The sequence below is a fragment of the Streptomyces sp. NPDC050485 genome (assembly GCF_044458185.1).
Taxonomy (GTDB): Bacteria; Actinomycetota; Actinomycetes; order Streptomycetales; family Streptomycetaceae; genus Streptomyces.
This window is the reverse complement of record NZ_JBITHR010000004.1, coordinates 279,134-336,804: the sequence shown is the minus strand read 5'-3', so window position 1 is coordinate 336,804 and position 57,671 is coordinate 279,134. Positions and strand designations below refer to the sequence as shown.

The following is a 57,671-nucleotide window of genomic DNA, read 5'->3' as shown; positions in this document are numbered from 1 at the left end:
CGCACCGCCGCGCAGTTCAATCTCCTCGACGCGATCGGGCAGATCGGCGTGGTGCTGCTCGTCGGCGTCACCGGTGTGGCGGTCGATCTCGGGCTTGTGCGGCGCAAGGGAACCGTCGCGCTCCGCGTCGGTCTCGCCGGACTGGTGATCCCGCTGGCCGTGGGCAGCGTCGCGGGGGCGTTGGCGCCGCGCTCGCTCCTGAGCGGCTCGACGGACCGGGTGACCTTCGCGCTCTTCGTCGGTGTCGCGATGTGCGTGAGCGCCCTGCCGGTCATCGCGAAGACGCTCTCGGACATGAACCTGCTGCACCGCACCATCGGACAATTGACGATCGCCGCGGGCGTGGTCGACGACGTGATCGGATGGCTGCTGCTGTCGGTCGTCTCCGCGATGGCCACCGTCGGCGTGCGCGCCGGGGCGGTGGCGTCCTCGGTGGGACTGCTCGCCATCGCCGTGCTGGTGACGGCGACCGTCGTTCGCCCTCTCGTCCGTCGCGCCCTCGCACGGTGCCGGCGGTCACCCGAGAACGGGCCGACGATCGCGACCGCGGTCGTGACCATCGTGCTGAGTGCGGCCGCGACCCAGGCCATGGGCTTCGAGGCGGCGTTCGGAGCCTTCCTCGGCGGCCTGGTCATCGGCTCGGTCAACACGGCGGATCTCGTCCGCCTCGCGCCCCTGCGGGCAGTAGTGGCGTCGGTGTTGGCCCCCCTGTTCTTCGCCACGGCGGGACTCCGGGTGGACCTGACCGTCCTGTCCCATGCGGTCCCGCTGCTCGCCGCGGTCGCCGCGGTCCTGATCGCGGTGATCGGCAAGTTCGCCGGCGCGTATCTGGGCGCGCTGACCAGCAAGTTGACCCGCTGGGAGGCGCTGGCCCTCGCCGGCGGGATGAATGCCCGCGGGGTGATCCAGATCGTCGTGGCCGCGGTCGGACTCCGTGTCGGCGTCCTCGATACGACCACGTACACCATCGTGATCCTGGTCGCGATCACCACGTCGCTGATGGCACCGCCGATCCTGCGCTACGCCATGCCGCGCATCGTGGTGACCGAGGAGGAGACGGAGCGACAGCGGGCATGGGCGGTATTCCACGGCCCGCGTGCGAGCGCCGACTCCACAACCGAGGGTGCCTGAACCCCGGGCTGCCGGGCCCGAGTACACCGCTGCCCGAGTGTGGGGGCACCCTCCTGACAGCAGGCAGCATCCGACTCGGCCCCGCGGTCATTGACCCGCCACGGCCGCTCCGCGGAACGTCGTCTTCCGAGACCCACATGAACGGGTGAAGTCACGGGAGACGTGCGGAAGTTCCTCAAAGATGCGTAGTAATGTCCGCTTCCTCTCAGGACTCCCTGGACAAGGAAGCCACTTATGATGAACGTTCCCCCCACGATGCGAGCCTTGCAGCAGACGTCGCTCAGCGGACCACAGGACCTTCGCCTCATCTCCGACGCACCCGTACCACAGCCGGGCCCGGGCGAGGTCCTGATCCGCGTCACCGCCGCCGGTGTCAACTTCGCCGACGTGTCGCAGTCCCGCGGCACCTTCCACAACGGCCCGCGACCGCCGTACCTGGCCGGCTTCGAGGCCGCCGGCGAAATCGTCGCTCTGGGCGAGGCGGTGAGCGGCGTACAGCTCGGCCAGCACGTCATCGGCGTCGGATACGGCGCTTTCGCGGAGTACATGGTGCTGCCCGCGGCCGCGGCCCTGCCCGTGCCGGAGGGCTGGGACGACGAGCAGGCACTGGGGATGGTGGTCAACTGGCCCACCGCGCTTGCCGCGCTCAAACCGCTGGGCGGCATCTCCGGCGGGCAGACCGTACTGATCCACGCCGCCGCCGGAGGGACCGGCCAGGCCGCGGTGAAGATGGCCAAGCACTACGGCGCGACGGTGATCGCAACCGCCTCACCGGGCAAGCACGAGACGGTGCGCGCCCTGGGCGCCGATCACGTCCTGGACTCGCGCAGCCCCGACCTCGCGGCCGAGGTACTGGCGTTGACCGGTGCCACCGGCGTGGATCTGGTGGTGGAGTCGGTCGGCGGCGCCACCTTCGGTGCCAGCCTGGCCGCGGCGAAGCGCGTCGTCGGACGGGTCGTGGTAACGGGCCTGCCCGCCGGTGAGGCGGAGCTGAGCAACTGGGATCTGGTGTACCGCCATCAAGTCCATGTGATCGGCCTGAACATCGGGGTGCTGATCCAGTCCGCGCCGCAGATCTTCGGTGAGGTGATGGGGGAACTGTTCGCGCTCATCGCCGCCGGTGTGCTCACCCCCGGCCGACCCACTGTCCATGATCTCGCCGACGGTCCGAAGGCGCTGGCGGAACTGGAGGCGCGCGCCACGGTCGGCAAGGTGGCCCTGCGGCCCTGAGCGGCCCGGGCCCCTGGCGGTGCCGGTGCGGCGCCCGGCGTCTCATGTCTCCTTGGTACGCAGCCCGTGAAAGGCGCCGTTGTAGAACAGCAGGGCGTCGTGCTCGTCCCGGAGCCCCATGTCGAGGACTTCACCGAGGAAGATGGAGTGGTCACCGCCGTCGTAGGTGGCCGTCAGGGAGCACTCGAGCCAGGCGATGGCGTCCGCTATGAGCGGGGATCCGGTGAAGGAGCCCGGTGACCAGGCGACGGGGGCGAACTGTTGGAGCCCGCGGGGGCGCCGGCGGTCGGCGAAGTAACCGGCCAGTTCCTCCTGGCGTTCCGAAAGCACCGACACTGCGAAGGACTTCCGGTCGAGGACGGCCTCGTGCATGGCTGCCTGACGGAGTACGCAGATGAGCACGAGCGGCGGACTCAGCGACACCGACGTGAACGAGTTGGCGGTCATGCCGTGCGGTGTCGCACCGCCGGTCGTCACGACGGTGACGCCGGTGGTGAACCGGCCCAGCACACGGCGCATGCCCTGGTGGCCGAGGCCGCTGTTCCGGTTCGCGCCGCCGCCCGGCACGTGCGGGCCCGGTGTCGCAAGTCCCGTGGGGGATGTCTGGTCGGTAGGGCCCATGGCGTCAATCACCGTTCACGATGTGGGCGAGTACGCGCGGCTGCGTCGCCGGCGCGACCGTGGCGTAGGGCTCCAGGGCCTTGCGCAGCGTTGCGGGCACCTTGGCCGGGCGGGTGTCGGCGTTGGGGCCGCGCATGCACGCCACCCGCTGCCGCCCCCGGGCGACCACGTCCTCCAGTTCGCCACGCAACCGCACATAGTCGAAGGCGAATTCGAGCTGGGTCTGCGTCAGGTCCACCAGGCGCATGCGGATCGACAGTTCGTCGAACGCGGTGATCTCCGCCAGGAACTCGCATTCACACCTGAGGGTGAACAGCTTGAGGTCGTCGCGGATTTCGTCGATGACGTCGGGGGCGTGTTCCAGCAGGAACATCTCGCGGCAACGCCCTTGCCATCGAAGGTAGTTGACGTAGTAGACGTTGCCGACGAGGTTGGTCTCCTCGAACCCTACGAGGTGCCGGTATTCGTAGTACGGTCGCAAGGTCATTCGCCGCTCTCCTTCATCTCGGTCAGCATCGTGAAGACCACCGGAGCGGTGCGCCCACGCAGCGTCGTGGGGAACGTCGCGATCCGGGCGTCGCCCGAGCGCAGTACCACCCACCGGTCTGTCGTCGGCTCGGAGATCTCGACCGGCTGGGCGCGGGCGTGCCCCGTCTTACGGAGGCATTCCTGCGCGCCCCAGACGCGGGTGGCGGCGATCGACAGATCCTCGTCCCGCTCGCCGGCGATGAGTTCGGCCAGCGCCAGTCCCTCCGGGCCGAGCAGGTCGCCCCACTCCCGTGCCGGACGCTCCACTGCTTCCTCGACGTCGCAGCCCACCGCTTGTCGCGCGGCCATCACGAAGGTCACGCCTGCGCCGTGCGAGGAGGAGACGTGGACCCCTCCGTCCGCCTCCGGCTTGCCGTCCGGCCGGTAGCCGAGGGACGGTTCACGGCCGAGCGCGAGGCCGAGCGCCTGCGCGGTTCGCCTGCGTCGGCCCGCCACGTCCTTGACGGCCTCGCCCCCGTCCGGCCACACGGCCATCCGAGGTGCGGCCGGCAGCACGGTCGGGCACCGGCGCTCCAGGTAGGGACCGAGCAGCATCGGTGTCCACGGTCCCGCGCCGTCCTGCTTGCGGACCGCCTGGAGCCGCAGCCCTTCCCAGCGTTCGACGAGCGTGCCCGCCGGGTCGCGGACGTCGAGGTCGTACACGTAGGTGTCGCCGTCGCGGGAGCGCTCGGCCGCGTGGAGGGTGACCCGGTCGAGTGGGCCCGTGCGGGCCGGATCGGCGAGGTGGAGACGCTCCACTGCGGCCGGCAGCAGGGTCGCGTCGGGCACGCAGCACTGGATCGCGTGCATGAGCGCATCACGCGTGCCGGGGTTGGCGAGGACGAGGCCGGACGGCATGAACCCGCCGAACCACGGTTGGCCGACCGTGTTGGAGACGTCGGCCACGCAGTGCCGCGCGGCCAGAGCGTGGTAGCCCAGCAGCCGTTGGAAGCGGCCGCCCTGGAAGAGCACCGGGCCGTAGAGGTCCTCCTTCGGCACGAGCGGCAGGTACGGGGCGGTGGGCGGTGCGGACGCCGTGTCCAGGGGCTCGGGCCTGCCGAAGCGGAGCGTGGCCCGGAAATGGTCCGCCTGGAAGGCGGTCTCGTCGCTGCGTACCATCGCCTGAACCGTGCCCTCGTCGGTAGCGAGGACGGCCACCCGGATCGTGGTCCTGCCGTCGACGGGGACGACCACGGGACGCAGGAACTCGACGTCCTCGAACACGCAGGGACCGGACCGGCCGGTGAGTGCGACGGCCGCCTGAGCCATGGCCTCCATGCCGAACACGGCCGGAAAGAGCAGATCGCCGTCGAGCAGGTGGTCCGCGAGGTAGGGGTCGTCGGCCGCGGAGAGGTCCGCGTCGACGACGAGCTCGACTCCGGGATAGTGCACCTGTAGCCGGTCGACGAAGCGCAGCAGCGGCAGTTCGCGCGGCTCCAGCGCGAGGGTGGGCAGGTTCTCGGCGCGGCCCATGACCACGACCGAGGTGGGCACGTGCGGGTCGGCGAGCAGACGCCTGAGGACGGCGACGCCCTCCTGCGGCGGGATCGGCTGGATGCCCTCGCGCATCAGCGACTCCAGCACGCCCAGGCGCTCGCCCATGCCGGTACCCGACCAGACCGACCATTCGAGGGCGAGGCAGCGGCAGTTCGGATACTCCTCCTGGATCCGGTACGTGAGGTCGGTGAGCCAGTCGTTGGCCGTGGCGTAGTCCGCTTCACCGCGCAGCCCCGCCCGGCCGATGATGCTGCCGAAGGTGACCAGGAGCCGCAGCGTGGCCGGATCGGTGGCAGCGAGCACGGTCTCCAGGCCCGTGACCTTCGGTGCGAGGGTACGGCGGAAGGACGACTCGTCGAGGTCGGCGAGCGCGTGCGGCACGTTGCGCCCGGCGCCGTGCAGGACCGCCGTCACCGGCCCCAGGGTCCGGCGGACCTCCTGGACCGCGGCCTTGACCTCGTCCGCGGACGTGATGTCCGCGCGCACGTACCTGTGGCTGACGCCCGCGCGGGCCATACGCTCCAGGTTCGCCGCGAGCTCCTGGTCGGTCTCCGGGTCGGAGCGGCCCATGAGCGCGACGGCCGCGCCGGTGGTGCGCGCCAGGTCGAGCGCGCACTCGGCGGTGATGCCCTTGCCGCCGCCGGTCACCAGGAGCACGTCCTGCGCGTCGAGGGCGCGGGATCCGCCGGATTCGTCGCGCGCCGGCAACGGGCGGAGCAGCGGGATGTGGCGCACGCCGGCGGCGTCGTACACGGTCTCGCTGAAGCCCGAGGTCGCGGCGACGTCGGCGACGACGTCCTTCACGAGCCCGGCCGGTATCGGCCCGGTCAGAGGCAGCGTGACCAGGGTCGTGGCGACGGCGGGGGCCTCCAAGTGGAGCGTCTTGGCGAGCCCGGCCGCACCGCGCCGCTCGCCGACGACGACGAGGCGTCCGGGCGCGCCGGGTGAGAGGGCGGCGCGGGCGGCGGCCAGCATCAGCGGAACGTGGCTCTCGGCGCAGTCCTGCGGCAGGCACAGCAGTACCCCGGAACCGAGCCTGGCCCGCCGCAGCGCGGCGTGCAGGGCGGGCGCGATCGGGTGGCGGTCCGTGGCGAACAGCTGCCAGTCGCCGACCGCCGGCGGAGCGACCGCCCGCCCGGCTTCGGCGGGCAGGAGTTCGACGGAGAACGCCCGCACCCAGGGACCGGCGCCGGTGATGTCGGGCGTGGTGTCCTGCTCCCCGGAGCGGGCGGTCTCGCCCAACTCGTCCAGCATGGCGGCGAGTTGGGCGAGGGTCGACGTCGCGAACGCCGAGGTGGCCAGGGGCGCGGCAAGCCCGAGTTCCCGCGAGGCCTGGGTGACGATCTGTCCGACGGTGATCGAGCTGAGGTGGAGCTCGTCGATGGGGTTGCTCTGCGCGCTCACCGCCTCCAGGGGCAGCTCGGCCCGCTCGGCGGCGAGCCGCCGCAGTACGTCCACCGTGTCCGCCTCGTCCCCGTTCGCCGGCGCTTGGCGAGCCTGCTCCTGGGAAGCCGGCTCGGCCTGGGGGGCCGCGAGGGCGGGCAGCTCGTTGTCCGGTGCCGATTCACAGGGGCTGGCCAGGAAGCGCAGCGTCTTGTCGATGGGGAGCGGCCGCGTGAAGCGACCGCGGAAGAGCAGATCGTGGCGTACGGGAGCGCCGAGCGCGTAGGCGATGCCGACCGCGTGCAACAGGCCGGAGAGCGACATGCTGTCGGCCTCCAGCGACACCGCGGGCACGGCGGGGGCGATCTCCGCCGCGAGCCGGCGCAGGATCTGGCCGGGCCCTACCTCGATGAAGAGGTCGACCTCCTTGGCCATCGTGTGGACCGCTTCGGTGAAACGCACCGGTTCGAGCACCTGACGGGTCAGCAGTTCGGGCACATCGGTTGCGGCCGGCAGGGCGGCGCCGGTGACGGTGGAGACCATGGCCCGGGTGAGGGGCGCGAAGCGCTCGCCGCGCAGGTGGTCGCGGAACGCGGTGGCCGCCGGGGCGACGGCCTCGGAGTGGAACGCGTGCGAGACCGGAATCCCGATGGCTGACAGGCCCTGGCCGGTGGCGCGGTCGCACACGCGCTTGACGGCGGCGGCAGGCCCGCTGACGACCGTCTGCCGCGGGCTGTTGTAACCGGCGACCACGACCGGCTCGCCGGCGAGGAGCGGGAGGACCGTCTCCGGTGGGGCGACGATGCTCGCCATGGTGCCGCCGCCGGCGCTCGCCCGGGCCATGATGCGGCCGCGGGCCGCGGCGGCGCGCAGCACGGCCGCCTCGTCCAGCGCTCCCGCCCAGTGCAGCGCGGTCAGTTCGCCCAGGCTGTGACCCGCGGCGGTGACAGCCGTGATGCCGAGCGACGCCAGCGTGCGCAGGCCCGCGACGGACGAGGTGACGATTCTCGGCTGGGCGTTCTCGGTGGCGACCGGATCGGCGCCGGGGACCGTGGCCGACGTGCGGTAGAGCTCGTCGACGTCGGCGAAACGCCGCCGCAGCGCGCCCCCGTCGCCGCGCCGGCCGGCGCCCTGTCCGGAGAAGAGGAATCCGATCCGCGGCGGCCGGGCGGACGTGCCCGCGAAGACGCCGCGCTCGGTGTCGAGGACGGATCGCGCGCCGTTGTCGAGCATCGTCAGGAGCGAGTCGAAGCGTCGCCCGGCCTCCTCGGGGTCGCCGACCACGATCGCGGCGCGGAAGGGGCGGTCGCCCAGCTCGTGTTCGAGTGTGGCGGCGAGGTCCCCGAGTTCGGCGAACGAGAGCCGGCCGCACACGTCGGCCAGCTGCGCGATCCGTCCGCGCAACGAAGCGAAGTCCTCGGCATCGACGAGAAGCAGCTCGACGTCCTGCCGTGACCGGGCCAGTGCCTCGACCTCCGGCCCGAGCCCGGCGTCCGGCGCGCTGTCGGCGTGCTCCACCACGACGTGAGCGTTGATGCCTCCGAAGCCCATCGCCGAGACGCCGGAGCGGATGGGGTGGCCGGCCGGCCACGGCTCGGGTGCGAGCGGGACGCGCAACGCCGGCCGCTCCCCCGTCAGTTCGGGGTGGGGGTCGACGTGGCTGGTGGCCGGCGGAATGACCTCGTGGTGCACGGCGAGGATCGCCTTGATGAGACCGGCGACGCCGGCGGCTGCCTTGGTGTGGCCGATGTTCCCCTTGATGGTGCTGATCGCCGCGGGGGGCGCCGCGGGGTCGGCGGCGCGACGCGCTTCGCTGAACGCGCGCAGTTCGGTCGCGTCGCCGACGGCGGTGCCGGTGCCGTGGCCTTCGAGGTAGGCGACGGTCTCGATGCCGTAGCCGGCCACCTCGTAGGCACGCCGCAGCGCGAGCCGGTGTCCCGCGGCCTCGGGACGGGTGATGCCGCCCTTGCCGTCGGAGGAGTAGCCCCAGCCGGCGAGCACGGCGTACCGGCGCAGGCCTTGCGCGATCGCGTCCTCGTCGCGCATGAGCACGAGCATGCCGCAGCCTTCTCCGGGCCAGAATCCGTTGGAGCCGCGGTCGTACACGCGCATCTCGCCGGTGGCGAGCGCGCCGGTCTTGGCGAAGCCGATGACCTCGAAGGGGTCGATGCTCAGGTCCACGCCGCCCGCGACGGCCACCTCCAGCTGGCCGGTCGCCAGGGCGTTGGCCGCGGTGGCCACCGACAGCAGCGAGGAGGAGCAGGCACCATCGACCGTGAAGCCGCCGCCGTGGAAGTCGAAGTGGTTGCAGACGCGGCCGGCGATGGTGTTGGCGAGACCTCCGGCCAGGGTGTCCTCGTCGATCGGGGGGAAGGGGCCCTTGTAACGCTTTTCGAGGCCGGCCAGGAAGGCGCCGAGCGCGGCGTCGTCCCAGCCCTGCTCGCGCAGGGCGGCGCCGACCGTGCGGCGCACGTAGGGCCAGCGCAGCCGCATGAGGTTGGCGCGGCTGAACTCGCCTGTCAGGCTGTTGCCGATCACCACGCCGGTGGCTGACCGCGGCAGCCCGTCGCCGTCGGGGAAGCCCGCGTCGCGCAGGGCGCGCGCCGCGGTGTCCAGGGCCAGCCAGTGGGTCATGTCCGTGGACCGGAAGGTGCTGCCCGCGATCCGGTAGCCGACGCGGTCGAAATCGAATCCCTCCAGGACGGCGGCCTTGCGCGTGTAGAAGCGGTCGGGGGCCGCCCGGTCGGGTGAGTAGTAGTCGTCGAGGTTCATGCGCTCGTCCGGCAGCCGTCGGAACGCGCGCCGGCCGGCGAGGACGTTCTGCCACAGCTGCTCGGGCGAGTCCGCGTCGGGGTAGCGGCAGGCGACGCCGACGACCGCAATCCGGTGACTGCTCATGCCCGTATCGCCCCCGCGTCCGTGGTCTCCAGCGCCTGGGCCGGGATTTCCTGGCTCATCGCCGTGGTGTCGGGTGTGCGCCGGGACCGCAGGCGCTGGATGAGGGACGCGCCCCACCAGCCGACGCCGCGGGCAGCGCAGACGATCACGAGGGCGATGAAGAGGGTGTAGGTGACGTTGAGTTGCATCAGGGCCCCGTAGACGAACGCGACGGAGCCGCCGAACATGAACTGGGCGCGCCCCTTCATCGGCGTCGTACCAGGGTCGGTGATCATGTAGTTGGTGAAGAGCACGAACGCGACCCCGGTCATCGAGCCCAGCGCGGAGAACAGTGCGACGTCCCAGATGCCGTGCCGTACGAAGGCCTGGATGGCGAAGCCGCCCATCCAGCCCACGATCAGCGGGACCTTGCGGGTGAGCATGGTGTTGAGGACGGTGCCGGCCGTCGCGATGATGATCGCGATCATGATTCGGAAGAAGGTGTTCGCGTTCTCGGTGAACTCGTAGGGCGGCGCGATGCTGACCCAGCCGAAGCAGACGAGCGTCATCGTGATGCCGAAGTTGGACGGGTTCATGAAGTGCCGCAGCCGCCCGTTGACCGGCGCCTGGAACGCGTGCTTGCCGGCGACTCCGACGAACACCCCGAACAGGACCGGCAGGATCTGGTTGTTGGCGTAGAGCAGCATGTTCACGGCGAGAGCTGTGATGTGCGACGGCAGCAGGAACTCGTAGAGGCCGCGCGGCCCCCCGCCGAGGAACCGCGGCCGCCGCTGGTACGCCCACGCACTGATCAGTTCGAACGTGATCTCCGTCGCGTACGCCATCAGCAGGGCGAAGACCGGCCACAGGTAGGGCTGTTCGAAGCCGAGCAGGGTGTAGCCGAACACGTTGAAGGCGGTGATCGACATGGCGAAGTTGCGCAGCGCGAGATACCTGGGATCGGGCTTCGGCTTGGGGGGCTTGACGGCGGCGCTCGGTGGAGCGGTGTCTGCCGGAGAGGGGTGCGCGACGGCGGTCATCGGCTCGAAACCTCCTGGGCGGTGCCGGTCAGCATGAAGGTGTGGACGCCGGGGTCGAGCTTCAGCGTCTGCTGGTGGAGGCCTCCGTCGACGTCACGCCACTGAACGCGGGCGGACACGGGGCCGCGGTAGGAACCGATCCCGAAGTGGACGTCGAAGCTGCGGAAACCGACATGGCCGCCGCCGCCGTCGAGCTGGGAGATCTGCGTGCCCTGCGGTGTGGTGATCTGGACCGTGGCGCCGTACGCGGGCGCGCCGATGCCTTCCAGACCCTTGCCGGTGCCGCTCGGGTCGGTGGAGGGGCGGTACAGCTTGAGTTCGAGTGCGTTGCCGCGGTCCGGCGCCTGGTTGGCGTAGAACGCCGGCGGTCCCCACTGCCGTGCCACGGCGAAGTCCAGGGTGCCGGTGCCGGTGGTGTCGCCGGTGGCGACGGCTCGGGTCGGGGTCGGCTCCGCGAGGCCCAGCCGGGAGCTCACGTTGACGTAGGTGCCGCTGGAGTTCTTGGCGTAGAAGGCGAGGGCCTCGTGGCCGGAGACGTCGTCACCGGGCTGGAAGTTGGGCCACATCGCCGGGTTGCTCAGCAGGTCGTCGTTCTCGGTGGCCGCCTCCTGGAGCCAGTTCCACCGGTTGTTGGTGCCCTTGACGAAGCCGTCGGTCTGGATCACGTCCTGCTCGCCCTGGTTGAGGAAGTCCCCCGCCTTGACGTCCCAGCACCAGCCGGTCCACGCCAGGCCGTACTGCTGGGCCTCCTGTTCGAACGGGGCGACGCCCTTGCTGAGCTGTTTCGTCATGTCGGCCTGGTCCGCAGCGTGGTTGATGAACAGCAGATTGCTCTCCTGCAGGCCCCAGGCGACGTTGATGTTGCTGACGAAGAAGTCGAAGCGGCCGTTGCTGTTGAGGTCGGCGAAGTCGACGCCCATCCCCTTGAAAGAGCCGTTTCCGAGCACGAACGACTTGGGAGTCGTGCCTGTCCGCACGCCCTTGGCTTCGGTGAACTTGATGTGGCCGGGGGTGGACTGGTTGTACAGGAGGTGGCCGTGGCCGAAGTCGTTGGCGATGTAGGCCTCCGGCAGACCGTCACCGGTGAGGTCGGCCCCCGAGATCGCGAGCGTCCAGCCGGTCGAGATCTGGAAGGGGATCGCGTCCTTCTCCTCGACGTAACGGGCGCTCGGGTGGGCGCCCGAGGCGGCATCGTGCCAGCGCAGTACGTGGTCGCCGCCGGCGTTGTTGCCGGAGGAGAGGCTGTTGGTCATCGCCACGTTCTTCAGGCCGTGCGGGTCCAGCACGTCCGAGTCGGGGAAGTAGTTGCCGACGATGATCGAGGGGTGTCCGCTGCCGTCGAGGTCCGCGATGTACACGGCGTCGGTGTTCCAGCGCGGCCCGTGGTACGTGCCGTCGGGTGACTGCGAGGCCACGAGCTCCTGCGGCACGTACGCGCTCGGCGAGGGCGTCGTGGCGGTCGACTTCGGCAGGAACAGGATCGGGGTCCGTCCCCAGTACGTCACGAGGAAGCCCATGCGGCCGTCGCCCGTGAAGTCTCCTGCCGCGCAGCCGGTCGGCGCCATCGTGTCGTCGTACGGCAGCGGCGCCGCGTCCAGGGTGAACGGCGTGAACCGGTCGGCCGCCGGCGCGGTGGGCGTGTGCGTCACGATCACCTTGTTGGTCCGGGTGTCGACGAGACACATGCCGTCGGCGCGCCCGTGGCCGGTGACGTCGTTGATGGCGACGCCGGCGCCGACCGCCGAGATCCATGAACGGATCTTCTGGTAGGCCGGGTTGACCTGCCGGATCGTGTTCATGTGCTGGTTGTCGTAACCGGGCGGCAGCGCGATGGGCAGTTCGTGGAACGTGTACTTGGCGGCGGTCTGCGCACCCTCGGACACGCTGACCGCGCTGTCCGCGCCGAAGAACAGCGTGGTGGCGACGGCCACGGCCAGGACGCCCGGCACCAGCCGGCGAAGACGCTTGTTCAGCGTCATGGCGATCTCCTCTCGAAACATCGGTCGTAGGTGCGGGGCGTCTCCACCGGGGCGCTCAGCCGGTCGCGGTCGGCGACGCCTCGGTCCTGGAGGACTCGACGCCGTCGGGTTCGGGCGCTTCCTGCGCATCAGACGTGGGCGCCGTGGCCGACGTCACGAGCTCTGGGTGCGCGGCGAGCGCCGGCGCGGGATGCCGCCAGTCGCTGTTGCGCGCGAAGAGGACGTCGCGCAGCGCCGAGAAGTTGTGCCGCCACGCCTCGCGCGTCTCGTCGAGCACGAAGGCGGCACCGTCGCGTGCGTACGTCGTCAGCGGGAAGGTGCAGTTGTCCCGGTACACCGGGTCGCCGTGCATCCGGTACCACGTGACGTGGCGGGCACCGGGGAGCAGGGTGAACGTCGCGGTGGCGGTCTTCTTGGGGTCGCCGAAGCCCATGTAGGGCGGCAGGAAGTCGATCGCGCGGAACCGGGCGAAGATGCGCTCGCTCGCCTGTTCGTAGGAGATCTCGCCCGCGAGTGCGGCGTCCATGTAGCCGCGTGAGGCCTGCGCCATCTCGACGACGCCCGGCAGGTGGCTGCCGAGCACTCCCATGCGGCTCGGCTCGGTCGTCTTCTCGAGGTGGGAGCGGTCCTTCGTCTTGTGGTAGCGCATCAGCAGGGAGAGCGGGCCGAACGTGCCCAGCAGACTGCCCATCACCCAGTTGCGGTTCCACGCGTTCCAGGTGTCGTAGCTGGCGAACGAGTCGAAGGACCCCGACACGACCGTGTCGTAGTGATCGAAACCGCGGTTGACCACGTCCTCCATGGGCTTGAACCGCTCGATGGCGTAGTCGTTCTCCGCGACGGCCTTGAGCAGCGACTCGGCGATCATGTCGACCGCGGCGACGAGCACCGACATCCCGCTGGAATAGAGGGGGTCGATGAAGTCGGCCGCGTGGGGGAGCTGGATGAGGCGGGGCGCGGTCAGGTGGGGCGAGGAGTACTGGATACGGCCCGACCGGACCCACGGGCGTGCGGCGCGCGCCTCGGCGAAGTGCCGCGCGATCGTCGGATAGGCCGAGGCGATCCGGCGGAACTCCCCTTCGGGCGTGCCCTGCGGCTCCGGGTGCTTGCGCCGGTCGAGCATCAGACCCACGCTGGTCAGCGGGTTGGTCGCGGCGCGGTGGTTGCTGAAGGGGATGATCCACATCCAGCCCCCGTCGAAGACGTGATGCATGGTGGACTGGCCGAGCGGTGAGATCAGGTCGCGCCGGTCTTTGGCGTCGAGGAGCAGATCAGTGCTCTTGACGCCCATCATGTGGGTGTAGATGGCGCGGGTGTCGGTGCGGAAGCGTGGCACCTCGTCGCGCATGCCGAGTTGGTCGGAGACCATCGACCGCATGCCCGAAGCGTCGATGAGGAGCTTGGCGCGGTATGTCTCGCCCGAGGTGGCGCGGAGTTCGACCTCGTCGGCGCCGAAGTCGATGGCCTCGATGCGGGTCTGGGAGTGGAACGTCGCCCCGTACGTCACCGAGAGCGCGGCGAGGTAGGCATCGGTGTCCTGGCGGAACAGATGCGAGTCGGGGCCGACGGGCGGCGTGAGCGTCCCGAACTGGTTGATCTCCTCGGGCCGGTTCTCCTCGCCGGCACGGTGATACATGAATCCGAACGAGCGCTTCACTCCGCAATTGCTGCTCACGTGCCTGCGCAGCTTGTGGAACGTACCGATCCACCCGATCTCCGGCACGCCGTATTTGTCGGCGACGATGCGCATCCGCAGACCCGTCTCCGGAATCAGGGATTCGCCGATCGTGAATCTCGGGTGACTCGCCCCTTCCAGCAGGAGCGTCGAAACTCCGTGCCGGGCGAGGATGCACGCGAGCATCGAGCCGCCGATTCCCGATCCGAGAATTGCCACTTCATATCGCTGAGTGCCCATGGGTTCCCCCATAATCGCGGTCGTCCGTCGCCGAGTAGCCGTGACAGCGCCTTCTCGCCGTCTCCAGGATGACGGTCGGACCTGCGTGGGGGCTTCTCTCCTCTTGCCGTCACCAAGATCTCCCGCACCCGAAAGCGCAATCCTGGAGATGTCCTGGGGATGCCGATCTACGCACGGTCGATTGAGGGCAGTGTCGAAGAAGCGATATGGGCGAAGAGGTCCGAGACTCACGGCTGACGACCGTGTCGTGCGGCCGCATCACCCTTCCGGGAGGATATTCATGACCAATGCCGTCGCCGAGAAACCGGCGATTCCCCGGCCCGGGACATCTCTGTTCGTCAACGGACTTTTTCCGCGCCGCCGAACCCTCGTCGTCGCGGTCGGTTTCCTGCTCGGATTCCTGCTGGCGTATGCCTGGTCACCGACACTGGCCGACGACCAGATCGGTTTCAACGCCGCGGATGCCATGCTCGGGCACAATGCGCTCACGACCCCGATCGCCGGCATCGCGTCGGGCGTGGTCTTCGCCTTCGTCTCGGGTCTGGCCGGGTCCTTCACCGCGTGCAACGTGATGGTGCTGGGTGCGGTGGGTCCCCTGGTCGGCGAATCCGCGTTGTCGCGGCGGGAGTCACTGGCCCGCGTGGCACGGCCGATCGGCTGGCTGGCCGTCGGCATGCTGCCGCTCTCGGCCCTCTACGGCGCCCTGGTCGGAATCTTCGGCACCCATATGCCGCAGTTCTCCACCACCCACTCCCCCGGTCTCTCGCCGCGGATCGCCCAGGCGATGATCGACTTCGGCGTCATCGGCATCATCATGATCGTGCTCGGTCTCGCGGCCGCGGGCATCGTGCCGGATCCGCTCGCTGCGGTCGCCCGACGCTTCCGCAACGCGCCGCTGGTCCTCATGGGCATGCTCATCGGAGCCTTCCTGATCGGGCGGCCGTACCCGCTGTTCGGCCGAATGTTCCGCAGTGCGGCGCAGCACCACAACCCGCTGTACGGGGCGGCGGCGTTCGCGCTCCAGTCGCTGGGGAACATCGTCGTCATGTCGCTGATCGTCGTGGTGATCTCGCTCGTCCTGCGGGGGCCGGCCGGGCGCTGGCTCGCGGCGGAGCCGGCCAGGGTGAGTGCGCTGACGGCATCGGGTTTCCTGGTCGCCGGTGTGTTCGCGGTCGTGTACTGGGACGTGCGCCTGCTGCACCTGCTGGGTTACATCTGGTTCCCGACCGCACCCTGGCACTGAGGGTTCCCACGCACGCGGCACGCGCGACGGCCCGGCGCCTTGAGGCGCCGGGCCGTCGCGGTGCGGTGCGCGCCGTACTAGGCGGCTTCCCCGGTGGCCAACAGCTCGCCGCTGATCTCCTCCAGCTTGCGGCGCTTGGTCTCGGGGCCGATCCACAGGAAGAGGACGGCCGCCAGGAGCAGCGGCACCGCGCCGATCACCGCGGTCAGGGCGATCGAGGGAATGCTCGTGGCGGCGACGACGATCGCGATGATCAGTACCCCGCCCAGTTTGGTCATGCCGGCCGCGAGGCCCGAACCCCGTGAGCGCAGCATCGTGGGGTAGATCTCGGCGGCGTACGCGGAGACGACCGCCGCCACCGAACTGACGGCGGACAGCGGTACCACGAGCAGCAGCGAGAGCGCGAGGTGATGGTGGACCAGTGAGTTGCCGGCGATCGCGAAGCCGCCCAGCGCGAGCGCCGACGCGAGGGAGAGCGTGACGATCGTCCTGCGGCTTCCCCACCATCCGTACGCCACCGCCACCAGAACCGTGAAGGGGAGCCCGAGCAGTGCCGCGTTGCGCACGACGTAGTCCGATTTCACCGCCGAGAACCCGAGATGCTGCAGGTTGGTCGGGACCCACAGCTGGAAGCCGTACGTGACCAGGCCCGTGCCAATGGCGAGGACCGTGATCGCGAGAGTGGGACCGGCGAACGGGCGGCGCAGGAGTCGCTGGGCGCTGCCGCGGACCGGTGCTTCGGCGTCCTGGGCGTCGGTCGGGACCTCCCGCACCACGGCACCGTACCGGGCCATGATCGCTCCGGCTTCCTCTTCCCGGCCGCGGGCGATCAGATAGCGGGGGGATTCCGGGATCCAGTGGTTCAGCGCGATGAACAGCAGTCCCGTGGGCAGGCCGATGAGCCAGAGGATGCGCCAGCTGTAAGTCGGGGTGAGCCATCCGGCCAGCCAGCTCGTGGCCACGTAGGCTCCGGCGATGTCACCGCCGATGAGGACCATCAGCCAGCCCCGGTGACGTGCGGGGACCGTCTCGGCCATCAGCGCGAACGCGATCGGGAGCATGCCGCCGACACCGAGCCCCATCAGGAAGCACATCAGCAGGTTCCAGTAGAAGCCGGGCATCGCTCCGCAGATGGAGGTGGTGACGAAGAGGATTCCGGCGAGCAGGATCGAGGAGCGGCGCCCGATGCGGTCGCCGAGCCAGCCCCAGCTCCACGAGCCGACGACGGTACCGCTGATCCCGAAGAGCGGGAGCCACGAGACGGGGATGTGCCCGTGCGGGTTGGCCGGGGACTTCAGGCCGTACTCCTGGGCGACACCGGGCGCGACGAACGACAGCGTCGCCGGCTTCATGACGTCGATCGTGATGGCGATGGCGAGGACGACGAGCAGGGCGATGTGCTGGCCCCTGATGGGCGCGTCGTCGATGGCTGTGACGCGGATACGTCGCGCGGACCTCCTGATCTCGCTTCCGCGCGCGGGCAGCACACCGTAGAGCGTCGCGGCCAGCCCGACCAGGATGAGCGCCATGCCTGTGGTCATGGCGGCGTCTGGGTGCATGCCGGACATCGAGTAGTGCATGTCGCGCGCGCCGAAGTACATCGGCAGGTGCAACGCGACGCCCACGGCGGACGCGAGCACCCCGAACCAGAACGCTGCCGGATGCTCGAACTCCCCCCGGGCACGACCGATCACTTTCAACGCCACGGGCATTCCTCTCGTCCGGTCGGACACTCCAGACGAGACTAGGGACCGCGGCGGCGCGCGCCTTCTTCCAGATTGACCCGATCTCGGGCGGCGGCCGCGATGCCGGTCAGCCCGCGATCCACTGCGCGTGCAGACCGTGCGGCACGCGCACCGGCAGCCGCACGACGGCCGTCGGCTCTCCGGTGAAGTCGGCGGTGTCCAGAACCACCAGTTCGCTGCGGTCGTCCGCCGCGTCGTGGACGAGGCTCAGCAGCCAGCCGTCCGCCTCGGGGGCATCGTGGCCGCGCGGCACGAAGACCGCTTCCCCGCTCTCCCGTCCGGGGCCGAACTCGTGGGTGTCGGTGCGGCCCAGGGCGAGGTCGTGGCGCAGGAGGCCGGGGCCGGCGAGGTGGCCTCCGCTCCCGCACGGCGACATGGCGACCGCGAAACCGTACCGGTTGTACGACCCCTTGTAGCGGTCGTCGATCCTGGGGAATTCCTCGGCGTGCTCTCCCAGTTGCTCCTGCTCGACGGTGCCGCCGCGCGGGTCGATCGTCCATCGCCAGAGGGTGGGGGCGGTTTCGCCCGGCCGAAGGGGCTCGCGGTCGAAGACCCGCGGGTGGCGGACGAGGTGGATGACGATCCGGTTCGAGCTTTCGTAGGCGTTGAGCGGGTGGAAGACGTAGCAGGGGTCGATGTCCATCCAGAGCACGTCGGGCGCGGTGGCCTCGCGCGGCAGCACACCGATCCTGGAATCGTGGTCCGTTCGCCACCGGTACGGGACGCGCGACCCGCTCGCTGCTGTGGCCGGGTCGTAGGCGACCGGCAGGTCGTAGAAGACCGCGTAGCGTTCGGTCAGCGAGAAGGCGTGCATCATCGTTGGGCTCTTCACCGCGATCGGCAGGGTGGTGCGTACCCGGCCGTCCGCGCCGATGACCAAGTACAGGACGTACGGCGGCTCGTGATAGTAGGCGACCGCGAACATCTCCCCGGTGAGCGGATCGATCTCCGGGTGGGCGGAGAATCCGGAGACGAGCGTTCCATCGAAGTCGACGCGGGCCGTCGTTGCCAGGTCGGTGCCGATCTGGACCGGGAGCACTCCGCCGTCACCGAGGGCGAGGATGCGCCCCGCGTGCTGGACGAGGTTGCCCCCGGCATCGTCGGACAGGCCGTGCCGGGGCCCCGGCGTGGGCAGTTCTCCCAAGTGGGCGCAGACCCGGTCCGTCCGCAGCCACCTGTTGCGATACCACTGCGCGCGTCCGTCCTGGATACGGATGGCGTGCACCATGGGCGCCCCTTCGAACGCGTGGCGGCGCGCGTCGGGGGGACCCAGGGGGTTGGGTCCGATGCGGGTGAAGGTGCCGTTGAGCCCGGCCGGCAGTCGCCCCGTCACCTCCGGCTGGATCACGGTGACTTCGCGGGAGACCGGTCGGTAGTTGCCTGCCTGGAAATTGGGTGCGCCGCCCATCCCGCCTCCGTCACATACCAGCGTTACGTAACATTGTTATGCTCGGTTTCCTCTGCCACCATGTCAAGGGTGAGCCCTCGAAAAGCCGCCCCCGAAGTGAGCGCGAATCTGATCGTGGCCGCGGCGCGCATCCTCCAGGAGGAGGGGCCGGGCGCACTGTCCACCCGTCGGCTCGCCGCCGCCGTGGGCACGTCCACCACCGCGGTGTACACGCATTTCGGCGGTATGGACGACCTGGTCAAAGCAGTGGTCCATGAGGGCTTCCGGCGCCTGAACGACCGGATGACCGAGGTCTCGCAGACGGATGACCCGGTCGCCGACGTCGCGGCACTCGGATACGCGTACCGGGCCAACGCCCTTGAGCATCGGTACCTGTATTCGGTCATGTTCGGCGGAGCGAGCCTCGGCGGCTTCGCGCTCTCCGACGACGAACGCCAGCACGGCCGCTACACCCTGGAGACCCTGGTGGGCGCCGTCACCAGATGCATGCGGGCGGGCCGGTTCCGTACCGACGACCCGGCGCGCGTGGCCCACCAGATGTGGATCGGGGTCCACGGACTCGTCACGTTGGAACTGGGCGGATACCTCATCGAGCCCTACGGCGCCGACATGTGCTTCCGGACGTTGGTGTGCAGCCTGCTGGTGGGCGCCGGCGACGACCGGGATACGGCGGCGACAGCCATGGACATCGCCCGGGCGCGCCAGAAGTAGACGACACGTCCCGGTCCGCCACCTGAGCACCGGCCGCAACGCCGTCACGATCCGTAACGCGTTCAGGCGCGCGGAATCACGGATTCTGTTGCCACGCCCGCCAATTCCAGTGATCGAATTGGCGGGCGCCACCATGCCCACCCCCTGCCCTTCACCGTCGCGGCCCGACGCGCCCGTGGGTGAACGATCACCGCACCTCGACGGGCAGCCAACCGCGGGCACGGCGGACTCGGAGATTTTCGAAATTTACCGGACGGTTGCCCAGTGGGCGGTCAGCAGGAACACCAGACACGCTGGCCCAATTGTTCACACGCACCGCACGGAAACTGACAGATGCAAATCCGATACAGGCAACTTCAAAGAAGTGCTGAAGACCGGAGCATGCGCATCATCGAACCGCATCTCAGTGGCTGGTGAAGCGAATCGGCAGCCGATCATGAGTTGGCCTCATCTGACAACGGGGGTCCTGTGGAGGTATCCAAGCTTGCGGTGGAACGCGCCATAACGACGATGTGGGATCACTACAGTGAGCCCTTATCCTTAGATGAGATTGCAGACACCGCGGTACTGAGCAAGTTCTACTTCTCCCGGGTCTTCCGCAACGTCACCGGTACCTCGCCCGGGCGTTTCCTGACGGCGATCCGCCTGTACAGCGCGAAGAATCTCCTTCTGGAGACGTCACTGAGCGTCACCGACATCGCGTATCAGGTGGGCTACAACAGCCTGGGCACGTTCACGACCCGGTTCACCCGGAGCGTCGGCGTCTCACCTACCCGATTCAGGTCACTGTCCAACAGCGGCCTGCCGCCGTTGCCGCGCTTCGACACGGACACGGACTGCGGGACCGGCACCGTGCACGGCACGGTCGTGCTGCCGCCGAGCAGCACGCCGCTGCGCGTCTACGTCGGCGCGTTCGGCAGCCCCATCGTCGAGGGCATGCCGGTCTCCTGCGACATCCTCGAATGCCCCACCGACGCCTGCCGCGTGCTGGAATACCGACTGAGCGCGGTGCCCATCGGCGAATGGTACGTACGTGCCGCCGCCGTCGCGGTCCGCTGGGCCGACGTGGATCCCCGCCCCTGGGCGCGCCACCCCCTCCTGCTGGGCGCTGGGAAACCTGTCGTGATGCGCTCCGGCCACGATGTCGAACTCCGCATCCCGATGCGCACCGTGGACCGGACCGATCTACCGATCTTGCTGGCCCTGCCGGAACTGGACAACCGTCTGCTCCCCGAAGGGACGCGAAGTCCGCTGCGGACCCCGGAGCTCGCGTCCCTTTGACCAGGCGTCACGTCCGCATGCGGAGCGTGGCGCGCCAACCGGAGGCAGGCACGCTCCCCCTCAGATCTCCGGGTAACAGGCGATCCACCGAGAGGAGAGAGGCATGACCAGTAGTTGGCGAGCGCTCCGGCGCCGAATCCTGACCCCCAGCACGTCGCAAGCGAACCTTTCCGTGCGCGGTTTCCACGTGAAGAGCGCAGCCGCGCGGGAGATGTTGGAGACCGTGGGCGAGACCTTCCTCACCGGGTACGCGTATGCGGCCGAAGCCCGCGCGCCACATGACGCCGAAGACCGTCTTGAGTCGGTTCCTCGGGAGTTCCGCGGTTTCGCCTACGAGGGCGCCGGCATGGGCTTCGCGATACGCGACGGCCTCCCGTTCGGTGGCCGCAACGTGAGCCGCTTCCTTGAGGGCAGGGCCAGGGACCACATCTACATGGTCTATGTCGGGATCGGCTGGGCCATGGCCCGGCTGCCGCGGCTGCGTTGGGCCAAGGCGTCCGCCGCCGCCGCGGATCCGCTGCTGCGCTGGCTCGTCCTGGACGGATACGGCTTCCACCAGGCCTACTTCCGCACCGAGCAGTACGTGCGCCGGCAGTACCAGGAGCCGGACTTCCCGTGGCCGGCCGGCGGACCGGCTTCGTACGCGAGCCGCGTGATCGACCAGGGCGTCGGACGAGCGATCTGGTTCGTCGCCGGAGCCGACCCCGACCGGGCCGCCGATCTGATCGAGGCATTCGACAAGAGCCGGCACGCAGACCTCTACGGCGGGGCCGGCCTTGCCATCACCTACGCCGGCGCCGTCGACCAGGAAGAGCTGCGGACCTTCGCGCGGCGCGCCGGGGCCCACCTGCCGCAGGTCGCCCAAGGCGCGGTGTTCGCCGCGACCGCCCGGTTCCAGACCGGCCTCGTGACGGAGCACACCGAGCTGGCGACCCGGTTGCTCTGTGGCATCACGCCGGCGCAGGCGGCCGACCTCGCCGACAAGAGCCGCACCGAACTCCCGGACGCCTCCGGCGTCCCCGCGTACGAACTCTGGCGGCAGCGCATCGCCTCGGGGCTCGACCAACTCCGGCGAGCCCGTCCGTGACCATCACGAGTTCCCCGGCCGGCCGGCAACGGCGCAGGATGCCGGGCCCGTCGCGCCTCCTCGCCCTTCCCGTCCTCGCCAGGATGGTGCGAAGCCGACTCGACGTGATGGTGTGGGCGGCAGCCGAATACGGCGACGCGGTGCGGCTGCCGCTCGGCCCCAAGACGCTCCACTTCTTCAACCACCCCGACCACGCCAAGCACATCCTGGCGGACAACGCCGAGAACTACACCAAGGGCCTCGGCATGATCCACGCTCGGCGCGCCCTCGGAGACGGCCTCCTCACCAGCGACGGTGAGGTGTGGCGCCGCCAACGCAAGGCGATCCAGCCGGTCTTCCAGCCCAAGCGGATCGCCGGGCAGCTGGGCGCCGTCTGTGACGAGGCCGAGAGGCTGGCCGCACGTCTACGCTCCCTGGCCGGCACGGGGCCGGTGGACATGCGCGCCGAGATGACCGCGTTCACGCTGGGCGTGCTCGGACGCACACTCGTCGACGCAGACCTCAGCGCGTTCGACTCGCTCGGCGACTCGTTCGAAGCCGTCCAGAACCAGGCGATGTTCGACGCCATCACCCTAGGCACCGTGCCGCTGTGGTTTCCGCTGCCCCTGCAGACACGCTTCCGGCGGGCCCGGCGGGACCTGCAGCGCATCGTCGACCGGCTGGCCGCCGATCGCGCCGCCGGGCCGGCCGGCGACGACATCGTCTCGCGACTGATCGAGTCGGTCCGCCACGAAGGGGACCAGCGCCTCGGACGGGTCCGCATGCGCGACGAGTTGGTGACCTTGCTGCTCGCCGGGCACGAGACCACGGCCAGCACCTTGAGCTGGGCGTTCCATCTGCTCGACGCGCACCCGGAGGTGTGGCTGCGGCTGCACGACGAGGCCGCGAAGGTCTTCGGGCACGGGCCGCTGACCATCGAGAGTCTGCGCGAACTCACGTACACCACGCAGGTCCTCCACGAGGTCATCCGCCTCTATCCCCCCGTCTGGCTGCTGCCCCGCATCGCCCGCGGGCAGGACGAGATCGGCGGATTTCCCGTCGGCGCAGGCGCTGACGTGCTGCTCTGCCCCTACCTGCTGCACCGGCATCCGGCGTTCTGGACGGCGCCCGCCCGCTTCGATCCGGAGCGGTTCACCCCGGCCGCGTCGGCGGGACGGAACCGTTACGCCTACATCCCGTTCGGCGCGGGACCGCGGTTCTGCGTCGGCAACAGCCTCGGCATGATGGAGGCCACCGTCGTCCTCGCCACGCTCGCACGCGATGTGCGTCTGAGGAAGGTGCCCGGGTACCAGGTGACCGGCGAGGCGATGCTGACGTTGCGGATCCGCGGCGGCCTGCCGATGACGGTGCGCCCGGTGACCTGACGGGCTTCGCGGACGAAGCACCGGCCGGGGATCCTTCCCCGGCCGGTTCGTGTGGTGCCGCTACGCGCGCAGCCAGTCGGCCGTACGCTCACCGATCATGATCGAAGTGAGGTTCGTGTTGGCCCGGACCGTGGTGGGCATCACCGAGGCGTCGCAGACGTAGAGGGACTCGATCCCGTGGACCGAGCACCGCTCGTCGACGACGGCCGAGGGGTCGTCCGCCGGCCCCATGCGCACCGTCCCGACCGGGTGGTAGGCACTGTCGAGGCTGGTCTTGACGTACTGGCGGATCATGTCGTCGTTCTCGATCACCGCTTCGCGCAGGACGACGAAGCCCTGCCCGAGGCTGCGGATGCCGGGATGGTTGGCCAGGCGCCAGCTGGTGCGTACGCCCTCCACGAGCAGGTCGAGCTCCCGGCCGCCGTCCGAGAGGAAGTTCAGCTCGATCCGGGGCGGCTCCAGGGGGTCCGTCGAGGTCAGCACGAGTCTGCCGCGGGAGCGCGGCCGCTGCGACACGACCATGACCCCGAGGATCATCTCCGTTCCCGAGAGCATCTGCAGCTCCGGAAAGTGCGTCAGATCGAAGTGGTTCACCATGTAGTACTGCAGGTCGTTCGTTTCGTCGGAGCCCGGCGCGGTGGTGCGGAGGATTTCCTGCAGGAACGGGCCCGACGGATCGCAGACGCCGGGGCGCGGCGCGAGGAACGCGCCGGTGCGCTGGTGGTCGACGAGGTTCGCGCCGACGCCGGGCAGGTCGGCGCGGCTGTCGATGCCGAGCCGCCGCAGTTCGGTGGCGGGACCGATGCCGGACCGCATGAGGATCGTCGGCGACGCCACCGCTCCGGCGGCCAGGATCACCCGCCGCGCGCTGATCGTCTCGTATCCGCCGCGGGCCGCGGAGGCCGTCACACCGACGGCGCGGGTCCCGTCGAACACGATCCGGTCGACGACGGTGTGGGCCCTGATGTCCAGGTTGGGACGGTCGCGTGCCGGTGTCAGGTAGGCCATCGCGGTGGTGACCCTGTGCAGTCCGTCGCGCCGGTTCGAGGGGATCGGGCCCACCCCGGTCGCCTCGGGATGGTTGTGGTCCTTGGCCTCGGGAAAGCCCGCGTCCAGGCAGGCCTCGACGAAGGCGAGCTGTCCGGGCACCAGCTCGTCCGGGCGCCAACGGCGGATCGGGTACGGCCCGTTCGACCCGTGGTACTCGCCGCCGAAGTCGAGATCGTCCTCCAGCCGCCGGAAGTACGGCAGCACTTCCTGCCAGGACCACGACGGGTTTCCGGCGGCCGCCCACTCGTCGTAGTCAGCGGGGAGCCCGCGCAGCGCGACCGTGGCGCCGACGGCCGACGAGCCGCCCGTCACCTTGCCCCGCGGGAAGCGGATCCTGCGCCCCTCGTGGATGTCCGCCTTGAACTGCCAGTCGTGGTCGTGGAAGGACATCGCGTTGCCGGTGCGGATGTCGTCGGGCGTCTCGTGCGGCGACACGTAGTCGGGACCGGCTTCGAGGAGGAGCACACGGCGCGACGTGTCCTCACTCAGTCGCGCGGCGAGCACGGCGCCGGCCGAACCAGCGCCGACGACGATGTCATCGTATTGCGGCGTCATACATCACCCTCGCTGACATGGGCTGCGGGAAGCGCGACGCGAGACGGGCGCACGTCGCCGGGGAGACGGCAGAGTTCCGGGTCCCCGTCGCCAAGCGTCGCTTTCGACGGATGCCGGGGACTACTCCGGCGTTGCCCGGCGCCTTCCGCAGGCCGGGCACGGAGCGAGAAGCCCCACCCGCCTCCGCGCCGTCACGCTGGTGTCGTGAAGGCCGCGAGCTCCGGTGCCGCGGCGCGAAGGAGGCTGCAGCATGTCGGAGAATCCATCGGCACCGCGTCGTGAGGAGGCGCCGGTCGGGGTGAACGCCATGATCCCCAACACGGCCCGGATCATGGACTATCTTCTCGGCGGGACCGCCAACTTCGCGTCCGACCGGGCCGTCGGCGACACCGCGTTCGCCAACTGGCCGGGTCAGCCCGGCGGTGTCGAGGGAGTGCGCGTCGACCTCCACGCAGCCCGCGACGCGCTCGGGCGCATCGTCTCGCACCTGGCCGGCGAGTGCGGCGTAAGGCAGTTCCTCGACCTGGCCAGCGGGCTGCCCACCATGGGCAACACGCACGAGGCCGCGCGCAGGGCCGCGCCCGGCTGCCGCGTCGTCTACGTCGACAACGAACCCGGCGTCACCGCGCACGGGCAGGCCCTGCTCGCCTCCGACGCCGACACCGTCTTCCTGGACGGGGACTTCCGCGATCCGCACGACATCCTGCGCAGGGCCGCCAAGGTGCTGGACTTCTCCCGGCCCGTCGGGCTCGTCCTGTTCGGTGTGCTCCACTTCGTCGAGGACACCGACGGGCCCGAGCGGATTCCGGCCGAGCTGCTCGCCGCCGTCCCCTCCGGCAGCTACCTGGCGCTCTCCCACTTCGCGAAGGACGACACCGACGTCGCCCTCAACGCGATGCTGACAGAGATGGACAAGCAGACGGGCGATTCCGTGGTGCGCCGCACCCGTTCCGAGGTCGAGCGGTTCTTCGACGGCATGGACGTCGTGCCGCCCGGTGTGGTGCCGACCGAGTCGTGGCGGCCTCCGCAGGGCGCTTCGGGACCCGCGCCGCTGCCCATGTGGTGCGGCCTGGCCAGCAAGCGGTGAGGGCGGCCACCATGTCGGCACCGCGGATCTACGACGACGTCATCGTGGGGGCCGGCAGCGCCGGGGCCGTGCTGGCCGCCCGTCTCAGCGAGGACCCCGGCCGACGGGTGCTGCTGATCGAGGCGGGGCGGCACTACGCCACACAGACGGCGACTCCGGACGACCTCCTCGACGCCAACGCCATGTCGCTTGTGAAGCACAGCTGGGGGTTCACCACCCAGCTCACCCGCGATCGCCGGGTCATGTTCCCGCTCGGCAAGGTCACCGGCGGCTCCTCCGCCGTGGGCAATACGGTCGTGATCAGGGGAACACCGCAGGACTATGACGAGTGGGCCGACAGCGGCAGCCCGCTGTGGAGCTGGAAGCACGTACTCCCGGCCTTTCGCGGGCTGGAGGACGATCTGGACTTCGGCGACCGTGGCGTCCACGGCCGCGGCGGCCCGGTGCCCGTCAGACGATGGCGCCCCGAGGAGCTGACGGAGGTTCAGCAGGCCTTCCTCGACGTCTGTCTGGCCGCCGGCCACCCGTGGGCAGAGGACCACAACGACCCCGAGTCGACCGGTGTCGGACCGATCCCGTCCAACCGGCGCGATCCGAGGACCCGCGTCTCGACGGCGATGTCGTATCTGTGGCCTGCGAGCGGGCGGGCCAATCTCTCGATCCTGCCCCGCGCCCTCGTCGACCGCGTCGTGTTCGAGGGCGAGCGTGCGGCGGGCGTCGTGCTGTCCGTGGACGGCGGCCCGTGGGAGACCGTCCGGGCCCGGCGGGTGATCCTGTCGGCCGGAGCCGTCGCCTCCCCGGCGATCCTGCTCCGCTCGGGCATCGGGCCCGGGCAAGACCTGCGCGGTCTCGGCCTGCCGGTGCGGGCGGATCTGCCCGGTGTGGGCGCGGGGTTGACCGACCAGCCGCGCATCGGGGTGTTCATGACGCCCAAGCCGGGCTACGAGAACGAGGGCAAGTCGACCGGGCAGATCGTCACCCGTACCAGCGACAGCCGGTTCAACGACCAGTACTACGCGATGGTCAACCGCTTCGACCTCACGCTCCACTTCCCCGAACTGCGCCGCGTCGCCGGGGCCAGGGCCGTGTTCGGGGTGATGGTCGTGCTGCGCCGGCAACACTCGCGCGGCCGGGTCACCCTGGCCGCGTCCGACCCGTACGCCGCTCCCCGCGTCGACCTGGGCTACCTCTCCGACGAGCGCGACTACGGCCTGCTCGCGGACGGCGTCAGGGGCTGCTGGGAGCTGGCGAGTTCGCCGAAGATCTTCGACAAAGGCGACCAGCTGGTCGCGCTCGACGAGCGCGTCATGGACGACGACGAGGCGCTGCGTGACTACATCGAGAGGGCCGTCGACAGCGCTTACAACCCGGTGGGGACCGTACGCATGGGGCCGGCCGACGACCCGTGGGCGGCCGTGGACCAGCGGTGCGCCGTGTACGGGGTCGAGAACCTTCATGTCGTGGACGCGTCCGTCATGCCGAGCATGGTGTGCGCCAACACTCACCTGACCGTCGTCATGATCGCCGAACGGGCGGCCGCGCTGCTGCGCGGCTCCGGCTGACCCGGCCCGGACCGAACCCATTGGACTGCCACAGGAGGCGGGCAGATGTGCGGAATCACCGGCTGGGTCTCGTTCAACCGTGACCTCACGCGCGAACGAGAAGCCCTGGACGCGATGACCGGGACGATGGCGTGCCGGGGCCCTGACGCCCGCGGCACGTGGATCGACCGCCACGCCGCGCTCGGCCACCGGAGGCTGGCCGTGATCGACTTGGTGGGCGGGGCACAGCCGATGACGGTGCGCACCGAACAGGGCGAGGTGGCGCTCGTCTACAGCGGCGAGGTCTACAACTTCGTCGAACTGCGCGATGAGCTGATCCGGGCGGGAGAGCGCTTCACGACGTCCAGCGACACCGAGGTCGTCCTGCGCGGCTACCTGCGCTGGGGGACCGAACTGGCCGACCGCCTCAACGGCATGTACGCGTTCGCCCTCTGGGACGCGCGGGACCACAAGCTCGTGATGATGCGCGACCGGGTGGGCATCAAACCGCTCTACTACTACCGCACGCCGGACGGCGTGCTCTTCGGCTCGGAGCAGAAGGCCATTCTGGCCAACCGGCTCGCCCGGCGCGTGGTCGACACCGACGGGCTGCGCGAGGCTCTGTCGTACGCCTTCACGCCGGGGCACGCGATCTGGGCGGGAATACAGCAGGTCGAGCCCGGCACGATAGTCACCGTCGACGATGCCGGCGTGCGCGAGCGCACCTATTGGCGGCTGCGGACCCGGCCGCACACCGCCGACGTGGACACCTCGGTCGGACATGTACGCGAGCTCCTCGACGACATCGTGCGCCGACAGCTCGTCGCCGACGTGCCGCGCTGTCTACTGCTGTCCGGCGGGCTCGACTCGAGCACTCTCACCGCGTTGGCCGCCGCCCATCTCGCCGGCGAACGCGTGCCGACCTTCGCGGTCGACTTCACGGGCCAGGCGGAGAACTTCACGCCGGACGACCTGCGCGACACCCCGGACACCCCCTTCATCCATGAGGTCGCCGAGCACGTCGGCGCGGAGCACTCCGATATCGTGCTCGACCCCAAGGCACTCGCCGACCCCGACGTCCGCAAGGCCGCCCTCGTGGCGCGGGACGCCCCGCTGGGCGTGGGCGACATGGACTTCTCGCTGTATCTGCTCTTCAAGGCGATCCGCGAGAAGTCGACCGTCGCCCTCTCAGGAGAGGCGGCCGACGAGTTGTTCGGCGGCTACCGGCACATGCACGTCCCCGCCATCCAGCGGGCACGGGCCTTCCCCTGGATCGCCGTCAGCGTGGGCCCGTTCGACAAGGACGCCACCGGACTGCACCCGGGTCTTGTGTCGCGACTGAAACTGGAGGAGTACCGGCTGGAGAGGTACGACAGCGCCGTCGCGGAAGTCGAGCGGCTGGAGTCCGAGGACGACTTCGAGTACCGCATGCGGGTCATGGTCCATCTCCACCTCACCCGCTTCATGCGGTACATGCTCGACCGCAAGGACCGCATGAGCATGGCGGTCGGCCTCGAAGTCCGCGTACCGTTCTGCGACCACCGGCTCGTTGAGTATGTCTACAACGCGCCCTGGGCGCTGAAGACCTACGACGGCAGGGAGAAGAGCCTGCTGCGGGGAGCTGCCAAGGAAATGCTTCCGTCGTCGGTCGCCTGGCGGCCCAAGAGCCCGTATCCGTCGACCCAGGACCCGTATTACAGCCGGGAACTCCAACAGCAGGCAAGCGCACTGCTGACGCGCCGCCATCATGAACTCTTCGAACTGGTGGACCGGGGCTGGCTCAAGGCCGCGACAAAGCGCGACACCGCCGGGATGGGCCGGCTGACGCGGCTGGGCCTGGAGCGGGCCCTTGACCTCGCCGTGTGGCTGGACGTCTACCACCCCGACCTCAGGCTCCCCTGACGCCGCGGGGCCCCGCACCGGTCCGCCTGAGCAGATGCTCCTCACGGTGGCGGGGGCTGGCCGGCCAGCCCTGGAGATCCCGGACGAGCGCGGCGCCGGCTGCTCCCCGGGGTGCGCGTGCGGTCGCAAGGGCACTCAGCCGAACGACGCGATGAGCTCCAGACTCCGCGCGTTCTCCTGGTCGGTTCCGAAGAGCGTCGCCACAAACTCGGTGGCACCCGCGTCGGCGAACCGCCGCAGTTCGCGTTCCACGGTCGTCTCGTCGCCGATGATCGCCACGTCGACCGCCGTGGCGACGCCTTCGCGGTCGAGCATGGCCCGGTAGCTCGGCTCCGCACCGGTGCCCACTGCCGCATACACGTTCCCCAGCGATTCTCGCCTCGCCGACCGGTCGTTGGTCACGCACACGGCCAGCCCCACCACGACGCGTGGCCCCGGACGGCCGGAGCGGCTCGCGGCACGGGTGACCGTCGGCACCACGTGATCGGCGATCGTGCGCGGCCCGGTGAACTGGGTGACAGTTCCGTCCGTCTGTTCACCCGCGAGCCGCAGCATGGCCGGGCCGAGCGCGGCGAGCACCAACGACGGCGGCGTCGCGCCCGGCACGTCGAGAGCACCGACCGCGGTCAGCGTCTCGCCGCGGTATTCGACGGATTCTCCGCGCAGGAGCGGCGCCAGAGCCAGCAGGTATTCGCGCACGTGTCGGAGCGGCCGGTCGTAGGAGTGTCCGTAGGCCCCCTCGATGGTGGCTCGGTGGCTCGGACCGATGCCGAGCGTCAGCCGGCCACCCGTCGCGCTCTGCACCGTGAGGGCCTGCCCGGCCAGTGCCAGGGGGTGCCGGGGGTAGGTCGGCACGACGGCGGTGCCGAGCTGGATGCCGGGTACCTCACGACCGGTGACGGCGAGCGTGGTCAGTGCGTCGCTCCCGAGGACCTGCGGCAGCCACGCCGTGCCGACGCCCGCCTGCGCGGCGGCCCTGACCTGTTCGACGACCCCGTCGAGGGTCGCGCCGTGCGTGATGACGAGCACGCCACTGCGCATGTCGGAGCTCATGATCACCTCGTGTGCTCGGGCGCCGACCGGGTGCAGTCGTGCACGTCGGCCGTCGAGGAGTTCGGGTCGTGGGAAGACGGCCGACGGTCGTGACGGCGCGGCCGACGCGGATGTGAATTCCCGGAGCGTGCGACGCCCAGAAGGGGTCCCAGCGTGGTCTCCCCGTCCCGGGCGGCCGGGACGGGGGGACCGGGGCGCGGCCGTGTCAGCCCGTGGTCACCGCCCGCCGGGTCCGACGGAGGGGCTGTTGCTGTAGGCCGCGAGCTGCCACGTGCCGTCCTTCTTCGCGAGCACCCAGGTCGCGTATGCGGTCCGCTCCGGCGGTGCCTCGGTCTCACCGGGGATCAGGATGCCGGTCCGGCTGATGACCACGGCCGCCTCGTCGTTGAGGAAGCGGACGTCCAGCACGTTGTCGGACGACCGCGTCCCCTTCAGCGGCCCGTTGAACGAAAAGGCCATGGCGTCGCGGATCTCCTGGCGCGACTTCAGGTACGAGCCGGGCAAGGTCGCGCTGGCGTCCTCGACGTACTCGGCGACGAACGCGTCCGGGTCGGCGTTGTTCCAGGCCTGGTAGACGCCCTTGACGACGTCAAGGATGGCGGCCTCTTCCTGCTTGCGGGCTTCGGTGGTCACGATTCTTACCTCGTTCTCGTTCGAGTTCTTCGGACGTGTTTCTTCGGACGTTTTCTTCGGATTGCCGCGGTCGCCTGCCCAGGAGAGCGGTCGCGGTGGGCTGACAGCCGTTCCCTTCTGCGTGACTCAGTCGCGGGCCGCCGATGCGGTCGTTTCGGCGGGCCGCACGGGTGGGGCGGTGGCATAGGCGGGGGCGCGGTGCGAGGGGTAGGCCAGCGAGACGAAGATGCCGGCCGCGGAGAACGCCGCGCACAGCCAGAGCGCATGACTGAAGTTGGTGATGAAGATCTGGTGGGAGGTGTAGTTGCCGGCGTGGGCAAAGGCGGTCGCGGTGAAGGCGACTCCGAAGACGCCCCCGAGTTCGCGCAGCGTGGCGCTGGTACCCGAGGCGATGCCGGTCTCGTCCGGGCCCACCGAGGTCATCACGCCGTTCGCGACAGTCGGGAAGACGATGCCGATGCCGACGCCGGCGACGAGCAGCCCCGCGATGACGCCGCTGAAGCTGACTCCGGGTGTGGCGACCAGCGCGACCCATCCGAACCCGATCGCCTGCAGGGCCATGCCCAGGGCCATGAAGGGACGGTTGCCGTACTTGTCGGCCAAGGGGCCGACGACCGGGGCGATGAACATGGACACGGCGGTCCAGGCGAGCAGGTGCAGGCCCGCCTTGAGCGGACTGTCGCCGAGCCCGGACTGGAGGAACTGCGACATCAGGAACAGCGCGCCGAACAGGGCGGCGTACATGAAGAAGGTGACCCAGCTCGCCGTGTTGAAGGCTCGGTTGCGGAACAGTTCCAGGCGCACCATCGGCCTGCGCCTGCGCCCCTCGACCACCAGGAACGCCGCCACCACGACCGCTCCCGCGATCAGCGAGAGGACGACTTGCCAGCTGCTCCAGCCGACGCTGCTGACCCGCACCAGCCCCCAGGCCAGGAGGAAGAATCCGACGCAGGCCAGGGCCAGTCCGTAGAGGTCGAGCGGCTGGCGGGGCCCGTAGCTCTCGGTCAGCTTCAGCAGCGAGAGCAGGCCGGCCACCAGGCCGATGGGGACGTTGAACCAGAAGATCCAGTGCCAGCTGAGCCCGTTGACGACCGCGCCGCCGATAACCGGTCCGATGGCGACCGCGAAGCCCGAGACCGCGCCCCACATGCCGATGGCCGCGCCGCGCTTCTCGACCGGGAAGGCGTCGCTGATCAGGGTGAGCGAGATGGGCATGATGACGGCGGCGCCCAAGCCTTCTCCGGCCCGGGCGGCGATCAGCACGCCGACGCTCGGGGCGAGCGCCGCCAGGGCCGATGCCGCCGCGAAGATGACCAGCCCGACCGCGAACGCCCGGCGGCGCCCGAAGCGGTCGGCCAGCGCGGCGGCCGGCAGCAGGAGGCACGCGAAGGTGAGGACGTAGGCGTTGATGGTCCATTCGAGGTCGCCGATGTTCGCGTCGAGGCTGGTGCGCAGCACCGGCAGGGCGGTGGTCACGACCAGGGCGTCCAGGGCGGCCATGAAGACGCCCACTGAGCTGAGGGCCAGTGTCCAGCCCTTACGGGGTGCGAGTGCCCCGGATTCGACGGATTGCATGGTCGCTCTCTCCCTCGGGAGGCTCTGCGGCCTTCAGCCACGGCAACACACTAGTTCTTTGAAGCATCTGGTTCAATTTTTGTACCACAGATCAGAGTGCGGGGCGCGCGGAACCTGCTCACGGGAACGGGGTACTGCGAGCGAGGCGGCAGCTACTGGCCCGCCCCGCCCTCCGCGGGCGTCACTACTTGATCAGGGACCTGATCAACCGCTCGTCGCCGCCGAGCCTCATGCGTCCCGCCTCGATGGCGTCGTCGAGCGTTTCATCCCCGGCGATCAGCATTTTGAGGGTGTGGGCGTCGGTCTGGACGGTCGCCTCGGGCTCGTAGGCGACGGCGCGCGTGACGTCGAGGCCGGTGCCGCTGAAGCGCAGGATGAAGCGGTCGTCGTCGATGCGCATGTCGCAGGTGCCGGCCACGGGCGCCCCGGCGGCGAAGAGGTACTGGGCCTGGGAGCGCAAGGAGAGCAGGAGGGAGTCCACGGTGGAGGGGGCGTGCCGGTCCCAGAAAGGCGACGCGACCGCCCAGTTGCCGAGCGCGAACAGGACGGGTTCCAGGGACCGGCCCCATTCGGTCAGCTCGTACACCGGGCCGCTCACCGGGGCACCGGCGCGGTACTTGCGCAACACACCGATCTCTTCCAGGTCGCGCAGCCGCATCGTGAGGATGTTGGAACTGGCGCCGCTGAGAGCGTCTTTGAGATCACGGAAGCGCTTCGGCCCGAGCAAAAGCTCGCGCACCACCAGAAGGGCCCACCGCTCCCCCACCAGGTCCAGCGCGTGGGAGACGGGGCACCCTTCGCCGTAAGTGCGCTTCTTGTTCATTCCTTTACCATAATCCGTTCCGGATTCGATCCCAGCCCCGCGACGGGAATCCGCGTCGGCAGCGGCCTTCCCCGTTTCCCCTGGCACCGCGGTGAGGCCCGCATCTCAGCGGCCCGATCCACTCGCGGCGCCGACCACCTCGGCGAGGTAGACGGCGGCCTTGTCCGGGTCCGTGAACCATTCGAGGAAGTCGTTGGGATCGTCGAAGGCCTCGGTGTACCGGTGTGCGATCGCGGGGAACTGGCCGGCGGCGCCCAGGAGTTCGAGCATGTGCGGGGGCGGCGGCTGCAGCATGATGTTCGTCCATTCGGTGGTCGCGCGCCCGTGCAGCGTCCAGAACGATTCGAAGGCGCGCTCCATGAACGCGGCGTCGAACGGCCGGTCCCCGTGCTGCACGATGGCGTTCAGGTAGACCGCCGCGAACTTGGCGGCCATGTTCGCCCCCTGCCCCGTGATGGGGTCGTTGGCCACGACGACGTCCCCCATACCCAGCACGCGGCCGCCTGAGGGCAGCGTCGCCACTGGATGACGGACCACCGGGGTGAATCCGCCCCGCAGGGTGGCGCCCGCGTCGGTGAGCTCCAGCTTGGTGTACTTTTCGCGCGTCCACGGTACATGCAGCTCAAGCAGTTCGAGGAAGCGCTCCAGATGCTGCTGGGGGGACCGGATGTCGCCGAAAACGTCCAGTGGTCCGCCGGGGACGGCCTCGAAGAACAGGATGTGGCAGGGGCCCGAAACGGTAAGGGCGGGCATCACGATCATCTCGCCCTTGCCCGGCAGCATGTGGAACTCGACTGTATGGTCGCCGGGGCCGGCCGGATCTGGCTGGTACCCGTTGACGTAGACGACCGAGAGCATCCGCTGCGGCGCCGTATAGGGCGATCGGGACGCGTCGCGCTGGAACATTTCGGCCAGTCCGTCTTTGCCTGCGGCGATGATGACGAGGTCATGGGCGCCCGCCATCGTGTCGAGGTCCGCGACGGTGGCGCTCTGAATGATCAGCCGGCCACCGTTCTCCTCGAACAGCCGCAGCCAGCGCGCCATCTTGAGCCGTTGGTCGACATCCGCACCCGGCTTCTTCAGCGGGCTGACCCAGTCGACGACCGGGGTGGGGCCCTCGGCGCCCACCATGAAGCGGGTGAAGGGGGTATGGGGCGCCTGCCCCTCCCAGAAGTAGATTCCGAGATCGCGCTCGAACCTGAGCGTGCTGTCGAATTGGAACTGCGACGACATGATGGTCCCGTTCTCGATCTCGTCGGCGGTGCGCGCTGACATCACGGTGACGTCGTAGCCGTGCTGTTGCAGCCCGAGTGCGAGTTGCAGCCCAGCCTGCCCGGCGCCGACGATCAGGACTTTGAGCATTCCGAGCCACCCTCTCTTTTCATGGTGCCGCGAGGATTTCTTGTAGGCGTTCTCAACTTCGTCTCAAGTGTCCTTGCGCCGGGGGCTGCCGCCTTCTTTCGTTTTGCCCAGCAGAGCTGCGGCGCGCGCATCCACATGTGCGGCCCGGGCCCCTCACGGCGTCGGGAAGAACGTGCGGACGAACTTCTCCCAGGCCCGCTCTCCGAAGAACACGCGCTGGGGCCGCAGCAGTCGCACCGGGATACCGAGGCGATAGCGGATCCGTGGACGACGCACGGTGATCGCCCTTTCTACGAGTGCGGCGACATCGCCCGCGCGCAGCGACAGACGGCCGCGGCCCGTCGGATGCTCGACTTCCCGATAGGCACCGTGCCAGACGACGAACCGCTCCCAGAAATCGCCGTAGGGGTCGTGGTCGGTGGAACCGGGAGCGAGCCCCAGATCACCCACCGTCGTCGGGACGAACGCGCCGAGGATGGGCGAGGGTTCGATGATCACGACCTTGATGCCGAAGCGCTGCACCTCAAGCCGGAGCGAGTCGCCGATCGCTTCGAGTGCGTGCTTGGTGGCTTCGTAGTAGCCGCGCCCCGGGGTCGCGAAAAGCCCGAAGATCGACGACATGATGACGATGCGGCCCGCCCCCTGTTTCCGCATGCCGGGCAGGACCAGTTGCGTCATGCGGGAGAGCCCGAAGACGTTGGTCTCGAACTGGCGGCGGACCTCGTCCATGGGCGTCTGCTCGATCGTGCCGTTGAGACTGTACGCAGCGTTGTTGATCAGCACCCCGACCGCACCGTGCTCGGCGGTGATCCGGTCGACCGCCGCAGCCATCGACTCTTCGTCGGTCACGTCGACCCGCAGGGTGGTGATGCCCTCCTGCTTCAAGTCCTTGAGCCCCTCCAGGCTGCGGCCGCTCGCGTAGACCGGCCATCCTGCGCGGTGCAGCCGGAGGGCGAGGGCTCTGCCGGTTCCCGACGAGAGGCCGCTCAGGGAGGAGACACCGGTGATCAGAATCGCGCGGGAGGCAGTCATGACCGGACCCTTCTCAATCCGCCGCCGCGGCCGCTGACGGTCCGGGATCGTCCGGCACCTCCTGCTGCGAAATGCGGCTCCTGGTCACCGTGGTGCCGAGCCCGAGGCCGTCCACGAGGCGGGTGATGAAGTTGAACAGCGCCGCGCAGAAGAACGCCTCCAGCAGGTCGTCGGCGGTCCAGCCGGCGTCCAACGCCGTCTCCCAGTCGTCATCCGTGATCCGGTAGGCGCTGCGGCTGAGCTTGGTCAGCAGGCGCAGCAGCACGCGGGTGCGCTCGTCCACCGGAAGGTCGTCGGGCGAATCCGCGGCGTCGATCGCGCGGGCCAGTTCCTCGCTGCCGCCGAAGACCTGCAGGAAGAAGTTGTGCGTGCCGACACAGTACGGGCACTGGTTCACCTTCGACGTCCAGGAGGAGATCAGTTCCCTGGTCTGCCGGGGCAGCTTTCCGTGGTTGAAGACACCGTCGTAGCCGGCGAGCATCGTTTCGAGCAGTTCCGGCCGGGACGAGACCAGCCGGAACATGTCAGGCACGAAGTCCAGCGAGGTGACTTTCTTCGCCCGCTCATAGAGCTCGGCCACGCGTCCGGTCGCGTCGGCCTCGTCAATCAGCGGAACACGAACTCCCGCATTCCCATCCATGTGCACACCTTTCTCCTTGTGGACCGACCAAACCTCATGAACCGACCGAAACGCGTGGCATGTTCCTGCGGCGGAGTACGGGCATCGCCGCCGCCTGGAAGTCGAGTTCAGGGTCAAGCCCCTGCACGATTCCCTCGACCACCAGGAGCGACAGCAACGGAAACGCAAACTCGGGCACCGGATACACGCCGAAACGCCGTTGGATATCGAAGAGCCGTCCGGCGAATTTGGCCAGGCTGAATTCCTTGGAAACGACTCCGGCCGTCTCCGTGACGAGGCCGGCAAGCTCCGCGCGAAATCCGCCGAGATCGCAGCCGTCGGCGATACTCGCCGCGCTCTCGATGATGATCTCGGCGCAGAGCGGACCGTTCCCCATGGCCATGTTGATGAAGAAGTCCCCGAAGGTGGCGCGCACCGGATCCGACAGCTTGATCACGAAGCCGGCATCGAGGATGACCAGGGAACCGTTGCCTTCGATGTAGAGGTTGCCCGGGTGCAGGTCGCAGTGGACGAGTCCGTCCACGAAGAGCATCTCGTAGACGGCCGACATCACCCTGCGCGAGGCGGCCCGGCGCGCGTCGGCGCAGAACGATTCCGGCGCGGTGCGGGCCAGTCCCTCCACGTACTCCATCACCAGTACGTCCTCGGCGCACAGGTCGGGCAGGGGTGCCGGAATCCGTATCCAGGGGAACTCCCGCAGGTTCGCGTGGAGGCTGCCCAGGGCCGTGCGCTCCGCCGTGAAGTCAAGCTGGCGCAGGATCGCGCCGCCCACCTGCGCGTGCATGACCGTGAAGGGCATGGACCGCAGACGCGGCAGCCGCTGTAAGGCGCCCATGGCCAGCGCGACCAGCCGGAAGTCGCGTCGCATCACGCGGCTGATGCCTGGCCTCCGCACCTTCACCGCCACCCGTCGGCCGTCGAGGGTGACGGCGAAGTGGACGGTCGAGATGCTCCCGGTGGCCACCGGCGTCCAGCCGAACTCAGCGAACGGCCACGTGTGCCCCCGGTACGCGCCGCGCACGGCGCGCTCCAGGACGGCGCGTCGGGGCGGGGGCGTGGCGTCAGCCAGTCGGCCCAGCTCCGCGCAGACGCGTTCGGGCAGGAGATCCCGCCGCGTGCTCAGCAGCTGGCCGATCTTGATGTAGGAGGGTCCCAGCGACGTCAGCAACGCCGTCAGACACGCGCCGGCGCGCTCCCACGGCCGCCGCCGCAGCCGTGCACCGAGCGCGCCAGGGCCAAACGCCACGGCATAGCCGAGCACGGTGCCGCAGACCCGAACAATGCGAAGGGCCGTGCCGGGCAGTTCCGTCAGAGGAGCACCCGCCGCTCTCGCCATGTCCGTCCTTCCCCCAGCGCAATGGACCACGTACGCCGCGCACAACAGCGCGCAAAGTCACCGTCAGCGGCTGAGAGAATCGTCGGCGGGGGGCGAGGTGACCGGCTACTTCGAGCGTGCCCTGCCCCGCTCGCCCCTCTGTTGCCCGGCCACGCGGCCGGACACAGCGCCGGCTGCCCGTGGGCGGCTGCGGCATACACGGCAGCCGCCACCCAGCCGGGGCACACATGGCAGCGGCACGATCGAAGAAGCACCGCACATGCCGCCCCGCCACACTGGAGCGCACAACTGACAAGCACCACAGGGCCGGAGGGCGAGCGGATGGCGCGATCGCGGTATCGGGCACACCGGGCCATCGGGGAAACAAGGATCACGTCCAACAAGTGGGACGCCGCACGTGACGCGGTCACGGATGTCTCCGAGCGCTTCGGCGCCTTGGTCGCGTGCGCGGATCCACGGGCCATGGCGACGGCCGACTGGAGCGTGGCGGACGCAGCGGCCCACGTCGCCGCCATAGCTTGGCTCAACGCCTCCAGGTTGTCGCCCGGTGACACACCGTTTCCGATGCCGGCCGTACACGAGCAGGTCGCCGCAGCCACGGTCGACACCATGCACACCGGTTTGAACCCGGCGCTCCTCAAGGCCTACCCGGAGCGCGATCCCGGCGAGGTCGTGGGCCGACTGCGTTCCTCGATCGAGGAGATGCTCCGGCTGACCGCCACAGAGGACCCCACCACAACCCTTGAGTGGCTCGGCGGATCGCGGATCCCGCTGGCCGGCCTGGTGGCCCACCTGACCAACGAACTGCTCGTGCACGGTCGCGACATCGCGCGCGCCGTCGACGCACCCTGGCACATACCGCATGAGTACGCGGCACAGTTCTTCGAGCTCTTTCTGGTCGAGATCGCCCGCAATGGTCCCGGACACCTCCTGGACCGCGACGGGCCGGTGCGCCGGGGCCGCATCGCGGTGGAATTCCGCTCCGACTACACCTCTCCCGTCACGATGGTCCTGGATACGGGCGACATCTGGATCGAAGAGCCGAGCCGCGACAACGACGTGCGCGTCTTCTTCAAGCCCGCCGCGCTGACCCTCGTGCTCTTCCACCGTGTCCCGCACGCGCGAGCGGCCTTGACGGGCTCACTGCGTGTCTGGGGCCGGCGCCCGTGGCTCCTCGGCCCGTTCCTGCATGAGGTCCGCCTCCCCTGACGCCCCTGGCGTGCCTCATCGCGGTGTGCGGGAGGCCTCTTTGTTCCGGCGTGAGGACTTGTCCTCCAGTGCCAATCGTCTCAGTGCCAGGATCGCGGGCTCCAGCAGGACGGCCACCACAGCGGCCCGCTCGGCCTGCGGCGAGGCGCCGGCCGCGCCGTGAATCTGGCGGCTGTCCAACGCGGAGATGTCGTCCGCGAGTTGGGCATAGGGCAGCAGAGTCTGCCACTCGATGTCGACGCCCAGAGCCGACAGGGCTTCCAGGACGCCACCGAGTTCCCGTACGGCTGGTGCCGTGGCAGGCACGCACCACCCCATCTCCTCGATGAGGCTCCGGGCGTCCGTGAAGCCGTTCGCGTCCCGCTTCGCCGGTGTCACGGTGCCCTGCGCCGACTTGCGTTCCACGAAGGCCGAACCAGAGTCGAGCACCTTCACGAGGGCCTGTCCGGGGTCGTCCTGTGCGGCTGTGATCGCGCCCACGATCTCCTTGGTGACGCTGACGGGGAGACGCCTGATGTCGATGAGCGCGCGGATCAACCGGAGTCGGTGCAGATGGTGTTCGCCGTAGTCGACCTCGGTGGCCGTGACCCGTTCACCGGAAGGGAGCAGCCCGCTGCGCACGTAGTACTTGATGCTCGCGATGGACACCGCGCTTCGCCGACTGAGCTCGGCCAACCTCATGCTCTCCTCCCCATTCCTTACGGGCGCCGACTGCCGGGTCAGCCACGTTCGGCGTTGGAGATTCAAGGAGATGTGCGACCCACGGGCAGGGCCTTTTCGCTCGACGATCGTAGCTGTCGCCTCGGGGTACGGCTTCTTCGCAATTGCCGTCTCCTTGATCATGCCGAAACGCTCGCGCCCCTCAAAGGGGCACCTCCCGCTGCAGTGTTGTGCGCTGATCGACTTTCCGGAACGCCCCTGCGGCTCACGCACGCCCATCGTCGCGACCCGCCTCAAGTGGCGCCCGCAGGTGGCAAGGCGGGAGAAGGCAACGAGACAGACGGTTGTCATCATGCAGAGGCAGCCAGTCGGGGATCTCGTCCGTGTGTGAGGCAGGGGAATCATGACCGTTACACAGGATCGGTCCGGCGCCGGTGCGCGCCGGGAGTTGAGGTACTCGCCGACACCGGGCGCGTCGATGAGCGGCCGGGCGAGGCAGGCGTGGTCCGCGCTCGGTTCGACGAAGAGGTGATCGGCGGTGCTGGTCTGCGTAACCGGCGGGACGGGCTTCGTCGGTGCCCATTCCGTCGCTGCCCTCGCCCGGTCCGGCGCACGGGTGCGGCTGCTGGTCCGCGACCCGTCCCGAGTGGACCGGGCGCTGCGTCCGCTGGGTGTGGAGCCGGCCAGTCTGGAGCTGGTGGTCGGCGACGTCACCGACCGGCCCGCTGTCGCCAAGGCAGTGAACGGGGTTCACGCAGTGCTGCACGCGGCCTCGGTGTACTCCTTCGACAGCAGGCGGCGTGCCGAGATGCGAGCGACCAATGTGCGTGGCACGCAGCTGGTGCTGGCATCCGCCGTGCGGGCCGGGGTGGATCCGATCGTCCATGTGTCCACCGTCGGTGCGATGTTCCCCGCCGCAAGCGGTGTGATCGGGGCGCAGTCCCCGCCGGGCATGCCACGTGAGGCCTACCTGGCCAGCAAGTCGGTGGCCGAGGCAGTCGCCCGCCTGCACCAACAGGAGGGGGCGCCGGTGGTGATCACCTACCCGCCGGCGTTGCTCGGCCCGTACGACCCGCACCTGGGCGACCAGAGCGCCCGGCTGCGCAACGCCCTGCGCGGCTTGCTTCCCGTCTGGCCGGGCGGCGGCTTTCCTGTGGGCGACGTCCGGGACACCGCCGAACTTCATGCCGCCCTGCTCACCAAACCGGCCCGGAGACGGGAGCGACACTTCGGTCCGGGCCGCTACGTGACGACCCGTCAGTATGTTCAAGCCCTTCGGCTGGCCACCGGGCGCGCGCTCCCCACCATGTTCCTGCCGGTGCGCCCCATGCTGCCGTTGGGGATGCTCACCGACGTGCTGCAGCGCGTCTGGCCCTGGCACATCCCCGCCGAGTACGGGGCCCTCTACACGTGTCTGCACGCGGCGCCCGTCGAGGCGAGTGCCTCCACGTACGGCATTCTCCCCCGACCGATCTCCGACACCATGGCCGACAGCGTTCGCTGGCTGCACGAGGCGGGGCACGTGTCGGCCCACCAAGCCGGCCGGGCGGCCAGCGTCTTTGCGGAGTCCTCGGCATGACGGCGGATCAGGGGCCCGAGCCCTTTTGGGGCCTCGCCTATTGCACGTGCCGCGACAACATCGCTCAGTTGGCGCGCGCGCATCCGGGAACGTGGGCGTGGCCGGTACCCGCGTGTCCGGGCCGCAGCGTGCGGGACGTCGTCGCGCATCTGGTGGAGGTCTGCCAGACGGCCGTCGCGGAGGCGCCCCATGGCATCGGCCGGCCTCCGGCGCTTCCGCCGGACGCTCCGCTGCCCCATCTGCTCACCGCCTGGGAGGAGTTGGGCGGGGTGCTGTCGGAGGTACTGGAGCGTACTCCCTGGCTGCGCCGCGGCATGATGCTGCTCGATGTCTTCACTCACGAGCTCGACATCCGCGGCGCTCTGGGCATACCCGCACCTCAGGGGCATCCCGCCTTCGCCGACACGCTGGAACTGGCGACGATGGGCTTCACGATGTCGGTGAACGCACATCATTTGCCGGCGCTGCGCATCGAGACGGCCGGCCACGCATGGACGGCCGGCGAAGGTGGTCCCGGCGCCACGGTGCGCGGAGCGAGCCTGGAGGTGTTCCGCTCCCTCACCGGAAGGCGCACCCTGGCGCAGATCCGCGGCCTTTCCTGGAGCGCGGCTCCGGAACCTTGGCTTCCCGCCTTCACCTGGGGCCCCTTCGCTCCGCCGTCTCAACACGTCGAGGACAGTGCGGAAGGGGCGGCGCGGCGGCTGTGGTTCCTGCCGGCATCCTTGAGTTCGGGAGTCGTTGCCTAGTGCTGGGTTCCTCAAGCGGTGTACACATATCGGCGTCGTAGTCGGCGGGTTGGCGGTGCGGGCCTCCCCCAGACCCAGGGGTTGGCACGGGAGTTGAGCTGCCTGGCTGCCAGGGTGGTGGCGTGTTCGATGTCGTCGCGGTTGGCGAATGACCGGCCGGCGAGGCCGGCTCTGCGGAAGATGCGCCACCAGCCTTCCTGCAGGTTGAGCCGGCACGCGTCGACGGGGATGAATGCGTGGTGGATGCGGGGATGGTCCTCGAGCCAGGTAGGGTGGACAGGCTGTTGTGACTGGACAGGTTGTCGGTGACGATCCAGATCTCGCTGGTCGGGCTGGCGTCCTCGATCTGTTGCAGGAACTGCTGGTAGAAGACGCTGTTGCGGGAGGAGGCGGCCATGATGATCTGCTGGCCGTCCCGGACGCCCCGACCAGCTGAGCTCGATCATCCGAGCCCGCATCACAGCATCCCGCGGCGCCTTCCGCGCCCGAGACAACCGGCGAACGACTGGACTCCCGGTAGTTCCGCGTCATGTAGTGCCCGTACGTCTTGACCACACCGTAGGGGCTGCGCGGGTGGAACGAGGTGGTCTCGCTCTGCGGCGTCTGCGTCACCATGCCGAACATCTCGGACGAGGAGGCCTGGTAGAAGCGGATCTGCCCGTCGACAACACCGCTTGTGGACGGCTTGCTCAGGCCGCTGACGATCCGGATGGCCTCCAGCATCCGCAGGACTCCGGTTCCGTTCACTTCGGTGACCAGCTCCGGTTGCTGCCATGGCATCGGAACGAAGGAGATCGCCCCCAAGGTGTAGACCTCGTCCGGCTGTACCGCGTTGACCGCGGAGACCAGGCTGCCCTGGTCCATCAGATCGCCGTCCACGAATGCGGGATCGGGGACCGGCCGACTGACGCGGTCCTTGCGCGGATTCGCCTGCCCCCTCGTCAGCCCCCAGACCCGGTACCCCAAGGAGAGCAGGTGCTCCGCCAGATACGACCCCTCCTGTCCGGGGACACCGGTGATCAGCGCGCGCTTGGCCATCCCAAGGCCTTTCGTTTCACGAAGGACCAGCGAAGCAGCAACAGGCCTAAGGAATTTGCGAGACTTCGCCCGACCCTCGTGTGAGCGGGCACGTCTCTTCCGCCTCACTCACAACCCGGCGCAGGCGCCACAGCGAAGTGACCTCGCCGGCGCGCGCCGAATGAAGCGCGTCCGTACGGTCCGAGGCCCTCGGGTGGCGCGGGCGTGTGGCCAGTTGGTCCACCACCCGCAGTCCGGCCGCCGCAAAGGCCTCGTCCAGCTCGCCGCGCAGGCGCAGCCCAAGGCGTTCGGCCAGGTCGGAGAGGATCAGCCAGGCTTCGCCCGAGGGCGTGAGGTGGTGGTCGAGGCCCCGGAGGAAGCCCAGGAGCATCCGGTTGCCCGGGTCGTAGACGGCGTGGTCGAGCGGGGTGCGCGGGCGGCCGGGGAGCCAGGGCGGGTTGCAGACGATGAGCGGGGCACGGCCTTGGGGGAAGAGGTCCGTGTGCTGGACGTAGGTGCGCTCGGCGTAGCCGAGGCGGTCCAGGTTGTCGCGGGCGCATTCCACGGCGCGTTCGTCCTGATCGGTACCGACGACGAACCGCACTCCCCGCCGGGTGCGGGTTCACCGGCTCCCCGACGATCCTGATCGATGGCCGCGACCCGTTCGCCGAGCCCGGACGCCCGCCGGGGCTGGCCTGCCGGGTGTATCGCACCGCGAGCGGCCTGTCAGGGGCCCCCGATGTGGAACAGCTCCGGCAGACCCTCGCCGCAGCGCCACGCACCGACAGTTGACGGGCGTCTGACTCCATAGGCGTCGCCGTCAGGTTCGGGCGGCGGGCGCGTGCAGCTCCAGGCGAGCAGGGTGCTTGCGAAGTCCTCGGCGCGGGAGAGCTGGACCCGGAGCTTTTCCACTTGTGCGGTGGCGGCCTGCTGGTAGGTACGGACGCGCTCCAGGAGGGTCCAGCGTTCCTGAGCGTCGAGGGTGCTGCCATCGTCGAGACGGTCGCCTGCGTCATCCTGGCCGGCGTCTTCCACATCGTCCTGGGCGCGCTCGGCGTGGCGAAGCTGATGCGGTTCGTGCCACGCAGCGTGACGGTCGGATTCGTCAACTCCCTCGCCATCCTCATCTTCCCTCGTTCAAGACCCGCGATTCCATCGGCCAAGGCATCGCCAACATCGTCACCGGCTTCTTCGGCGGCATGGGCGGCATGGGCCATGATCGGCGGGCCAGTGCCTCGGACCGTCTCCCGCTGAGCAGCCCCTGGCTTGTTCACGGAGTTCCGACGGCGGTCGTACGCCTCGTGGGCTGGGGTGTTGGGGCCGGGCTCGCGGCGACACGGTGTGGATCTAGGCTGGCCTCACGGCGGCCCGTCCAGTGCCGGGCGGGCGGTGAGAAGGGCGTCAACATGTCGGAGTCTGAGCGGGATATGTCGGAGTCTGAACACGATCTGGCCGAGGTCCAGCGTGAGCACTGGCAGCAGGTCTACGGCGAGCATCCTGGCATGTACGGCGTCAAGCCGTCCGAGCCGGCCGTCCACGCAACCGCGGTCTTCCGGGCCACCGGTGCCCGCACCGTGCTGGAGCTGGGTGCCGGCCATGGCCGTGATGCGCTCTCCTTCGCCCGAGACGGTTTTACCGTGCTGGCCACCGACTTCAGCCCGGTGGGCCTGGAGCAGCTGAACGAGGCCGCTCGCGCCGAAGGAGTGGCCGAGCGGGTCACCACGGCGGTCCACGACGTCCGCGAGCCGCTGCCGCTCGCGGACGCTTCGGTGGACGCCGTATTCGCGCACATGCTGCTGTGCATGGCGCTGTCCACGAAGGAGATCCACGCCCTGGTCGGCGAAGTCCGCCGAGTGCTGAGACCGGGCGGCGCCTTCGTCTACACCGTCCGCCACACCGGAGATGCGCACTACCGGGTCGGCACCGGGCACGGCGACGACATCTGGGAGCACAGCGGTTTCGCCGTCCACTTCTTCTCCCGTGATCTGGTCGACGCCCTTGCAGAAGGCTGGAGCCTCAACGAGGTCCATGCTGTGGAGGAAGGTGGTCTCCCGCGGAGGCTGTGGCGTGTCACCCAGACCGTGCCTGAGTGAGCGCAGCCCGATGGCTCGGTGCTGTTGAGTCTCATGAACATTCCAGGCCCGCCGCGACGGTTGGGGTGCCGCCTGTACGTGTGTCGAAGTGCTGCCCGTTCTCGTGGACATGATCAAGCCCCCGTACGCGAGAGTGTCCGGCTCAGCTTCGCGGGCCGGGGAACGCCCGGACAGCCCGGCGGTTGAGGCCGCCGCGGCGTCATGATGGGCTCGGCACCGTGCTGGCCCCGGCCGTCGGAGGTCTGGTCGCCACCCACCTGAGATGGCGTCGGGTCTTCTACATCAACATCACGCTGGGCATCGCGGCGTTCATCACGTCGCTCACCCTGCTCAGGCTCCCGGTGATCCCGGTCAAGAGCGGCATCGACTTCCTGGGCGCCGCTCGTTCCACCTCGATCAGTGGGAGGTTCCGTACCCACTGATCCGCGAACCGTGAGGGTTGCTCGCCCGTCGAGCCATCGGCGCAGGGCGGCAATGGAGGGGCGAGGCCGATGGTGGGTCGGCAGTGGCCCCGGCTGCTACTCCGCAGAGCCCCTGCCGTCGCCCTCGGTTCAGCGGCCGGCCAGCAAGCTGTGCAGGCCGGCGGCCAAGTGCTCGTACTCCTGCGGCCTGTTGTAGATCTGTCCGCAGATCCGGATGCCGCCGCCGCCCGGCCAGGGCCAGATCAGCACCCGGCAGCCCAGCCGGGCGGCGATCTCCTCGCGCAGCGCGGTGGCCTCGTCATGGGTGCGTGCCACTCCTGGTGGCAGCCGCAGCGCGCGCATGGCGAGTGAGTCATCGCCCGGCAACGGGGTCAGTCCCGTGATGCGGGCGAGCAGTTCGGCGCCGTAAGCGGCCAGGGCGCTGTTGTGGGCCCGCACCTGTTGAGCGCCGAGGCAGGCGAGCAGGTCAAGCCCTTCGGGGGCGGCGAGCCAGCCGGTGTAGTCGGTGGTGGCTCGGTACTCCACCGCGCGCGGGAAGCCCCGGTGGTCCTCCCAGGAGGGTACGGGCGCAGGCACAGCGGCCCGGTGAGCGGCAGCCACCGCCAGCACGGCGCTGCCGGGCGGTGCGTATCCCCACTTGTGGAGATTGCCGAACCAGAAGTCGGGCCGGCCGGCCAATGGGTCGGCCAGCATGCCGGGCGCGTGAGCGCCGTCGACGACCGTGGTCACCCCGCGCTCGGCTAGGTCGGCCAGCAGTCTGGGGGTGGCGATCGGCCGTGCGGTGGGCGAACTGATCTGGTCGAGCAGCGCCACCGTGGTACGGGGGGTCACAGCGGCGAGCACCGTCTGGTGCACCGCGTCCTCGTCGGGCAGTGCCGGGTCGAGGGCGACGGTGTTCAGGCGGGCCCGGGAGGCTGCCGCGCTGACGACGGTCCCGTAGCCGTGGTCGGTGACCAGGATCTCGTCGTCCTGCCGCAGGCGCAGCGTGTCCATCACCAGGTTGGCGGCCTCGGTGGCGTTGGTGACGAAGGCGATCCCCTCCCGGTCGGCACCCAGGTGGTCGGCGACGCGGCCCCTGGCCGTGGCGAGGCGGTCCGGGGCGGCCAGGAAGAAGGCATCGGGGTCGGCGTCCGCTTCCGTCAACAGGCGTCGCCGGGCTCGGGCCACCGGGCCGGGTACGGCGCCGAAGGACCCGTGGTTGAGGTGGGCCACCCGCGGGCTGAGCCCGAACAGTCGCGCACCGCCGGGGAACTCGGCAAGTGCTGTGGGTGTGGTGGGCATGGTGGGCATGGTCATCTGAAGGAGCCCTCCGGGTTGTCGCCGGGTGCCCCGGCGGGAGTTGACGTGCTGCTGTCCCTCTGGTCGTTGATGCGCCCGCGAGGCCGCCAGGTGGATCACCACGGTCCCGGACCGGCAGCCGCCAGCTGGATCACCACGGTCCCGGACCGGCAACGCCAGGTGGATCACCACGGTGGTCTTGCCTCGGGGTGGGATGCCGAGTCCATGGGATGCCGAGTCCGCGTGGTGCCGAGTCCGCGTGGTGCCGAGTCCGCGTGGTGCCGAGTCCGTGGGATGCCGAGTCCGCGTGGTTGCCGTGGTGACCTGCGGGGCGGCCCGATGGGGTACCGGGCCGCCCGGTCGGCCGTTGTGCGCGACAGCGGCCTCAGGACATCAGGGTCCAGCTCTGGCCGGGTGCTGCCGCATCGGGTTGGTTGAGGACGACGGGCGAGGTGGGCGCGGGCTGCGGGGCGCCCAGCGCCAGGCCGGTCGCCTCGTTGGTGACGGTCAGTTGGCCGGTGGTGGTGTTCTGGACCACGCGCCATTTCTGGTACGGGCTGTTCGGGTCGTAGCCGTTCAGTACCCAGGCTCGTCCGCCCGCTGAAGTCGGCCCGGTCAGCGTGCCGTGGACCTGTGTGCTGGTGGAGCAGTTGTCGGTGATGTGCACGGTGCCGTCGGGGTTGGGGTCGAACCGCCACTGCTCCGAAGTGTGCGAGCTCCACCAGGTGTTGATGTCGACGGTCGAGCCGTCGGAGGCGCTGCAGGTGCCCTGGACCTCAAGGACCTGGCCGCCGGTGCCGCCGGCGCTGATGCCGTGGTACCGGCCGTCCCCAATGGCAGCCGCCGGGACAGTGGCCGGCAGCGGCCTGAGGCGGTAGAGGGCGACGCCGTGCGGGGCGACCGGAGCGCTGATCGTCCCGGTGACGTTGCCGGTGGCTCCGGTCCACAGATCCTTGGAGGAGTATCCGGGGCCGGTGAGTCCGAGCGCGCTCACGTTGGTCGAGATGGTCTGGGAGTTGGACGGGTCCTGGTTGACCAGCAGCACGGCGGTGTCGCCGTTGGCCAGGGGCCGCTTGAGGACGAGCGGTGCGGTGCTGCTGTCCGGCGGATTGCCCACCAGTGTGGCGGGCTTGGCGGCGTCCTGGTCGACGGCGATGACGTCGGAGTTCTTGTAGATCGCCAAGGCGGAGTCGCTGATGCCGGTGGACCAGGTGACGCCGTTGTACGTGTGCTGGGAGTCGGCCGGGGTGCGCAGGTCCGCGCCGGTGATGAGTGGGGAGGCCATCATCGCCAGGACCGACATCTCACTGCGCGATTCGGTGTCGGTCATGGGCTTGTGGCAGGTGCAGGTGTCGGTGACGCCGTAGAGCCCGTAGGGGCTCTGCCAGCCAGCGAACATCATGTCCATGTCATTCCAGCTGCCCGGTCTGACATTGCCCGGGTAACGCAGGGCTGTCTGCAACTGACCGTTGTACAGCACGCCTTCGAGGTCGGGGCCGCGGTCGCCGCCGATCCGGCACAGGTTCGCCACCTGTCCACACCAGACTCCGGTCGGGGAGTACCCCGGGGCCTGGCGCGCGGGCGTGCCCGCGGCGGTGATGACGGGGTCGGTACGGGCCGGGTCGTTCTGCGCCAGCAGGTAGGGCACGCCGGTGTGCACCGGCTGCGCCGAGACGCTGAGCGCCACCCGCGGGCGCCCCTGGGCGGCGGACGCGCCATCGAGGGCTCGCTGGAAGTCCTGGACCCGGGCATACATGGACCGGGTCAGCTCCCTGCCCTCGCCCTGGGTGTAGTAGTTGTAGCCGTCGGGGCCGACGATTTGGGGGCCGTAGGGGCAGTCGTCGTATTTGACGTAGTCCACGCCCCAGGAGACGAAGTCGGCGGCGTCGGCCGACTCGTGCCCGAGGCTTCCCGGGTGCCCCTGGCAGGTGGTGTACGTGTCGGTGGCGTAGAGGCCGAACTTCATGCCCTTGCTGTGGGCGTACCAGCTCAGGTACTCGATGCCATTGAGAGTCTTCCCGTTGACGACGTGGGACGGGAAGTGGTTCGGATCCGGGATCAGGTGCCCCGTGGTCAGGTCGAATCCGGTTCCGTCGGTGCCACTCGTGGGGTTGCGGTTGGCGTCGTAGAGCTGCATCGCCCCATAGGAGTTCTTGACCAGGTCGGTGCTCTGGCCGTCGCGGTGGCTGAGCGACCAGCCGTCGTCGATGGTGACGGTGTTGTAGCCGGCCGCCGCCAAGCCGTGCGAGACCATGAAGTCGACCGTCTGGACGACCTGTTCCTGGGTGACAGCGGTGCCCAGCGTGTTCCAGGAGTTCCACCCCATCGGAGGGGTGAGGGCAAGTCCGTTGTCCAGGGCCATCGCCGGTGCGGACCCGGCGACGACGGCAGTGAAGCCTGATACCGCGAGCGACAGCGCCGTGAGGGCGCGAAGCGCGGCACGAGGTAGGGGTAGACGCATGGAGACACTCCAGGTGCGCAGCAGAGGGGAGGGTGACCTGTTGGATTCTGTTGAATCCATCTCCAGAAGTCGACGGCTGGAGGAATCTTCAAACAGAAAGCAACGCATGATAGCCAGCCGAGGAAGCAGCACTCAAGGCTCGTGCACACACCTCTTGCACAACGACGACGACAGGCCCGCCTCTGGAGCGGGGCGCAAACCCACCCCAAGTACCCAGACGTGATAGCGATATTGACGATCCGTCAGTTTTGAAGTCGTCCTCCGTGGCGCACGCCGGGAGAGAGCCTCGACACCCACCTCAGGGGCCGAGGAACGGGAGCCCAGGGGCCACCCCCACCCCTCTGCGACACCCTGCGCCAAATCCGGTAATGCGGCGGCAAGTCGAGGACAGCCGCAGGGAAGAAGGGGACAACTCGCCAGGAGGGCGCCCAACTCACCCCGCCGCCCTCACCGCAGAAGGCCACAGGGGAAAATGTGTCGCCAACCCCCTTGACACCTCTATGCAATAGCACTGTGATATGTCACATCACTATCGACCTTGTTGGTTTCTGAGGGTTTGACGGGCTCTCAGATGCCGCAGGGGGAGCATCCGAAAGGAGCGCCTCTCGTGTTCCGAACGACCAACAGCCGCGCCGGGGTTCTCCTGATGTGAGCCGGGCCGGCCCAAGCCGCCGAAGGCGCGAGCCCACACACCGACTCCCGACGTCGGCGCGATTCTCTGGATCGCCCGAGCGCTGGGCTCCGGGGCCCGCACTGCGCAATGACTTCAGTCGAAGCTCTATACAGTGCAGTTACCTACAGGTAACTTTCCTCGGGTCGATTCTGTGACTCATTTCACGATCCGCGGGGGGAGTTATGTTCAGACACAGCAAGCGGGTGCTGGCGACCGCAGTTGTCACGGCGCTGGCCACCAGCGCTGTTCCGGCGGCCACGGCTGTTGCCGCCACGCCGTCGACGGCTGGGACGAGCGACTCGTTCTACACCTACGACGGCAGCAAGCCGTTGTCCTCGTATACACCGGGCAGCGTGCTGAAGAAGCGGACGCTGCAGTACCACATCGAGGGGTTGCCCACGCCGGTCAAGGCAATCCAGTTGCTCTACCGCACCAATGACGCCCAGGGCCGCCCGGCCGCCAATGTGACCACCGTGGTGCGCAGCATCACGGGTGACGGCAGCAAGGCGGTGTCCTACCAGTCGTTCTACGACTCTCTCAACTCCCAGGACGGGCCGTCCCGCGCCATCGCCGGTAACGTCACCCTGGGCGGAGTCCTCGCGAACGCCGAGAACCTGTTCCTGCTGCCGCTGCTGGCAAAGGGCTACAACGTCGTCATCCCCGACACCGAAGGGCAGACCGCCGACTTCGCGGCCGGACCGGAGTACGCGACCAACACACTGGACTCGATCCGGGCCGCGACAGACCCCGGAACCGGGACCGGCATGAACGCCGATACCAAGGTCGGCCTGATGGGCTACTCCGGCGGCGCCATCGCGACCAACTGGGCGGCGGCGCTCGCACCGAAGTACGCGCCCGACGTCAACAAGAGGCTGGTGGGCTTCGCCGAGGGCGGCCTGCTCGTGGATCCGGCGCACAACCTCAAGTACGTGAACGGCGCCCTCGTGTGGTCCGGCGTCATCCCCATGGCGATCATCGGGGTCGCCCGGTCCTACGGCATCGACCTGAAGCAGTACATGAACAGCTACGGGCTGCAGGTGTACCAGAAGCTGGAGCACGGCTCGCTCCTCGACGCACTTGGCCACTACCCCGGGTTGACCTGGAAGAAGCTGGCGAAACCGCAGTACGCCGACCCGAACTCGGTGACCGAGTTCGTCAAGGCGGTGAACAAGATCAACCTCGGTTCGGCCGCCACCCCGACCGTCCCTGGATTCATCGCGCAGGGCGACGGGGGAATCGTCGAGGGAACCTTCGGCAACCCGCCGGGCATCGGAACCGGCGACGGGGTCATGGTCGCCGGGGACGTTCGCGCCCTCGCCCGGCAGTACTGCGCCACGGGCAACAACTCGATCGCCTTCCACCAGTACAACCTGCTCAGCCACGTCCCCGTGGCCGCGGCATGGGCGCCCGGAGCGATCGGCTGGCTCGGAGACCGGTTCGCGGGCAAGACGGCTCCGTCCGACTGCGGGCACATCCCGTCGGGCAACTCGCTGGCGCCGGAGCAGCCGACATCGGTGTCCTGACGCCGAGAACCCGACCTTACGGACCGTCGTCTCGCTCGCCGGGGACACCCACGCGGCGGCCCGGATGCCTCAGTGCCCCAGCATCCGGGCGGCCGCGGCCGTCCACAGCCGCCGCAGCCACCATGGCGCGAGGCCGAGTTGCCTTGCGCCCCAGCCATTCCCCCTGGTCAGCGGCGCCCATTTGGTCTTTCTGCTGATGGAATTCAGCGTCCATGGTTGGGAACGCGCATTGTCTATAGGGGGTGTTGACAGATTGGATTGCCAAGGTCAAGAGGGCGGGGTCGCTCACCTGCGTTGAGAAGGGGAGCGATATCGGATCGCATGGTGACATTGACCTGAATGAGCACCGGCCGGCCCGACTGCCGGCGGGAGCCCGGCTCTTCCACGAGGTCGCCGTCGTGCTGGACCGGTCCTCAACTGGTACAGAAGGACTGGTAAGGAAGCGTATGACACCCATGCTCGACGGCTGCACGCCTTGGCCCGAGGAGTTCGTCGACCGCTACTGGGCGGCCGGGCACTGGCGTGGCAATACGCTGGACAACCTGCTGCGCGACTGGGCCCTGCAGTACGGACCTCGTACCGCGCTCGTGCACGGCGGCACCCGCATCACGTACGCGAACCTGAACCGGCGCGTGGACCGCATGGCTGCCGGATTCCGACTGCGCGGCCTCCGGCCCGGGCAACGGGTCGTCGTCCAGCTGCCGAACGTTCCCGAGTTCGTCATCACCGTGTTCGCGCTCATGCGCATCGGTGCGGTCCCCGCGTTCTGCCCGGTTTCGCACCGTGCGTCCGAGGTGTCCCACCTCGCGCGGGTCACCCAGGCCGTCGGCTACGTCGGTCCCTCGACGTACCAGGGCTTCGACCACACGGCGATGGCCGCGGACATCGCGGCCCAAGGGCCCTTCCTGCGGCGGGTGTTCACCTTCGAGGCGCCGGGCACCTCGTCCCCGTACGGCGGCATGACGACCGACCCGTCGGGCTGCCACTACTTCCCGCTGGGCTCCATCGACGCCCCGCCCGGGCCGGCGCTCGCGCAGAGCGCCGACCAGGTGGCGTTCCTCCTGCTCTCCGGCGGTACCACCGCGGCACCCAAGCTCGTTCCACGCACCCACAACGACTACACCTACCAGGCGCGGGCCGCCGCCGAGCTGGTGTCGCTCACCGAGAACGACGTGTATCTCGCGGCGCTGCCCGCCGAGTTCAACGTCACCTTCGGCTGCCCCGGCATCGTCGGCACCCTCTCCGTCGGCGGCACCGTCGTCCTGGTCGAGAACCCGGGACCCGCAGAATGCCTTCCGGTCATCGAACGAGAGCGGGTCACCATCACGTCTGTGACGCCCGCCGTCGCCCAGCTCTGGCTCGACGCACTTCCCACGGTCCAGGCCGACTTGAGCAGTCTGCGTCTCGTACAGATCGGCGGCGCGCCCTTCGACCGGGCGACCACCGAACGGATGGGCCCCGAATTGGGCTGCCGCCCGCAGCAGGTCTTCGGCATGGCTGAGGGGCCGATCACTCTCACCCGCCCCGCCGACCCGGACGTCACGGTGTTCACCACGCAGGGACGCCCGCTCTCGCCCGACGACGAGATCCGCATTGTCGACGCCGACGGGAAGGACGTGCCCGACGGGGAGCCCGGCGAACTCCTCGCCCGCGGCCCGTACACCCCCCGAGGCTATTACCGGGCGCCCGACGACAACGCACGCTCCTTCACCACCGACGGCTACTTCCGCACCGGCGCCCTCGCGCGGCGCACCCCGGACGGCAACCTGGTGGTGACCGGCCGCATCGAGGACGTCCCGCGGCGGGCCGACCACGAAGATCCTGCTGGCCTGTGACGACAGGGCCGGCCGCCGGCCTTCACGATCACCTCTGGGAACGTCAACGACCGCACCCGGTTCGAGCAGGTCATGCCCCGCATCAGCGTCAGCCGATGCGGGCCCGAGCCGCCCAGGTGCCGACCCGGGCAGGTTCGCGCTTCCTCGTTCGCCTGTCTCGCCATCGCCGTGGTGAGCACGCCGAGCACCACCCGCGCGGGATCGCCTGATGCATCGGCGGTGTGCCGGGCGACGACGCCGTCCGGCCGGACGAGGCTCGGGCCCGACGCGCCGATCCGGCGGACCACCCCGCCCGCACCGCGCCACCGCAAGTGCCTGAGCGACCGCGACGACCTGCCCTTGACCGGCGCACCCTCCAACAGCCGCCAGGCGCACAGCGCCGCGGCTACTGACAAGTAGTGATCATCGGCCAGTCGAGGGCGGCTTGATCCCCTCCCCCGGCCGCACGCCCGCCGGCGTTCCGGACCCGCTGCCTTCTTGATCAACCGCCGGTAACCCCTGGGCTCCACCCGCCGAAAGTGGCCTGTCCACACCGGTCACGCCACCCCCCAAGTCGGCGCGAAACAGGGGTTTCTTGGGCATTCCCCCGGGGAGTCATGCCTTCGTTTCCAAGATTCTTCTGCCGGAGACACCCGCACAACAGCGCCTCATCACCACCCGAACAGGAGCCATCGCATGCTGCCCGCCATGCCGCACGACGAACGCGAACACTTCCTGGCCGCCCCGCGCATCGGCGTCCTGGGCGTCACCGATCCCCGGGGCGGCGACCGCGCGCCCCTGGTGGTGCCGGTCTGGTACGCCTACGAACCCGGGGGCGAGATCGTCGTCGAGACCGGCCGGGAGTCGGTCAAGGCCCAATTGCTGTGCGCCGCAGGGCGGTTCAGCCTCTGCGTGCAGGACGAGCGGCGGCCGTACCGCTACGTCAGCGTCGAGGGGCCGGTCACCGCGATCGAGGACCCCCTCGACCCGGCCGTCCGCGAGGCCCTGGCCCAGCGCTATCTGGAGCCCGAGGAGGCCCGCGACTACCTGGCGAGCACTGTGCACCAGCTCAAGGACGACATCGCCTTCCGCATGCGCCCGCAGCGCTGGCGCACCGCCGACTTCGCCGCCTTCGCGGCCGACTTCGCCAACACCGCGGCGAACGCCGGAGCCGACGCCGGCTGACCGCACGGAGTCAACAAGCCGCACACCGCACGCAGCCCGAAATCAGAAGGACCTGATGACCGACATGGACGTTTCGTTACGCCCGCTCCCGTGCCCCGTGATCCCGGCGGAAGCCACCCCCGCGCCCGGTTACCCGCGGGAGGGGCGAATACCCGAGCTGTTCGCGGCGCAGGCGGCCGCCCGGCCGGCCGCCCTCGCGGCCCGGCACGCGGAGCGCACCCTGACCTACGGACAACTCGACGCCCGCTCCGATGCCCTGGCGGCGCGCCTGCACGCGCGGGGCGTCAAGCCGGGCGAGCTGGTGGGCGTGTGCGGCAGCCGCTCGTTGGACGCGCTGGTCGCGCTGCTTGGCATCCTCAAGGCCGGCTGCGCGTACGTACCGCTCGACGAGGACCTGCCGCCGGCCCGGCTGCGGGCCATGGCGGAGGACGCCGGGCTGCGGGCCGCCGTCACCCTGCCGGGCAGCACTCGCCCGGTGCGCGGGCTGCGCGTGAACATCGGCCTTGACGACGAGGGCAGCGGTTCCCCGGCGCGGCCCGCCGCCGCGACCCCCACCCCCTCCGCGACCGACCGCGCCTACGTGGTGTTCACCTCCGGCACCACCGGCCGCCCCAAGCCTGTGGCGTTACCGCACCGGGGTGTGGTCCGCCTCGTGCTGTCCGATCCGGAACTGCCGCCGCCGGGACCGGGCGACCGGGTCCTGCACGCCTACGGGCTGTCCTCCGACGCCTCGACCATCGAGATCTGGGGCGCGCTGCTCACCGGTGCGTGCCTGGTCATCGCCGACCGGGAGGAGCTGCTCTCGCCCACCGCCCTGGAGGAACTGCTGCGCGCCCGGGACGTGACGGTCGCGTACCTGACGACGAGCGTGTTCCACCTCGTCGCCCGCACCCACCCCGGGGCGCTGTCCGGGCTGCGGTTCGTCTCGGCCGGCGGCGAGGCGATGGACCCACGGCTGGCGAACGCCGTCCTCGCTGCCTGCCCGGGCACCACGGTGGTCAACTTCTACGGCCCGACCGAGAATTCGGTGGTCTCCACCGCCCATGTGCTGCGCCCGCTGCCCGAGGACGCCGAAGCCGTCCCCCTGGGCCGCCCCTTCGGCGCCTCCACCTGCCACGTCCTGCGGGCCGACGGCTCGGTCGCGGCGCCCGGCGAGGAGGGCGAACTGTACGTCGGCGGGGACGGGTTGGCCCTGGGCTACTTCGGTGACCCGCGACTGACCGCCGAACGGTTCGTCTCGCTGCCCGCGGTGGAACCCGGCGGACTGCTGTACCGGACCGGCGACCGCGCGATACGCACGGCCGACGGCCTGCTGGAGTACCGCGGCCGGCTGGACCGCCAGGTGAAGCTGCGCGGCGCACGTATCGAACTGGACGAGGTGGAGGCCCGGTTGCGGTCCCACCCGGCAGTCGGCGAGGCCGTCGTCGAGGCCGAGGAGGCGGCGCTGACCGCGTACGTCACCGCCGCCGAGCCCGGCCGGGCCCTGCGGCTGCCGGAGCTGCGCGCGTACTGCGCCCAGTGGCTGCCGCCGCAGGCCGTCCCGGTGCTCGTACCGATGGACCACTTCCCGGTGACCAGCGGCGGCAAGGTGGACCGCACGCGGCTCAAAGCCGCGGCCCCGGCCCCCGTTGGAGAGGGGACCAAGGCGGAGGGCCTGCTCGGCGTTCTCGCCGAGGTCTGGCAGCGGGTGCTGCGCGTCCGGCCCGCGCCGCAGGACGACTTCTTCCACCTCGGCGGCGACTCCCTGCTCGCCTCCGAGGCCGTCACCCGCACTCTCGCCGTCCTGAGCCTGGACGCCGCGTTGGGATCGGGCCTGATCAGGGCGCTGCTGGCCGCGCCCACGCTGGAGGGCTTCGCGGCGGCCGTGCGCTCGGCGCGAAGCGGCGGCGTGGAGGCGGTAGAGCCGGACGTCGACTTCGTCAAGGAGGCCGAACTCGGCTTCGATCTCCCGCCCGCCGAGGGCCCGGCCCCGCATCCGCGGGAGCCGCGGCACGTCCTTCTCACGGGCGCCTCGGGGTTCGTCGGCGCCTTCCTCCTGGACCGGCTGCTGCGCGAGACGCGGGCGCGCGTCCACTGCCCGGTGCGGGCGGCGAACCGGGCGCACGCCGAGCGGCGGGTGCGCACCGCGCTCTCCCGTTACGGGCTCCGTCCGGACGAGGCCGCGTGGCGGCGGGTGGAGTGCTTCCCCGGCGACCTGACCGAACCCGCGCTTGGGCTGTCGACCGGCCACGCCGCCGAACTGTCCCGCACCCTGGACCTCGCCCTCCACAACGGCGCCCGGGTCAACTTCCTTTATCCGTATGGGGAGTTGCGTGCGGCGAACGTGGACGGCACCCGGGAGGTCGTCCGGATCGCCGCACCGCGCCGGGTCCCGGTGCACTTCGTCTCGACCGTCGCCGTCGTCGCCGGGCTGGGCGCGGCCGGGGTGCGCGAGGTGGACGAGGACCGGCCGCTCGCCCACGCCGACGGGCTCACCATGGGGTACGCGGAGAGCAAGTGGGTCGCCGAGGGGGTGCTGCGGCAGGCGGCGGAGCAGGGCCTGCCGGTGGCGGTGTACCGGCCGTACGAGGTGACGGGTGACCGGACGCACGGCACGTGCAACACGGAGACGGCCATCTGCTCCCTGTTCAAGACGATCGCCGAGACCGGCCTTGCCCCCGACATCGAGCTGCCGATGGACTTCGTCCCCGTGGACCACCTCGCCGCCTCGATCGTCCACATCGCCACCCGCCAACAGGCCGACGGCCGCACCTACCACCTCACCAACCCGCGCCCGGCGATGCTGTCGGACGTCCTGGACCGGATGCGCGCGGCGGGCTTCGCCCTGCGGACGCTGCCGTACGCGCAGTGGGTCGGCGAGCTGGTGCGCCACGTCGCCCGGCATCCGACGAGCGCCACGGCACCGTTCGTGTCGCTCTGCGTGGACCGCAGCCGCACGGCGGACATGTCCGTCAAGGAGATGTACCTCAAGGACACGTTCCCGGTGCTTGGCCGACGCAACGCCGAGGCGGCGCTGGCCGGCAGCGGTCTTGACTGCCCGCCGGTCGACTCCGCCCTGCTTGACCGCTACCTGGAGTACTTCTTCACCTCCGGCTACCTCCCCCGTCCCGCTGCCGGCCCCTCGGAGGCGACCGCATGAGCGACCTCGAAACCGTCATCCAGGTCCCGGCCGTGGCGCCCGGCACCGCCGGACCGCCCTGCGCCTACGCCCGGCTGCGCGCCGAACAGCCCGTCGCCGAGGCGCAGTTGCCCAACGGCGAGAGTGCCTGGCTGCTCAGCCGGTACGAGGACGCGCGGGCCGCGTTCGCCGATCCCCGCCTTGAGCGGCCGCTGCTGTCGGCCTGGCCGCCCCAGGAGGGTCAGGACGCGCCGCCACCGTGTC

At 69.8% G+C, this 57,671-nt stretch carries 41 protein-coding genes and 4 pseudogenes (2 of these 45 running past the window's edge); 22 read left to right on the top strand and 23 right to left on the bottom strand.

Annotated elements, in window-relative coordinates; genetic code table 11:
• Both ACIBK6_RS10795 and ACIBK6_RS10790 read left to right on the top strand, forming a co-directional pair.
• Positions 1-1,131: the 3' portion of a cation:proton antiporter gene (locus ACIBK6_RS10795; RefSeq protein WP_399050699.1), read on the top strand. 207 nt of this gene lie to the left of the window's left edge; only the last 1,131 of its 1,338 coding nucleotides appear in the window; its start codon lies beyond the left edge, outside the window; its stop codon occupies positions 1,129-1,131.
• Between the two features lie 255 nt (positions 1,132-1,386).
• Entirely contained in the window at positions 1,387-2,361 is a 975-nt protein-coding gene (locus ACIBK6_RS10790; RefSeq protein WP_399050992.1) for an NADPH:quinone oxidoreductase family protein, read from the top strand.
• A gap of 42 nt (positions 2,362-2,403) precedes the next feature.
• On the opposite strand, the gene ACIBK6_RS10785 is transcribed toward ACIBK6_RS10790, so the two are convergent.
• The 6 genes from ACIBK6_RS10785 to ACIBK6_RS10760 are packed head-to-tail and all read right to left on the bottom strand — an operon-like array spanning position 2,404 to position 14,180.
• Positions 2,404-2,982 (bottom strand): flavin reductase family protein, encoded by a 579-nt coding sequence (locus ACIBK6_RS10785; RefSeq protein ID WP_399050697.1) that lies wholly within the window; start codon positions 2,980-2,982, stop codon positions 2,404-2,406.
• A 4-nt stretch (positions 2,983-2,986) separates the two neighbouring features.
• A complete protein-coding gene (locus ACIBK6_RS10780) occupies positions 2,987-3,469 on the bottom strand; it encodes an acyl-CoA thioesterase (RefSeq protein WP_399050695.1) in 483 nt (160 codons plus the stop codon).
• Entirely contained in the window at positions 3,466-9,288 is a 5,823-nt protein-coding gene (locus ACIBK6_RS10775; RefSeq protein WP_399050693.1) for an SDR family NAD(P)-dependent oxidoreductase, read from the bottom strand. The genes ACIBK6_RS10780 and ACIBK6_RS10775 overlap by 4 nt, the downstream gene beginning before the upstream one ends.
• Positions 9,285-10,307 carry an enediyne biosynthesis protein gene (locus tag ACIBK6_RS10770; protein WP_399050691.1) on the bottom strand — a complete coding sequence of 341 codons (1,023 nt, stop codon included), beginning with the start codon at positions 10,305-10,307 and terminating at the stop codon, positions 9,285-9,287. The genes ACIBK6_RS10775 and ACIBK6_RS10770 overlap by 4 nt, the downstream gene beginning before the upstream one ends.
• Positions 10,304-12,286, bottom strand: coding sequence for an FG-GAP-like repeat-containing protein (locus tag ACIBK6_RS10765; protein ID WP_399050689.1), 1,983 nt, complete (start codon positions 12,284-12,286; stop codon positions 10,304-10,306). Before ACIBK6_RS10765 ends, ACIBK6_RS10770 begins: the two co-directional genes overlap by 4 nt.
• Positions 12,287-12,341: 55 nt before the next feature.
• Complete coding sequence (locus ACIBK6_RS10760) at positions 12,342-14,180, bottom strand: NAD(P)/FAD-dependent oxidoreductase (RefSeq protein ID WP_399050687.1); 1,839 nt, start codon at positions 14,178-14,180, stop codon at positions 12,342-12,344.
• 301 nt (positions 14,181-14,481) lie between these two features.
• Here ACIBK6_RS10760 and ACIBK6_RS10755 point away from each other — a divergent pair, with 301 nt between their 5' ends.
• Complete coding sequence (locus ACIBK6_RS10755; protein ID WP_399050685.1) at positions 14,482-15,444, top strand: hypothetical protein; 963 nt, start codon at positions 14,482-14,484, stop codon at positions 15,442-15,444.
• Positions 15,445-15,521: 77 nt separating this feature from the next.
• On the opposite strand, the gene ACIBK6_RS10750 is transcribed toward ACIBK6_RS10755, so the two are convergent.
• On the bottom strand, positions 15,522-17,150 hold the full coding sequence (locus tag ACIBK6_RS10750) for an MFS transporter (RefSeq protein ID WP_399050683.1): 1,629 nt from the start codon (positions 17,148-17,150) through the stop codon (positions 15,522-15,524).
• A gap of 106 nt (positions 17,151-17,256) precedes the next feature.
• A complete protein-coding gene (locus ACIBK6_RS10745) occupies positions 17,257-18,597 on the bottom strand; it encodes a carotenoid oxygenase family protein (RefSeq protein WP_399050681.1) in 1,341 nt (446 codons plus the stop codon).
• A gap of 60 nt (positions 18,598-18,657) precedes the next feature.
• Here ACIBK6_RS10745 and ACIBK6_RS10740 point away from each other — a divergent pair, with 60 nt between their 5' ends.
• The 4 genes from ACIBK6_RS10740 (at position 18,658) to ACIBK6_RS10725 (ending at position 23,040) form a co-directional block, all read left to right on the top strand.
• Positions 18,658-19,308 (top strand): TetR/AcrR family transcriptional regulator, encoded by a 651-nt coding sequence (locus ACIBK6_RS10740; RefSeq protein WP_399050679.1) that lies wholly within the window; start codon positions 18,658-18,660, stop codon positions 19,306-19,308.
• 441 nt (positions 19,309-19,749) lie between these two features.
• Positions 19,750-20,589 (top strand): helix-turn-helix transcriptional regulator, encoded by an 840-nt coding sequence (locus ACIBK6_RS10735; RefSeq protein WP_399050677.1) that lies wholly within the window; start codon positions 19,750-19,752, stop codon positions 20,587-20,589.
• Between the two features lie 103 nt (positions 20,590-20,692).
• Entirely contained in the window at positions 20,693-21,676 is a 984-nt protein-coding gene (locus tag ACIBK6_RS10730; RefSeq protein ID WP_399050675.1) for a DUF1702 family protein, read from the top strand.
• Positions 21,677-21,759: 83 nt separating this feature from the next.
• Positions 21,760-23,040 (top strand): cytochrome P450, encoded by a 1,281-nt coding sequence (locus tag ACIBK6_RS10725; RefSeq protein ID WP_399050673.1) that lies wholly within the window; start codon positions 21,760-21,762, stop codon positions 23,038-23,040.
• 60 nt (positions 23,041-23,100) lie between these two features.
• Here the strand turns inward: ACIBK6_RS10725 and mftG are convergent, their stop codons facing one another.
• The gene (mftG, locus tag ACIBK6_RS10720; RefSeq protein ID WP_399050671.1) at positions 23,101-24,645 is read right to left on the bottom strand and encodes a mycofactocin system GMC family oxidoreductase MftG; all 1,545 of its coding nucleotides are present in this window, start codon (positions 24,643-24,645) and stop codon (positions 23,101-23,103) included.
• Between the two features lie 250 nt (positions 24,646-24,895).
• Here mftG and ACIBK6_RS10715 point away from each other — a divergent pair, with 250 nt between their 5' ends.
• From ACIBK6_RS10715 to asnB, 3 genes are read left to right on the top strand one after another with little or no spacing between them, the layout of a single operon-like run.
• The gene (locus ACIBK6_RS10715; RefSeq protein WP_399050670.1) at positions 24,896-25,732 is read left to right on the top strand and encodes an SAM-dependent methyltransferase; all 837 of its coding nucleotides are present in this window, start codon (positions 24,896-24,898) and stop codon (positions 25,730-25,732) included.
• Positions 25,733-25,743: 11 nt separating this feature from the next.
• A complete protein-coding gene (locus ACIBK6_RS10710; RefSeq protein ID WP_399050669.1) occupies positions 25,744-27,294 on the top strand; it encodes a GMC family oxidoreductase in 1,551 nt (516 codons plus the stop codon).
• A 45-nt stretch (positions 27,295-27,339) separates the two neighbouring features.
• On the top strand, positions 27,340-29,175 hold the full coding sequence (asnB, locus tag ACIBK6_RS10705) for an asparagine synthase (glutamine-hydrolyzing) (protein ID WP_399050668.1): 1,836 nt from the start codon (positions 27,340-27,342) through the stop codon (positions 29,173-29,175).
• A 135-nt stretch (positions 29,176-29,310) separates the two neighbouring features.
• On the opposite strand, the gene ACIBK6_RS10700 is transcribed toward asnB, so the two are convergent.
• The 8 genes from ACIBK6_RS10700 to ACIBK6_RS10665 form a co-directional block, all read right to left on the bottom strand.
• Positions 29,311-30,228, bottom strand: a complete 918-nt coding sequence (locus ACIBK6_RS10700) for a TIGR03564 family F420-dependent LLM class oxidoreductase (protein WP_399050667.1) — start codon at positions 30,226-30,228, stop codon at positions 29,311-29,313.
• 216 nt (positions 30,229-30,444) lie between these two features.
• A complete protein-coding gene (locus ACIBK6_RS10695) occupies positions 30,445-30,861 on the bottom strand; it encodes an SgcJ/EcaC family oxidoreductase (RefSeq protein ID WP_399050665.1) in 417 nt (138 codons plus the stop codon).
• A gap of 126 nt (positions 30,862-30,987) precedes the next feature.
• A complete protein-coding gene (locus ACIBK6_RS10690) occupies positions 30,988-32,436 on the bottom strand; it encodes an MFS transporter (protein ID WP_399050664.1) in 1,449 nt (482 codons plus the stop codon).
• A gap of 184 nt (positions 32,437-32,620) precedes the next feature.
• Positions 32,621-33,259 (bottom strand): winged helix-turn-helix transcriptional regulator, encoded by a 639-nt coding sequence (locus ACIBK6_RS10685; protein ID WP_399050662.1) that lies wholly within the window; start codon positions 33,257-33,259, stop codon positions 32,621-32,623.
• A 105-nt stretch (positions 33,260-33,364) separates the two neighbouring features.
• Positions 33,365-34,621 carry a styrene monooxygenase/indole monooxygenase family protein gene (locus ACIBK6_RS10680; RefSeq protein ID WP_399050661.1) on the bottom strand — a complete coding sequence of 419 codons (1,257 nt, stop codon included), beginning with the start codon at positions 34,619-34,621 and terminating at the stop codon, positions 33,365-33,367.
• A 153-nt stretch (positions 34,622-34,774) separates the two neighbouring features.
• Complete coding sequence (locus ACIBK6_RS10675; protein WP_399050660.1) at positions 34,775-35,653, bottom strand: SDR family NAD(P)-dependent oxidoreductase; 879 nt, start codon at positions 35,651-35,653, stop codon at positions 34,775-34,777.
• A 13-nt stretch (positions 35,654-35,666) separates the two neighbouring features.
• Positions 35,667-36,293, bottom strand: coding sequence for a carboxymuconolactone decarboxylase family protein (locus tag ACIBK6_RS10670; RefSeq protein WP_399050658.1), 627 nt, complete (start codon positions 36,291-36,293; stop codon positions 35,667-35,669).
• Between the two features lie 34 nt (positions 36,294-36,327).
• On the bottom strand, positions 36,328-37,629 hold the full coding sequence (locus ACIBK6_RS10665; protein ID WP_399050656.1) for an ABC1 kinase family protein: 1,302 nt from the start codon (positions 37,627-37,629) through the stop codon (positions 36,328-36,330).
• 564 nt (positions 37,630-38,193) lie between these two features.
• Between ACIBK6_RS10665 and ACIBK6_RS10660 the strand changes: the two genes are divergently transcribed.
• Complete coding sequence (locus ACIBK6_RS10660) at positions 38,194-38,838, top strand: hypothetical protein (RefSeq protein ID WP_399050654.1); 645 nt, start codon at positions 38,194-38,196, stop codon at positions 38,836-38,838.
• 15 nt (positions 38,839-38,853) lie between these two features.
• Here ACIBK6_RS10660 and ACIBK6_RS10655 read toward each other — a convergent pair whose 3' ends face one another.
• A complete protein-coding gene (locus ACIBK6_RS10655) occupies positions 38,854-39,519 on the bottom strand; it encodes a MerR family transcriptional regulator (RefSeq protein WP_399050652.1) in 666 nt (221 codons plus the stop codon).
• A gap of 517 nt (positions 39,520-40,036) precedes the next feature.
• Between ACIBK6_RS10655 and ACIBK6_RS10650 the strand changes: the two genes are divergently transcribed.
• The gene (locus ACIBK6_RS10650; RefSeq protein ID WP_399050650.1) at positions 40,037-41,077 is read left to right on the top strand and encodes an SDR family NAD(P)-dependent oxidoreductase; all 1,041 of its coding nucleotides are present in this window, start codon (positions 40,037-40,039) and stop codon (positions 41,075-41,077) included.
• Entirely contained in the window at positions 41,074-41,823 is a 750-nt protein-coding gene (locus tag ACIBK6_RS10645) for a maleylpyruvate isomerase family mycothiol-dependent enzyme (RefSeq protein WP_399050648.1), read from the top strand. Before ACIBK6_RS10650 ends, ACIBK6_RS10645 begins: the two co-directional genes overlap by 4 nt.
• Before the next feature lie 483 nt (positions 41,824-42,306).
• Here the strand turns inward: ACIBK6_RS10645 and ACIBK6_RS10640 are convergent.
• The 3 pseudogenes from ACIBK6_RS10640 to ACIBK6_RS10630 all read right to left on the bottom strand — a co-directional run.
• Positions 42,307-42,861: pseudogene (locus ACIBK6_RS10640) on the bottom strand (GDP-mannose 4,6-dehydratase); the annotation flags it as partial.
• Between the two features lie 46 nt (positions 42,862-42,907).
• A pseudogene (locus tag ACIBK6_RS10635) lies at positions 42,908-43,453 on the bottom strand (hypothetical protein); the annotation flags it as partial.
• A 239-nt stretch (positions 43,454-43,692) separates the two neighbouring features.
• Positions 43,693-43,854 (bottom strand): annotated as a pseudogene (locus ACIBK6_RS10630) (MerR family transcriptional regulator); the annotation flags it as partial.
• Between ACIBK6_RS10630 and ACIBK6_RS10625 the strand changes: the two are divergent.
• The 3 genes and pseudogenes from ACIBK6_RS10625 to ACIBK6_RS10615 all read left to right on the top strand — a co-directional run.
• Positions 43,843-43,986 (top strand): annotated as a pseudogene (locus ACIBK6_RS10625) (SulP family inorganic anion transporter); the annotation flags it as partial. The pseudogenes ACIBK6_RS10630 and ACIBK6_RS10625 overlap by 12 nt on opposite strands.
• Positions 43,987-44,267: 281 nt before the next feature.
• Positions 44,268-44,933 carry a class I SAM-dependent methyltransferase gene (locus tag ACIBK6_RS10620; RefSeq protein WP_399050646.1) on the top strand — a complete coding sequence of 222 codons (666 nt, stop codon included), beginning with the start codon at positions 44,268-44,270 and terminating at the stop codon, positions 44,931-44,933.
• 218 nt (positions 44,934-45,151) lie between these two features.
• Positions 45,152-45,355 (top strand): hypothetical protein, encoded by a 204-nt coding sequence (locus tag ACIBK6_RS10615; RefSeq protein WP_399050644.1) that lies wholly within the window; start codon positions 45,152-45,154, stop codon positions 45,353-45,355.
• 129 nt (positions 45,356-45,484) lie between these two features.
• On the opposite strand, the gene ACIBK6_RS10610 is transcribed toward ACIBK6_RS10615, so the two are convergent.
• Together ACIBK6_RS10610 and ACIBK6_RS10605 are read right to left on the bottom strand one after the other, a co-directional pair.
• Entirely contained in the window at positions 45,485-46,636 is a 1,152-nt protein-coding gene (locus ACIBK6_RS10610) for an aminotransferase class V-fold PLP-dependent enzyme (RefSeq protein ID WP_399050642.1), read from the bottom strand.
• A gap of 382 nt (positions 46,637-47,018) precedes the next feature.
• Complete coding sequence (locus tag ACIBK6_RS10605; protein ID WP_399050640.1) at positions 47,019-49,094, bottom strand: alpha-galactosidase; 2,076 nt, start codon at positions 49,092-49,094, stop codon at positions 47,019-47,021.
• An 855-nt stretch (positions 49,095-49,949) separates the two neighbouring features.
• Here ACIBK6_RS10605 and ACIBK6_RS10600 point away from each other — a divergent pair.
• The 6 genes from ACIBK6_RS10600 to ACIBK6_RS10575 form a co-directional block, all read left to right on the top strand.
• Complete coding sequence (locus ACIBK6_RS10600) at positions 49,950-51,290, top strand: lipase family protein (RefSeq protein ID WP_399050638.1); 1,341 nt, start codon at positions 49,950-49,952, stop codon at positions 51,288-51,290.
• A 446-nt stretch (positions 51,291-51,736) separates the two neighbouring features.
• Positions 51,737-53,125, top strand: coding sequence for a (2,3-dihydroxybenzoyl)adenylate synthase (locus tag ACIBK6_RS10595; protein WP_399050636.1), 1,389 nt, complete (start codon positions 51,737-51,739; stop codon positions 53,123-53,125).
• A 171-nt stretch (positions 53,126-53,296) separates the two neighbouring features.
• Positions 53,297-53,524, top strand: a complete 228-nt coding sequence (locus ACIBK6_RS10590; RefSeq protein ID WP_399050634.1) for a hypothetical protein — start codon at positions 53,297-53,299, stop codon at positions 53,522-53,524.
• 276 nt (positions 53,525-53,800) lie between these two features.
• On the top strand, positions 53,801-54,289 hold the full coding sequence (locus ACIBK6_RS10585; RefSeq protein WP_399050632.1) for a pyridoxamine 5'-phosphate oxidase family protein: 489 nt from the start codon (positions 53,801-53,803) through the stop codon (positions 54,287-54,289).
• 55 nt (positions 54,290-54,344) lie between these two features.
• Positions 54,345-57,428: an amino acid adenylation domain-containing protein gene (locus ACIBK6_RS10580; protein WP_399050630.1), complete on the top strand. Its 3,084-nt coding sequence runs from the start codon at positions 54,345-54,347 to the stop codon at positions 57,426-57,428.
• A protein-coding gene (locus ACIBK6_RS10575) for a cytochrome P450 (protein WP_399050628.1) crosses the window boundary here: on the top strand, positions 57,425-57,671 show its 5' portion. It continues 968 nt past the right edge of the window; only the first 247 of its 1,215 coding nucleotides appear in the window; it begins with the start codon at positions 57,425-57,427; the stop codon falls past the right edge of the window. Before ACIBK6_RS10580 ends, ACIBK6_RS10575 begins: the two co-directional genes overlap by 4 nt.

Bases quoted from the DNA above. Each gene is read 5' to 3' on its own strand.
- ACIBK6_RS10790 (WP_399050992.1), top strand. From the start codon at position 1,387: ATGCGAGCCTTGCAGCAGACGTCGCTCAGCGGACCACAGGACCTTCGC.
- ACIBK6_RS10785 (WP_399050697.1), bottom strand. From the start codon at position 2,982: ATGGGCCCTACCGACCAGACATCCCCCACGGGACTTGCGACACCGGGC.
- ACIBK6_RS10780 (WP_399050695.1), bottom strand. From the start codon at position 3,469: ATGACCTTGCGACCGTACTACGAATACCGGCACCTCGTAGGGTTCGAG.
- ACIBK6_RS10775 (WP_399050693.1), bottom strand. From the start codon at position 9,288: ATGAGCAGTCACCGGATTGCGGTCGTCGGCGTCGCCTGCCGCTACCCC.
- ACIBK6_RS10770 (WP_399050691.1), bottom strand. From the start codon at position 10,307: ATGACCGCCGTCGCGCACCCCTCTCCGGCAGACACCGCTCCACCGAGC.
- ACIBK6_RS10765 (WP_399050689.1), bottom strand. From the start codon at position 12,286: ATGACGCTGAACAAGCGTCTTCGCCGGCTGGTGCCGGGCGTCCTGGCC.
- ACIBK6_RS10755 (WP_399050685.1), top strand. From the start codon at position 14,482: ATGACCAATGCCGTCGCCGAGAAACCGGCGATTCCCCGGCCCGGGACA.
- ACIBK6_RS10745 (WP_399050681.1), bottom strand. From the start codon at position 18,597: ATGGGCGGCGCACCCAATTTCCAGGCAGGCAACTACCGACCGGTCTCC.
- ACIBK6_RS10740 (WP_399050679.1), top strand. From the start codon at position 18,658: ATGTCAAGGGTGAGCCCTCGAAAAGCCGCCCCCGAAGTGAGCGCGAAT.
- ACIBK6_RS10730 (WP_399050675.1), top strand. From the start codon at position 20,693: ATGACCAGTAGTTGGCGAGCGCTCCGGCGCCGAATCCTGACCCCCAGC.
- ACIBK6_RS10725 (WP_399050673.1), top strand. From the start codon at position 21,760: ATGGTGCGAAGCCGACTCGACGTGATGGTGTGGGCGGCAGCCGAATAC.
- mftG (WP_399050671.1), bottom strand. From the start codon at position 24,645: ATGACGCCGCAATACGATGACATCGTCGTCGGCGCTGGTTCGGCCGGC.
- ACIBK6_RS10715 (WP_399050670.1), top strand. From the start codon at position 24,896: ATGTCGGAGAATCCATCGGCACCGCGTCGTGAGGAGGCGCCGGTCGGG.
- ACIBK6_RS10710 (WP_399050669.1), top strand. From the start codon at position 25,744: ATGTCGGCACCGCGGATCTACGACGACGTCATCGTGGGGGCCGGCAGC.
- asnB (WP_399050668.1), top strand. From the start codon at position 27,340: ATGTGCGGAATCACCGGCTGGGTCTCGTTCAACCGTGACCTCACGCGC.
- ACIBK6_RS10700 (WP_399050667.1), bottom strand. From the start codon at position 30,228: ATGAGCTCCGACATGCGCAGTGGCGTGCTCGTCATCACGCACGGCGCG.
- ACIBK6_RS10690 (WP_399050664.1), bottom strand. From the start codon at position 32,436: ATGCAATCCGTCGAATCCGGGGCACTCGCACCCCGTAAGGGCTGGACA.
- ACIBK6_RS10685 (WP_399050662.1), bottom strand. From the start codon at position 33,259: ATGAACAAGAAGCGCACTTACGGCGAAGGGTGCCCCGTCTCCCACGCG.
- ACIBK6_RS10680 (WP_399050661.1), bottom strand. From the start codon at position 34,621: ATGCTCAAAGTCCTGATCGTCGGCGCCGGGCAGGCTGGGCTGCAACTC.
- ACIBK6_RS10675 (WP_399050660.1), bottom strand. From the start codon at position 35,653: ATGACTGCCTCCCGCGCGATTCTGATCACCGGTGTCTCCTCCCTGAGC.
- ACIBK6_RS10670 (WP_399050658.1), bottom strand. From the start codon at position 36,293: ATGGATGGGAATGCGGGAGTTCGTGTTCCGCTGATTGACGAGGCCGAC.
- ACIBK6_RS10665 (WP_399050656.1), bottom strand. From the start codon at position 37,629: ATGGCGAGAGCGGCGGGTGCTCCTCTGACGGAACTGCCCGGCACGGCC.
- ACIBK6_RS10660 (WP_399050654.1), top strand. From the start codon at position 38,194: ATGCCGGCCGTACACGAGCAGGTCGCCGCAGCCACGGTCGACACCATG.
- ACIBK6_RS10655 (WP_399050652.1), bottom strand. From the start codon at position 39,519: ATGAGGTTGGCCGAGCTCAGTCGGCGAAGCGCGGTGTCCATCGCGAGC.
- ACIBK6_RS10645 (WP_399050648.1), top strand. From the start codon at position 41,074: ATGACGGCGGATCAGGGGCCCGAGCCCTTTTGGGGCCTCGCCTATTGC.
- ACIBK6_RS10620 (WP_399050646.1), top strand. From the start codon at position 44,268: ATGTCGGAGTCTGAACACGATCTGGCCGAGGTCCAGCGTGAGCACTGG.
- ACIBK6_RS10610 (WP_399050642.1), bottom strand. From the start codon at position 46,636: ATGCCCACCACACCCACAGCACTTGCCGAGTTCCCCGGCGGTGCGCGA.
- ACIBK6_RS10605 (WP_399050640.1), bottom strand. From the start codon at position 49,094: ATGCGTCTACCCCTACCTCGTGCCGCGCTTCGCGCCCTCACGGCGCTG.
- ACIBK6_RS10600 (WP_399050638.1), top strand. From the start codon at position 49,950: ATGTTCAGACACAGCAAGCGGGTGCTGGCGACCGCAGTTGTCACGGCG.
- ACIBK6_RS10595 (WP_399050636.1), top strand. From the start codon at position 51,737: ATGACACCCATGCTCGACGGCTGCACGCCTTGGCCCGAGGAGTTCGTC.
- ACIBK6_RS10585 (WP_399050632.1), top strand. From the start codon at position 53,801: ATGCTGCCCGCCATGCCGCACGACGAACGCGAACACTTCCTGGCCGCC.
- ACIBK6_RS10580 (WP_399050630.1), top strand. From the start codon at position 54,345: ATGACCGACATGGACGTTTCGTTACGCCCGCTCCCGTGCCCCGTGATC.